Below are 48,468 nucleotides of genomic sequence, written 5' to 3' on the forward strand. Positions count from 1 at the left end.
GCTCATGAACGAAAGTCATGGTCAAAAATGTTCCTTACATTTTTTGACATTTCCAATATCCCTATCGGTCAGATGACAAACTGGCACGGTGCAGGGATGCTTTCTATGCAAAAGAAGCTAATATCTCCATGGGCCGCTCCTAAATATCCTATTACTGCGGCATTCAAACATCCATGTTTTCAAGGAGTGTATGCCATATCAATTTCGGGAGCATTGATGGCACAACTGAACTACTAAGTGCATGGAAGCACAAATGTCACGCAGACCATGGATGGGAGATAGTGACCGCTCTGAATTAAATCTACTGAATTTCAGACACAAAAAAGCCCTTGTCTTTCGACAAGGGCTTCGTTGTTTGGCGGAACGGACGAGACTCGAACTCGCGACCCCCGGCGTGACAGGCCGGTATTCTAACCAACTGAACTACCGCTCCTAAACTTATTGCTTTGCAGCTGTTTCATCGTTATGTCACTAACAATAAAACTAAATTTAACAACTTGATTGGCGGAACGGACGAGACTCGAACTCGCGACCCCCGGCGTGACAGGCCGGTATTCTAACCAACTGAACTACCGCTCCACATCAAGTTGCGGTGAATAATATAGAGGTCGGTTGGTCTCGTCAATCAATTTTTTAAAGAGTTAAACTGATTAGTTAAAAAAGCAGCGATTCAATGATATTCGCTGCTTTTTTCAACCGAAACGGCCAAGTTTATGATGGTGGATCTTCCGGCATAGTTAAATCAATTTCATCCAACGCCGGGCCAAGATCCTTCTGCTTTGCCTTCTCTTCATCTAAACGTAACTGAGTTGCCGCTAACGCCTCTTTCAAGTTGCGACGTTTACGCCAGATAAGTAGACCTAGAATACCGAAGATTAATAAACCACAGTTAACCAGTATTATCCAAAAAACAGCATCTTCCTTAGCTTTCTTTTCGGCAATAGCCGCTTTCTTCGCCGCAATAGCAGCTAACTCCTCTGCCGTTGGTGGTGGCTCCGGTGGCTTAATCAAATTAAAGAAACGCTCAGGCATAGTGAGCATGATCTCTCTTCCATTCAGCGTGGTCGTTGCCGCGACACCTTTAATCCGGTAACTGCCAAACTCTGCCACTTCAGGCAGCAACAACTCACTTTCGGTTTCTTCAAGTCCATTGATGGTAATAGGAAGTTGTAACCCCGCCGGTCCCACTAATTCAAAATCTAAATGTGTCTCATCTAATCTAACTGCCTCGTCGTTGACCTGTACAAACAACTTCCACCTGTCTTTCAAGGGGTCTTCAGGTTCGATAACATCGACATTTATAGGAATAGGAGACAATACAAATTTATGATGAAAATCCCTGGCAAAAATATTATTTCTCGCATTAACATGGAGATCATAAGTGCCCCAGGCTTGAGTTAAGTTTATTTTCCCGGTAAATACGCCATCATCTGGACGCTCATCTAATCCTTCACCATTATCTTTATAGGAGCCTACGACAATATTTCCCGTAGCAAAATTTTCTTCACCAACCTGATGGTCACTGACAAACTTCGCCGTCCACTCGACCAGATAATCCAGCCCGGGCATTCTGATACGTTGTTGATCACCTAATAGTTGTGCCGTAACTTTTAAGCGCTCTCCTTGAAACAGAGGCTGTGGGAAAGGCTCGACAAATATGTCTAATTCAGAGATTTTCTTTATTGTGGAACCTTGAACGACACGGCCAAGTAACTGCCACGGACCAGGCATCGGCTTTTCGATAGTCACAATGTCACCACTGAGACCATCGACCCATTTAACGTGTTTGGGGTGGCGACTGGCGTACCATTTACTGCCATCGGGTAAAACGATAATAACGGGGCCGCTGCCGTATTTGCGTTGAATAACTAAAGTCAGGCTATCGACCATATGGTCGATTCGAAAACGATTCTTGAGTTCATGGGCCTGCTGAGACGGCACTACATCGGCAACGGCCATGGCGCTCAAGCCAAAGCTCAGCGCTAAAAGTGAGCCAACGAGTTTGTTCTTGATCTTCATTAGAGTCATAAAGTGACGTTTATCCTCGCCAAATACATTGTCCTGATTTTGCAACTAAATCTAATCTTTCTTCATGCTTAGTTAGTTCATCGGCCGTAGCCCTGATCACTTTAAGGTTTGCTCTATTTCTATCCAAACGATTGATGCCTCCCCCCTCTTCACCTGCTTTTTCGCCGGAAAGATTAAACTTAGTCTGGCCACCCGTCATCATAAGATAGACGTCGGCTAAGATCTCCGCATCGAGTAATGCGCCGTGGAGTTCACGGCGAGAGTTATCTATGCCGTAACGCTTACACAAGGCATCCAGGTTATTTTTCTGTCCCGGGTGCAAGAACTTTGCAATATCCAATGTATCCAGAATAGGACAGATATCGGCGGTTTTCGGACCTCTTGGCTGCAACAGAGAGAACTCGTGGTCCATAAAGCTAACGTCGAAGCTCGCGTTATGTGCCACCACTTCGGCGCCATCAATAAAGTCGATAAAACTTTGTGAAATCTCGGCAAATTTGGGTTTGTTGGCGACATATTCATTGGTAATACCGTGAACTTCTATCGCTTCTTCATCGATGATCTGTTGAGGATTGATATACTCGTGATAATGGCGCCCGGTTAGACGACGATTAATCACCTCAACACAACCAATTTCGATGATACGGTGGCCAAGATAGATGGCACCAGCCCCTTGGTTCATACCTGTGGTTTCTGTATCCAGAATAACCTGACGTTTTGCACTTGAAACGATATTCATAAGATTAATAGCACTTATTTAGTTTTTGGGTATACTCGCCCAACGATTTGACTATGGTAGCAACTTGATGATGGGTATGAAACAGCTCTCTATATTTACTGATGGCTCCTGCTTAGGTAATCCTGGTCCGGGTGGCTATGGTGTGGTGATGAAATACAAGCAACACACCAAAGAGATCGCTGACGGTTTCCTGTTAACAACCAACAATCGCATGGAATTATTGGCACCAATTATTGCATTAGAAGCACTAAAGATACCCTGTAAAATCGTGTTGACCAGCGACAGTCAATATATGCGACAGGGGATCACTCAGTGGATCCATGGCTGGAAGAAAAAAGGTTGGATCACCTCAAGTAAACAGCCAGTTAAAAATGTTGATCTGTGGAAGCGGTTAGATCAGGCCAGCCAAGGCCATGAGATTGACTGGCGCTGGGTTAAAGGCCATGCGGGGCATGTTGAAAATGAACGCTGTGACACCTTAGCCAGAGAAGCCGCAGAAGCAAACCCTAAACAAGAAGATATCGGTTATCAGGTTTAACCCTTAACTTGTCACATTAATAAAGCTGTTGCAGAAGTCGATAAAGGCATCACATAAAGGTGTCGACTTTCGACTCTTGTGATGAATTCGATAAAACTGACGCTCCAGCTCCAGCCCTTCAACTTCAATAATCGCCAGCTCTTTTCGGCTTACTTCTTTCTCAAGTGTAAGCTCTGACAGTACGGCCAGGCCAGCCCCCTGCTTTACCGCTTGCTTGATGGCATCAGGCGTTGAGAAGTTAAACTTTTCGATGGGCTGCATATCCAAGGCTTGAGCGGAGCTGAGAAAGTAGTCTCGTGTACCGGAGCCCTCCTCTCTCATCACCCAGGGCTGGCCTTTCAGTGCGTGCGGCGCTACCCGTTGACCGGCTAAAGGGTGTGCAGGATGACAAAAGACCAATAGTTTATCCTTATGCCAGGCCTCGACTCTTATTCGACTATCAAGGCACTGTCCCTCAATGAATCCGACTTCACTGCGAAATTCCAGTACCGACTTAATCACGGCAAGCGTATTAGAGATATCGAGGTCAACAAGCGCACTGGTATGTTGCTGACAAAATGCAACCGAACTTTTTGCCATCAAATAATTGCCAATGGTAGAACTGGCACTGACATTTAATGTGCCACTGAGTTCCGCTTCCGGAGAAGAAAAAAGATGCTCAATTTGATCGAACTTTTGCAGGGCTTCCGTCGCTAAAGGCAGTAGTAAACTGCCCTGAGAGTTAAGTCTTAGCCGGTTACCGACTCTCTCAAATAGCCTTGCATCCAATTGGTTCTCGAGTTCCGACAGTGCCATCGAGGTTGCCGGAGCCGATAAGTTGACCATTTCGGCCGCACGGGCAACTTGGCCACTTCGTGCTACCGCTTCAAAAATTGTTAGCTGTTTTAATGTTATTCGCATCTGCTTCTGTTCTGCAATTTACCTGATGTTTTTTAAACCGACTGATGATACCTATCGATATCAATTACCCAGCCTAACATACGAAAATTAATTTATTGTTCACTGCATCCAAATTAACTCTGTTGCTTTGAATGATGTCCCGCTCGCCCTGCACTTGGCGCCGTGCTCCACTTAGGCTGCCTGATTTTTCTCTTCTCATGGAGCGGCGTTAAGGGAGACTCTAGTTTTCTGGCAACAATAAGATATAAACTGCCAGCCCCCGGCAACCATGCCTCTAATGCATGTTGCCAGATACTGTCCTGATTAATATCACTCAGCATATGGTGATATAACAAACGCTCATCACCAACGACCTGGTACCCTAGCACCCCAAGCCAATCTTTTACCCTGGAAGGCATGAAAAAACGGCCGCACCAGGGGAACTCCTCTTGTTGTTTAGGAAATATCTTACCAATAAAAGCGGGACTTAGCGGGTTGAAACCTATGATAAAAAGATAGCCCCCCGAAATCAAAACCCGGTCAGTTTCACGCAATAATTTATAGGGATCCGGCTCAAATTCAAGCAGCATATTCATAACCACCGCATCGATAACCCCGTTTTGTATCGGCAACTCATTAAAATCGGCTCTAAGTGCTGCGCCGTCACCGTCGAACAGAGAAAAGCGTCGACCAATGGGAAGCCCCGGCATATCAAGCTCTGAACTCAAGGCCCCCAGACTCAACATATGATAACCAAATACCTTAGGCCACCAGGGCGCCAGCTCTGTTTCAATATGTCGTTTAATGGTCTCGCCATGGGGCAGTTGAGACCATTGCTCGGGTAGCTGTGGACTGGGATTAACTGACAATGTTAACTCCTGTGGATCACTCAAATAGCAAGTTGATGAGATGACCTTGAAAAAATAGTGATGCAAGTAAAACAATATTAAAGATATAACTATTAAAGCGTTAAAGCGCTATACAAGCAATAGCATTGCTAAGTAAACTGACCCTAGTACTATTATTTGTTTGAATCGGGATCTCAGTATGCAAGACGCGCAATCGCCAGTATCAAAATCCAGCTCTGATAGCTTAACCGTCACCCCAATCTCCGCGTTTGATGATAATTATATATGGGTGATCTCCCAAGCATCACACTCTTTTGTTTATGTCGTCGATCCCGGTGATGCAGAGGTGGTAATACGCCATCTGAAAGAGCACAAACAGGTATTGGCTGGTGTATTAATCACTCACCACCATGAGGACCATACCGGGGGGCTTGAAAGGCTCATCGAGTACTCCGCTCATGAATTAGAGGTTTTTGGCCCGGCGAATGAAAATATCGCCCATATAAAAACGCCGATATTGACCCAAAAAGAGGTCACTCTGTCAAAACTAACATCGACGGCAAAGATTATCTCTGTCCCCGGGCACACCTTAGGCCATATTGCTTATCTGATAGAAAACCACCTTTTTTGTGGTGATACATTGTTCAGCGGCGGCTGCGGGCGAATATTTGAAGGAACACCTACGCAGATGCACCATTCACTGCAAGCATTAGCCAAACTGCCCCTCAATACTCAGGTGTATTGCGCTCATGAATACACACTTTCAAATCTTAAGTTTGCCCTCGCTGTAGATAAGGAAAATGAGGCTTTGGCGGCTCATAATACTTACTGTAACGCCCAACGAAACCAGGGAAAACCAACCCTCCCATCCAACATAGAGCTCGAGCTTAGCATCAACCCTTTCCTTCGCTGCCATACGCGGACGATCCAGCGCTCAGTTTGCAGCCGTTTCGAGGTTAATCACTCAGATAATGTCACCATTTTCGGGCTTCTCAGACAATGGAAGGACAACTTCTAAAAAATAAATTAGAATGATGCGCTAAATAAGTCCCCGTTTTATCAAGTTTTCAAAAAAACAGAGGGACAGAATTAAGGAATGTTTTTTAATGCGCATACAAACTATTGTAATTGCAGGGAGTCTCTCCCTGCTTTCGGCCTGTCAGTCACTTGACGCCCCGGCTCCCGAAGCCAATCAAAGCCAAAGCATCAATCCGATCGCAGCTGCGGTCACGATCGAGAAACCTGAAACCTCTGCGAAAGTTGAAGTTGTTGAGATCACAGATGTCTGGGAGCGAATTCGCCTTGGATTAGCGCTACCGGTTCCCGAACAAAAATTAGTAAAGCAATACCGCGAATGGTATATCAAGCACCCTCAACATCTTGCCAGAGTGTCCGAGCGGGCCACGCCATTTCTCTATCTGATTGTTGAAGAGATAGAAAAGCGCGATCTCCCCATCGAGCTGGCTCTGCTCCCCATAGTTGAGAGTGCATTCGATCCTTTTGCCTATTCCCATGGCGCAGCCTCGGGCTTATGGCAATTTACCTCCCCGATGGCGAAGCATTTTGGTCTGCAGATGAACTGGTGGTACGACGGTCGCAGGGATGTGCCTGCCGCAACGGTGGCAGCATTGGATATGCTCGAATATCTGTATAAGAAAACCGATGGAAACTGGCTCTACGCTATTGCCGCCTACAACACCGGCGAAGGCCGTGTCAGAAACGCTGTAAAAAGAAACAAGAGAAATGGCAAGCCGACCGATTTTTGGTCACTGGATCTGCCAACGGAAACAGAGCGATACGTTCCACAGCTTCTTGCCTTAGCCGATGTGATTCAAAACGCCGAGAAGTATGGCATTAAGCTGAGTCCGATTGATAATGAACCTAATATTGAAGTGGTTAATGTGAAGGGACAGATCGATTTAGCCCTGGCTGCCGGCTTTGCCAATATGACAACCTCAGAATTGCATAAACTCAATCCCGGATACAACCGCTGGTCTACGGCACCTGAAGGACCACATAACTTGGTGCTTCCGGTTGACAGAGTATTAGGATTTAACCTTGCTTTGGCTGATACCGACGCCAAAGAGAGACTAAACTGGGAACGTTATAAGATAAAGTCCGGTGATAGTCTGGGACTTATTGCTCAACGATATCGAACCACGCCATCTGCACTGCGCGCGGTAAACGATATCAAGGGAAATACTATTATCGCCGGCAAGCACCTGTTGATCCCCGTGGCAGCCAAGAACCCTGACCAATATGCGCTTTCTTTAGGGCAGAGACAGATCTCAAAACAAAATGTTAAACGTGGCAGCCAAAAGATCACCTATCAAGTCCGCTCGGGTGATTCCCTGTGGAAAATAGCCAAAACCCATAAGGTTAAAGTATCTCAACTCGCCAGCTGGAACAGCATGGCGCCTAAAGATCAACTGAAAATTGGGCAAAAGCTGGCAATCTGGACCGGGAGCAGTAAGCAGAGTTCATCAGCTATTACTCGTAAGGTTAATTACACCGTACGTTCGGGTGACTCCCTCGCCCGTATTGCTTCAAAATTTAAAGTCAGAATCAATGATCTTGTGCGTTGGAACTCATTGGAAAAGAGTAAGTACATTCAACCGGGACAAAAGTTGCAGCTTTATGTTGATGTAACTAAGGTCCAAGCCTAATACAAGCACTAAAAGCAACTCCTTCGAGCGTATGACTGCGACGATACCACAGTCATACACGCTCCCAATCAAGCTACTATCTATCAAGCGACTCTCTATTAAGCAATTCTCTATCAAGCTACTCTCTACCAGATTGTCCCTTTCATTGCGAACTCCATCACAAGAGCTTAAAAAACATCTAAAATGAATCTTATAAGCTGCTGATTATCACAGTATTACTGAATCTAATGTCTAATAATCCTGCCAAATAAAAACTCAAATCAAATTAGATAGCGATATTATGGACAATCAAAATCAAATACAGGCGCACGAAGTTACCTATCCGGACAGTTACAAAATTCTTTCGACAACGGATCTTAATAGTCACATCACTCACGTTAACAGTGACTTCATGCAGACATGTGGTTATGAAAAGTCTGAGCTAATTGGAAAACCTCACAACATCATCAGGCATCCTGATATGCCTAAAGCTGCATTCAAGGACCTATGGCAAACCGTTCAAGGCGGAAAATCCTGGATGGGGCTGGTTAAAAATCGTTGCAAAGATGGTCGCTATTATTGGGTCAATGCGTTCGTCACGCCGATCAAACATCAGGGAAAAATAACCGAATACCAATCTGTCAGAACCAAGCCTGAGCCGATGTTAAAAGCCAGGGCTCAAACTTGTTACGATGCCATCAATACAGGTAAAACCATTAAACCCAAGAATCGTCTCTCAATCGTTCCAGCCTTGGGTCTAAGTTGGGCTATTTCATGTTTGATGTTTTATTTGGCCACCATTTCCTCCTTGCCTGTTGCCATTGGACTGGGCGCCCTGGGCCTATTCAGTTTTTTACTGCCTTTGAGCAGATTAAATAAGCGACTTAATCATCTTATGAGCATAAGTAGAACAGTTCATGACAGCACTCTGAATCAGGTCATCTACACAGGCTACCAGGATGAGTTATCCCACCTTGAATTAAGCTTAAGGATGCAAAAAGCGGAGAGCCTGGCAATTCTTGGCCGCGTTAAAGACAGCTCTGAAGAGTTACAAGAGAACATGGAAGAGCATGATCAACAGAATCAATCCAATCAAACTCACTTAGCTGAACAATCAACGAACCTTGAACAGGTCGTTGTGGCCATTGGTCAGATGAATGAAGCCGTTAATGACATAGCACAAAGTACAACCAGTTCAGCCGATGAGATCTCCACCTTGGTTGAAAAGATCGAAATGACGCAATCGGCACTGGAGACAAGTCAGAAAACCACCTCTGAGATCACCGGCCTGTTGACTGAGTCCCAACAGTCAATTTCTGCGCTCGAATTACAGTGTGCGAAAGTAAAGTCTGTATTGGAGGTCATCGATAGCCTGGCCCAGCAGACAAACCTGCTTGCGCTCAATGCAGCAATCGAAGCCGCGCGCGCCGGTGAGGCCGGACGTGGTTTTGCCGTCGTGGCCGATGAGGTTCGAAGCCTGGCCAACCACTCACAAACATCGGCACAGGAGATACAATCCATAATTGATACATTAAGCGATACAACGGCTCAGGCTGTCTGTCAGATGCAGCAGAGTCATCAGCTGACATCAAAAAGTGTTGAATCGGATCAAATGTTATCTGACAGTCTGCAATCTCTGAATGAGGCGCTGCATCAAATGGAAGCCAACGGAGAGCAAATAGCCGTTGCTGCAGAAGAGCAATCTACCGTGATTAATCAAGTCTACTCCAGTGCGATGGAGCTTGAATCCGGCACTAATACCTTCAGACAAAATTGTGAACATGCTGCCAGCTGCAGCCAAGAGGTCACAGCACAAAGTAGCCGGCAGCTGGAGTTGGTAAAACAGTTTGATAGCTAATAAAGAAAAGCCAGTGTCCGCAAAGACACTGGCTTTTTTGTACTTAGATTCTCTTTCGCAGGTTAATTAATATAGGGGTCGAGTGACACACTCACATCTGTCATAGCCACCTGGCTGGACTCAGTCGCATGCCCCACATACTTTGCTACCAGCGAATAACCCCGGCCCTTAAGCTTAGCGAGCACAACTTCAGGCACTGTAAATTGCGCTTTAATCGTTTGGCCCGATGCTATCGAGGTGTCTCTCAGTGCTTGAGTAAACATCATATCATCTGACCACGCCCAGACTTTTTCACCTTGTGGATCCATTATCTGTAAATCTGCGGTCATACCTGAGCGGTATTGAATGAGCACGCCATAGGTTTGATTATTAGTGATCGACAACAAGACACTCAAACCGTTATTTTGTATCACTTGCAGCTCTCCGGTTAACAACCCGGCTTGCACCGCCTCTTTTGCCTCAACCTGTTTTGGGATCAATTTGTCATCTCGCAACTTCAGATCTGAAGGTATCTCTACTGCACTCGAGTTCGTTTGCACCGCTCTGCCTTCCTCAGACATGGCTTTATCGGCGACGCCATCCTTATTCGCCCCCTGAGAACAGGCCGTTAACATGACCCCCCCAAGTGATAAGAGTAATAACTTGTTCATTAAAATCCACCCAGTTTCTTTAAGAGACTATCTTTTAATTTATCTTTTACCTTTTCAGTCTCCTGCTTCAACTTAGCATCGAACAGGGCTTCAGTATCCAGAGAAAATTTTGGCTCAGCAAATGTACCTGAGATAGCAAATGGAATTTCAACGCCATGTAACGCTTCACGTTCACCTCCACCTTGCCCCTCGAGGGAACCAACGACAGAGGTGGTCAGAGAGTAATCTAATGCTTCTGTGAGAATGTTGGCGGTGCCGGCACCAGAGAGTCTAATCAAGGGGGAAGCCATGAGTAGATCAGGGTTAGAAGCAACACCATTAACAAGCGTAAATGACCCGGTTAAACTGGTAAAATCGGTTTTCTTCTCAGCGCTACCGCCTGAGGAGAGATCGCCACTCAACTTAGCCTGCGCATCCCTTAACATCTGAGGTATATTGACGCCATATAACGCACCATCTGAAACTTCAAACTGACCCTTTGCGGCAAGATTTTTCTTCATATTGGCCGTAATTAAGCTTCTCCCTTTTCCTTTCACGGTAAAGTTTGCACTGCCGGCTAATAGGTCGACCTCTGCAGCATCTTTAAGCAGTTCACGGATCTGTACCTTCTCTACCGATTTCTCAAAACTGTAACTCGGTACCGATTTTCGAGAGTCGACTTGCGCGGTGACAGACAGCGTACCTTTATAAAGATCCGCGGTGAGTTGACTCAGATTTAATACACCATCTTTTAACGCAAGATCCATCACCCACTTGCTGGTGAGCATATTGGCGACCTTTATCGACTCAGCGGTTACGCCCAGCTTGAAGTTTACTAACTTCATCGCCGAGAGATCCGGTTCTTTGGTCGATGCTGCTTGCTTCTGTGGGTCATCAGTCTGAGTCTTTGCATCGCTCGCTGGCATAAATTTATCTAAATCAATCGCACCGAAACTCAATTGGCCGTCAATATTGGGTACCTTACCACCGTAGGCAACACTCACCTCTCCTTTGGCCTCTATTTGATCGGCAACAAACTCCTCTAAAGACAGTTTTAGCTGTTTTTTATCTAATGCAACAGATACCTGAGTCAGTATATTGATATCTAACTTTTTGTTCGGTATGCCCTCTCCTGCGACTGAGTTTTGAATTTTAAGATCTTTTAACTCAATCCCCTGCATGGAAGCATCCACTTTTATCAATCCTTCACCATGACTGGATAAAGTCATATCAGGAAGCTCGGCATTAAACTGATATGCCAGTGGCGCAAACTCCCCTAATGCAAATTGCCCTAAGGTTAACTTTTCCAGATTAAAGACCTGCTCTGTTCCTGTCTTCTCATCCAGCATCCGAATTTTAGTATTGGTGATGGCAACACCACCGATATTCAACCCAGCTAAGCTTTTACCGGATTGCGCACTCGAACCTGCGGCAGGCTTATCGGCACTCTTGCTCCCCTCGAGACCATCCAGGCTGGTTTGGCCATCGATACGCGTTTCCAGATTTACAGTCAGGCCATCGACATTCAGCTGAGCAATTTCAACTTGCTTGCTGAACAGAGGCATAAGCGCAACTTCGGCCACGATTTCATTGACTTCCAACATGGAGCTGGTATCGAAACCCGATGGGTTTGACAGGGAAACACTGGACAGTTTTATGCCGATCGACGGAAAGAATGTCCATGACAACTCATCTGCGACCACCAGATCGCGCCCCGTATTCTCTTTTACGGCGTCAACTAACTGAGGTTTAAAATCATTCGGGTCAAACACCAGCGTCAAGTAGGCCGCCAATGAAATGATGAGAATAAAAAATACAACAAAAAACCATTTCAATATTTTCATAACAGGTTCCATCTGAATTTTGTGAATAAATTTATAACAAGAAGGAGAGATCTAATGCCTTAGGTGCTATTGCAACACCATTTTCGTCCGAATATAACATCATACCCGGCTCAATTATAACGCCATCCATGTCGAGTGAAATATTGACCTCTCCCTGATCGAGTTTAACCGTCTTAATCGGGTTTACACCAAGCGCCTTAATGCCAAGGTCCATCTTCTTAAGTGCCCCTGCATCCCTGACGCAGCCATTAATGACAATCCCTTCCCAACGATTATTTACAGCACTTAAGGCGATTAAATCACCGAGGAGCGCCCTCCTCATCGACGCATCACCATCGACAACGAGCACTTTACCCTTACCCTCTGTCGCCAATATCTGTTTCACTTTGGAATTATCTTCAAAGCACTGAATTGTGACGACCTCGCCCCAGAATATGTCTCTCTTTCCATACTGTTTAAATTTAGCGGATAAAAGCGAAAGTTCACCAGCGAAGTGATCAAATAAATCGGGTAACAGGTCATTCATAGGGAGCTCCGGAGGATAATGATGGTTCAGATTACCCGCTACATAATCATCGAACAAGATGAAGCTATTATTTTTACTGCTTTTTATTCATCATCCTATAAATAGGGAAGTTAAATGTACAGGAACAAAACCTGTTGCAGCTCACTCGCTACCGGTCTTTGCCAGATAAAAAAACCAGGCTATAAGCCTGGCTCTCGATACTCGCTATGCTGTTGACACGAGACATCTCTATATCTTAAAGCTAGAGACTAAACTGCTGAGCTCTGTTGAACCGTCCTGTATCTGTTGACTCGAATTGCCAATTTGAACACTCTTCTCTTGATTCTCCAGGGAGATATCATTAATCCGGGTCACATTCATATTTAACTCTGCTATCACTGCACTCTGTTCCTCTGTAGCGGCTGCAATTTGAATATTCATATCTGAAATCTGACGAATAGATGACTTTATGGTGTCCAGTGCATCCACCACTTGCCCCGTTTCCTGAACCGTCTCACTGGAGCGAAGTTTAGCCTGCTCAACAGACTGGTTAACACTCATAATCGAATTTCTTATCGCATCGATAATGCCATTAATTTCTTGTGTAGACTCTTGAGTACGACTCGCCAGAGTCCTCACCTCATCGGCAACGACGGCGAAACCACGACCCGCTTCACCGGCACGCGCCGCTTCAATGGCAGCATTCAGTGCAAGCAAGTTAGTTTGCTCCGCAATACCAACTATAACATCCAGAATTTGGCCTATTTTTCCCGAGCTCACCTGCAAACCTTGTGCAACTTCTGATGTGGTTTCAAGCTCGATCGAAAGCTCATTAATCTTGGTCATAGCACTACCAACGACGCTGGTCGTCCTATCCGCTTCTGAATCTGCACTTCCGGCACAGTCTGCGGCAAGCTGTGCATTAGAGGCAACTTCCGATGCAGCCATCGACATCTCATTAATAGCGGTTGCAACGCTTTCCGTCTCGGACTGCATATTATTGGTGACTTGATTTGCTTCCTGAGAGATAGCTGCCAGACCCGTGGCCAGCTCCTGACTATGTGAAACTGAGGTCAACACAGATTGTACGACGGCTTGAATTTTTACGATAAAGATATTGAAATTAGTGGCGACCTCTTTCAGTTCATCATTACCCGACTCTTCGAGTCGCAGGGTCAGATCCCCTTCACCTTTAGCAATATTCTCGAATGCTGAAATCGTCTGCTGCATGGGTCGTGAAATACTTTGAATGATGATAAACAGAATAAAAATAACAGGTAACCAAACCAGCCCCCCGATAAACAGATACTGCCAGGCAAAAGCGGCTTCCTGTGTTTTAATATCATCCACGTACATACCGGTACCGACAATCCAGCCCCAAGGCTTAAAGCGCTTCACCACACTCATCTTAGGACTGGGATCACTTTCATTGGGTCGATTCCACATATATTCAATCAGCGCATACTCTTTACGCTCTGTGCCTGACACCATGAGTTCAAATAACTTAACGCCGTTCGGATCTTTTATCCCCAACACATTGGTGCCAATGAGTTTTTTAGCAAATGCATGCTGAATCATCACCCCACTGGTATCTATGGTCCAATAATACTCCTTGCCCGCATATCTCAATTCATCCAAGGCTAAGATGGCACCTTGCTTGGCCTCATCCTCAGTCATTTCGCCAGTCTGAGCACTTTGGTAGTATCGTGTGATCACTTTCTCACCTACATCGGCCAAGGATGACAACTTTGACTCTTTCTCACTGAGTAATAGGTTATCGATACTCACTAGAGCAAAAAGAAACATAAAAATGGTCGCAACGATCGATAAGCCCAACATAACAAAGAGTCGGGTTGAAACTTTTACCTTTCGAAACAAACGATTAATACTGTCCATTGTCATTCCCTAAGCGTTGATGCAATTGGCCCTACTTATAACCTTTGAAGATAAAACCGGGTTTGTCAAAGATTGCCGACCATTAATCGTCAAAACTTTCTGAGACAGAGCTCACACAATTCGAGATCCATACAAATAATATTAAGTTGAACAGCTACAAGTCCTGATATTGGGATTTCTGCACTAATGCGCTAAGCAATAAATCTGAGCTTCAGCCAAGAAAGATATTGAGATAACTTTGCTGAAAAGCGCATTCTCAGTAACAAAAGCAAACAGACAATCAGTATGTATATGGCAGGTTCTATCACTTCAGACTTTACCGACCAGTAGAAATGAATCGGCGCTAATAGCGCTAAAAGGTACACCAGGTTATGCAGTTGCTGCCAGCGCCTACCCATTTTTCGTTTCAGTGATTTCAATGAGGTGATTGAAAGCGCAATCAAGATGACGTAACAGATCATCCCCACTACAATATACGGACGCTTAACCACCTCCTGCAGAAATAGTGACCACTCAAACAGGAGGTCCAGGCTGACAAATGCCATGATATGCAGTGAAGCATAGACAAAAACATATAACCCCAACATTCTGCGGGTTTGAATGAGGATCCCCTGTTTAAACTTACGTGCCAAAGGCGATACCATTAACAGGACAACCAAGGTATTTAACGCACCTATCCCGGTATAGTGAATAATGTACTGAACAGGATCGCCACCAGCTCCATTCGTCAGAACAAGAATAATGAGATAACCTATCGGAAAAATTGCAATGAGGTGGATCATTGCCTTTATCCAAAAAAGATGTTTTGTCGTCAACCGCATTCATAACTCCAATTTAGAAATAGGTCTTAAGATCCAAGCCTTTATATAATTCAGCCACCTGTTCACCATAGCCATTGAAAATCTGTGTATTAATTCTCTTTGCAGAAAACAGTCCTCCTTCACCGATCCGCCGCTCAGTTGCCTGTGACCAGCGTGGATGATCCACCTCCGGATTCACGTTGGCATAGAAGCCATATTCATGGGAGGCTAACTGATTCCAGCTCGTCGGTGGCTGCTTATCCGTGACCCGAATTCTTACGATGGATTTAATGCTCTTAAAGCCATACTTCCATGGCACGATCAGACGTATGGGCGCCCCATTTTGTGGTGGTAATGTTTTCCCGTACAGGCCAACGGATAGGAATGACAGGTCATTCATCGCCTCATTGATGGTGAGACCTTCCACGTATGGATAATGGATCCCGCCCCCCATCAATCGGCTTTTCTGACCCGGCATCTGCTCAGGTTCGAACAGGGTCTCAAAAGCGACATGAGTGGCTTTGTTGCTCACTCCCGCCTTTTTGAGTAGAGCAGCCAGCGGAAAACCAACCCAGGGGATCACCATGGACCAGGCTTCCACACATCTGAGTAGATGAGTCCGCTCTTCCAATGCAAATAGCTTCATCAGGTCGTCATAATCGAGTGTCAGAGGTTTATCAACTAACCCATCTATGACTAATTTCCACGGCTCAACATTGAAGCCTTGAGCATTTTCTGAAGGATCAGATTTAGCCGTGCCAAACTCATAGAAATTATTATGGGTGATCACTTTGCTCTCCGGCGTTAATACGCCGTTTAGCACCGAATCGTATTGGGTATTTTTGCTATGGGGTAAGTCTGAACGTAAGAACTGAGGCTTCTCTTTTTTATCACCAAACAGATCAAAAATCCCGGCATTGGCGTTCGAAGACAGTAATGCACTGGCACCAACAAATCCCATCTGTTTCAAGATGCGCCTACGGTCATTAAACACCTGCTCTGGTGTTACATCACTATCTTTAAACTTGTCCCACGTTGGTCTCTTATGAAAATGCATTCAGCACCCCTTCTATTCTTCTTCCAAAATAAGACCGTAATAAAGCGTGATCTATTTCACATCGACTTGCATTGTCTACGTGAGCATTAACTAGGTGAGCACTGACTATGTGAGCATCGACCACTGACTCAGCATCTTTCCCCCATAGCTGATGCAATATGACACATAACATTGCATCTGCGTTAAACCAATGGCTTGTTAACTATCGCACCAAGCCGGCCCGGCATGTATCGGCACTATAATCGATTAAGAGTTATTCATTTACCTCTAAGACACTTGAAGATAACGACTCTGCATGAGAATCTATGACTTCCTTTTGACTCCTATTACTATGGCCCTTCTCCTTATGCCTATCGATATCGTTCTTTCTCTACCCGAAATACTAGTCTTGGCAGCCGTCTCTTTCCTGGCAATCTTAATCGGCGCACTGCTGAATCAAAAACTCACGCGTCATAGATGGGAGAGCGTAAGGGAAGATCTGATGGCACAACATCAGCAAGCGATAGAGGAGATACAGGAGTCGCTAAAAAGCAGTGACACTCTGTTAGCCGATAAAGATCAACAACTCGAGCAATTTCAATTCAAATTAGAACAGAATCTGGCCGCATTTGGAAAGGCACAGGCCGAGGCGGGTCGTCTCCCAAAATTAGAGACTCAATTTAGCGAGTGCCAACGAAAACTGATGGAGACTCAGTTAGCACTGTCAAAATCCAATGCGATGCAGCAGACACTGACGGTTAAATTTACCGCAGAGCAGGAAGCGATGCAGGATAAAGTTAACGTCTTACAAGATGCCGAACTCCGACTCAAGACGCAATTTGAAAACTTAGCCAACAAAATCTTCGAAGAGAGAAGCGAAAAACTTCAGCACCAAAATACCCATCAACTAGACAGTGTTCTCGCGCCTTTTAAGCAGCAGTTGGAAGGATTCAGAAAACAAGTTCATGAGTCATACACTAACGAACAATCTCAGCGCAGTGCATTCAACCATCAGCTGGAATCGTTAAAAGCACTCAACCTGCAGATGAGCCAGGACGCAGTAAACCTGACCAACGCTCTTAAAGGTGATAATAAACAACAGGGTAATTGGGGAGAGGTGATTCTAGACCGTGTCTTGCAGGAGAGTGGATTACGAGAGGGTCATGAATACGACACGCAGAGCGATCTGAAAAATGATGATGGCAAGCGGTTTAAGCCGGATGTCATCGTTCATCTACCCGAAAACAAAGATGTGGTCATAGATGCAAAGATGTCTCTGGTGGCTTATGAGCGCTATTTTAATAGTGAGGATGAGATAGTTCGTGCTCAGGCGCTGAAAGATCACGTCCTTTCGGTGAGAGGACATATTAAAGGCCTGAGTCAAAAGGATTACCAAAAACTGCACGGATTAACCAGTCTGGATTACGTGTTAATGTTCATTCCGCTCGAACCCGCATTCCTGCTGGCCCTCGAACATGATCCAAGCCTGGTTAACTACGCCTTGGAACAGAATATTATGCTAGTTAGCCCGACAAATCTGCTCGTGGCATTACGGACAATCAATAATATCTGGCGTTATGAATATCAAAATCAAAATGCGCAACAGATCGCCAAACAGGCCGGTAAAATATACGATAAACTGTGTGGATATATCGACGATATGGAAAAGTTAGGCCGAGCACTGGAGGGAGCGGAAAAAACCTACGCCAGTGCCATGAACAAACTTTCAAGCGGAAAAGGAAACTTGGTCAAACAGGCGCACCAGATGCAACAGTTAGGGGTTGATACGAGTAAGAGACTCGATCCCCGCCTGCTCGATAAGGCCCTCTCCGACTACCATATCGATGAAAAAAAGTTAAATTGAACTAAATCTGCCAAGTAAGTCGATATGATGACATTAAATTGCTTTATATGGATGTAAAGCAATCCTATTAGGAAAACTCAAAATGCATAAGCTGTTAATTGGCATTTTAACAAACAGAACCCTCGCTATTGTCACGACCTTAATGGCAATAATGGCCATCTCTGTCACCTGGCCGGCTCATTCAAGCGACTATACTCCAGAGCAGCAGAGATACTTAGACGCGCGTAAAGCGTTAGATAGCAACAAGACCAAGACCTATAAACGATTGCGGTCTCAGTTAGACGACTACCCCCTGGCCGTTTATCTCGACTTTCATGCCAATATCGATAGTATTTTGACCCACAAGGGTGAAACAGCACTGAAGGAGCTTGCTCGATTTGAGGCGACCCCTTTGCACAACACGGCCCGGTATCGTTACCTGAAGCGGGCTGGCTCACGAAAACAGTGGCAAGATTTTTTAGTTATCAGTCCAAACAGACCCAACAACGTCACCCTTCAGTGCTACTTCTATCGTGCGCAACTCTCTCAAGGCAATGAAGAAAAGGCATTTAAGGGAGCAAAAGCACTCTGGTTATATGGAAAATCACGCCCTGAAGAGTGCGATCCCCTGTTTAAGGCATGGGAGAAGGCCGGCTATCGCTCACAAGAGTTAATCTGGTCCCGAATGTTACTCAGCTTCAATGCCAACCAATACTCTCTGCTGAAGTACTTATCGAAGAAGGTCACCACACATAAGAGTGAAGCGAAGAAGCTGCTCACGGTTTATAAAGATCCCAGAAGCTTAAGACATACAAAAAGATATAAAGGTTCAGCTAAGATTAATGCCGACATCGTCGACTCAGGGTTAAGAAAACTGGCCAGAAAAGACCTCAACCAAGCCGTGAAGCTCTATGTTACATACCAAAAAGCGGATAGATTCAGTGACTATCAGGGACGAAAACTAAGCCGTTACTTAATTAAGCGAGCGATTATAAAACAAGAGGATAAACTCAAAGGCTTTGTCGATTCGATGCTTCCCCTGCTCGACAGTGATGATCTTATCGAAGCCAGGTTGAGATGGGCGTTGCGTGAAAATGATTTTGTGGCGGTCAAAACCTTCTTACCCCTGCTCACTGAACAAAAAAGCGTTAATCCCAGATGGTTATATTGGCAATCGAGACTTGATACATCAGGCGACACAAGTTCGACTAAGACTGTATCAACCAAGTTAACTCAGCTGAGTCAGCTGCGTAATTTTTATGGTTTTACCGCAGCCAACGAGCTCAAAACCGACTTTACTTTAGAGCATAAAGACACACTAAGTGACGGAGTATTAAGAGAGAAGCTTCACGATGATCTGGGGTTAAGCCGTGTCGTTGAGCTGCTTGCTATCGATAAAATCATCGATGCCAGATCTGAGTGGATTCAGATGTTAAACCGTCACGGCAGTGCGATGCAAAAAGAGTATGCAACTCTGGCACTGGAAAAGCAGTGGCACAGCCTTGGGGTGCAGGCCAGCATCCAGGGCAAGCTCTGGAACGACATGACACTTAGGTTCCCCTACGCCGCCGATGAGGCTTTTATCAAGGCGAGCAAGAGGCAAAACGTCAACATCGATGAACTGAGATCTATAGCCCGACGAGAGAGTGCATTTTATCCCTATGCAACCTCAGGCGTAGGCGCTCGTGGCCTGATGCAATTGATGCCGGCAACGGCAAGGGAGACTGCCAGAAAAGAAGGGGTCAAATATAAGGGCCAGCGCAGCCTGTATCAGGCAGAGACTAATATTCGCTTGGGCAGCGCCTATTACGCCAGCTTACTCAAACAATTTAACAATAATCGCGTACTGGCAACTGCCGCGTACAACGCAGGCCCTCACAGGGTCAAGGGTTGGCTAAAGCAGACAGAAGGTAAGCTCGATGTCATGGCTTTTATCGAATCGATACCCTTTACTGAAACCCGGGAGTATGTGCAAGCGGTGCTCAGTTATCGGGTGATCTATCAAATCAAGCAAGGTGAATCACCGGAACTGTTTTCGGCGCAGGAGTTAAATTTCAAATACTAACTCTTCATTTTTATACTAAAGGCTAGTTCTAAGTGCGAGTTCTAAGTGCTAGTTCTAACGACCAGAGCGAGTACAGGAGATGGCTCTCCTCAGAAACTAGTTCAGAAGAATTTATTCAGAAGGCTCTGTCAAATGGGCCTTCAGACCAAGCATCTATGAACTTCAACTTTGAGCCTTCTCTAATAGCTTTTGTCGAAAAATCCCCCTATCAAGCGCGGATAATGTAAAGATTTTAGACTCACCGGCAATAATATGAATAATTACTATTTACATTTAGCTAACGTCGGTTCCTGATGATACGCCTATGATTGCACTAGACACTCTTTATTTAAGCGCAGAATACCAACCCTTGATAGCGACATCTGATCTTCAGATCTATGGATTTGAGGCTTTATCACGGTTTCGCGATCGACATGGAGTGTCAACGCCACCAAACATCATTTTCGAACAGCTTCATAGCCAAACGAGTCTACTTTCAAACATAGAGATGAAAGCTAAACTATTCCAACTCGAGCACTCGGCACCTTCATTCCCCCTCTTCATTAATTTAGATCCCCATGCAATAGAGAACAACGGCGACCATATGCTGGAGTTATTATCGACACGTGCAGATCTCACCGTTGAGATCATCGAAAACACCTGCATCAACGATGCGAACCTATCGACCCGGCTCGTTTCTCAGCTCAAAGCTAAACAGATATCTGTAGCACTCGATGACATCGGCGCCCCCCACTCCATGCTATCTTTAGAGTTATTGAGTCAGGTTAACGTTTTAAAATTCGACATCGAATGGCTCAATAAAACCAAGAATGTTGAGCAGCAACATTTAATGAAAGCATTAATACAGTTTGCAAAAGACAGCAATAAGAAGACGGTCTTAGAGGGCGTTGAAACAGAGGAACAACTCAAACTTGCTCAAGAGCTAGGTATCGATCTGGTACAAGGTTTTCTATTTAAACCTCAATTTCAATATGCCTCCACTGCCATCAAACTGATCTGATTGAAACCAGCTCAACCCTCAGTTTCCCGGCACGCTGAAACGAGCATTTTGAAGTGACTCGGGTATAAACTGGATCAATGTGCCATTTTGCCGCATAGTGATATTTATAAAACAGCGAAGGGACTTCGATGACACAGCCACATATCACAGAGATCATAACCCAGCTAAGCCGTGTACTCTTAGGCAAACCTGAACAGATAAAATTGGCCCTCACATGCATCTTGGCCAGGGGGCACCTACTTATCGAAGACCTGCCCGGCATGGGGAAAACGAGCCTATCCCATGGCATAGCACAGAGTTTGGGACTCAGCTATCAGCGCGTACAATTCACCAGCGACATGCTTCCCGCCGACATATTAGGCGTATCGATATTTGATAAAGAGCAATCCCAGTTTGTGTTTCACCCGGGACCTATCTTCAAACAGATGATACTGGCCGATGAGATTAACCGAGCCAGCCCCAAGACCCAAAGTGCCCTGCTCGAAGCCATGGCAGAACATCAGATCACCGTCGATGGGATCACGCACCCTCTCCCAAGCCCCTTTTTTGTGATTGCGACCCAGAACCCCAGTGAACAAGCGGGCACCTTTCCTCTCCCTGAGTCTCAACTGGATCGTTTCATGATGCGCTTATCTATTGGTTACCCGAGCCCAGAAGCCGAATTAGCCATGCTTAAGGGCCATGACCAATCTCCTCAGGGGAGCTCACTCCCTCAGTGCATCACTCAATTGGAACTCAGTCAGTTACAACAGGGGGTGGAAAAAGTCAGTGCCTCAGATGCCCTACTGGGCTATATCCTGGCCTTGGTCGAAGCATCCCGAACACAAAATGAGGGGTTTGGCCTCTCTCCCCGAGCCAGTAAAGCACTACTGCAGGCGTCTAAAGCCTGGGCGTTTATCCATAAACGCAGCTACCTGGTGCCCGAGGATGTACAGGCTGTATTCTCTGCGGTCGCCGAACATCGAATTCGCAGCAGCAGCCAACAACAGGGAGAAGCGCTATCCCAGAAAATCCTCAGCAACGTCAACCCGATCCTTTGACGTAATTAAAGCCATGAAGAAAAACGGCACTAAGGAAAGTAGATTTAATCTCTGGTGGGCTCAATGGCTCAACAGGCGACTACCTCCGGCTTCAAGAGTGACCTTAGCCCATAAGAGTATATTCATACTCCCGACGGGCTTTGGTTTGTTCTGGATATTTCTGGTGTTAATTTTATTTGTCTTTGGCACTAATTATCAAAATAACTTAGTCATAGGGTTAAGCATACTGCTACTGAGCCTGTTTAATACCTGCATCATCTACAGCTACCGCAACCTTGCCGGGCTCACCTTAAACGCTTCAGTATCTCCCCAGGCATACGCCGGAGAAACACTCGTATTTCCGGTAAAACTCTCCTCATCTCAGCCCCAGTTTGAAGTACTGCTTAATTATCCTGATAACCAGATGAAGGTGGTCAAGGCTATCGGTAAAGAACCTATTGTGTCACTGATCCCTTTCGATAATCTTGTCCGGGGCCAAATCTCCCCGGGTCGTTTAAAAATTGAATCCCGGTATCCACTGGGCCTATGCAGAGCATGGTCACATGTAAACCTTAATAACCCGCACATCGTTTTTGCCAAGCCCTTAGTGTCACATTCACAGCTTAAATCGATCGATGCCGATAACCAGAACATCACTGGCGACAGAGGCATGCATATTCCCGGCGTCGATGAATTTAAAGGGCTTAAGCAACATATCCCGGGCGAGTCACTCAAACAGGTCGCATGGAAACAGCTCGCTCAGGGACGAGGCATGCTAAGTAAAGAGTTTCAGCAACCTCAGGGAGAACCCCATTGGCTAATAATTGAAGACTTGAACTCACCCGATCTTGAAAAGCAGTTAAGCGAACTGACCTGGGCAATTGACAAAATGAGCGGACGGGGACAAGTCTTCGGCCTGATTATTGGCCGGAAAAAAATTCTTCCCTCAGAAGGTGACGCACACCGCGTACACTGTCTACAGGAGCTCGCCCTGCTTCCACAGTACGTAGAGGGAGACTCATGACATACTCGAGTCAAGAAGAGATCATCTCCCGTCATAGCTTGCTGTGGCTGCTTATCGTTAATATTGCAGTGCTGGCACCCTTATACGATAAGCTCACCCCATGGAGCATGGCAATATGTGGGATCTGCCTTGTCTGGCGTTTTGGGATCTTCATCGGAAAGGTCGCCAAGCCTCCCAGATATCTGGTCACGGCTCTGGCAATCGCGTCGGCTATCACACTGGCACTCGTCACCTCAGAGATAGGGTTATTAAACGGTCTCATTAACCTGCTTATCTTAGGCTATGCCCTTAAGTATATTGAGATGAGAAACAGGCGTGATGTCAGAACGGTTGTATTGGTCGGTTATTTTCTTATTGCCATCACCTTCATCGATCAACAGTCCATTTTCTATGCCGTCAACCTCACCTTTGTGACCGGAATAAACACCTGCGTGCTGGTTAGCCTCTATAGAGAAGATGTGAAATTAAAAGATACCGCCCGAATTGGCTTTAAACTTCTTCTACAGAGTCTGCCACTGGCAGCCTTACTCTTCCTTGTGTTACCCAGGCTCCCACCTCTCTGGATGGTACCTCAACAGAAATCCACTCAAACCGGCTTATCCGATGAAGTTAGTTTCGGTGATATAACTGAACTAACGCGATCGGCTGCGTTGGCATTCAGGGCAGAGTTTTCAATGTCGCCACCAAGCAATCAACAACTCTACTGGCGAGCGCTGGTGATGGAAGATTACGATGGCAGCAAATGGACGCAAAACTCAAGTATTAAAAATATCGAAGAGAATACACCTTTTACCACGCCAAGACGGCAACAGCCTGACGGCTCGTCAATACAATACTCAGTGATAGCCGAACCGAGTAATCAACATTGGCTATTTGGATTAGATGCCGCATTCAGTAGTGATACCGGCATCATCAACCTACCCGATTACCGCCTGTATTCGGTTAGAACTGTAGATCAAAAATTTCAATACCATGTCGACTCCTACCCTCAATATGCGATGGATAAGACGCTCGACTCTACAGTCAGACGGCTTAACTTAAGGCTGCCGGATGACGTTAACCCCCGTGCCTTTGAGTTAGCACAATCCTTTGAGGAACGCTTCCCCGATCCGGAAACCAGACTCAGCGCCATGATGAGGTATTTCACCGAGCAACCCTACTTTTATACACTCACCCCCCCTCGGGTTGGGCCTCAGCAGATTGATGACTTCCTGTTCGAGAATAAGGCCGGTTTCTGTGTGCACTACGCCAGTGCATTGACTTTTTTGGCCAGGGCCTCGGGCCTTCCGGCGCGTTTGGTCACCGGCTATCAGGGCGGCGAATTTAACCAAAGTGCCGGTTACCTGAGTGTCTACCAATACATGGCACATGCCTGGACTGAAGTATGGGTTGAGAACAGGGGGTGGGTAAGGTTTGACCCCACCGCCATGATAGCACCAGAGCGGGTACTCGAGGGTTTTGACGCCTACTTTCAAGCACAAGACAGTTACCTGTTAGACAGTCCATTTAGTCCTTTAAGGCTAAGGGAGTTTCCGCTTCTCAATGAATTGAGGTTGACGCTGGCGAGTATCGATTACTACTGGAGTGTGTGGGTTCTTGGCTTTGACAAAAACAAGCAGGAAAAGATCCTCCAAAAGTTACTAGGCAAAGTTACCCAGCAAAAAATCGCCATTTTCATGCTGATGAGTATCACTTTAATCGGCCTTATTATTGCCTATAGTGCCGGTCTGCTCCATTTTAACAGAGGCAAAGACAGGGTATCTACAACCTACCTTCGTATGTGTTACTTACTCGAGAAAAAGGGAGTTATAAGAGATAAAAGACTGGGGCCAACCGATTTTTGCTCTATCGTAGAGCAGGCATTTCCCGGTATCGCGACCGATTTCAGACGCTTCACTCATTATTATGTGGCGCTAAAATATCAACCTCTCTCTCCACATAGAAGAAAAAAAACAGTCAAACTTTTTTTAAGTCAGTCCAGAAAGTTGAAATTAAAAATTATAAAAGGGAAAACAAGCTAATATCCGCTGTAAACAGTGATAAAGGCTACCCCTTAATATATATTCAAATTAAGAATGTGCCCTCTTACTGAACTAAACTCACAACCAACAAGCTGGCAGCATCGCCGCAACATAGCAAAACATCTACCATCATAGCTAGGCAATTGAAATAAATGAATAAAATCAGCCCACCCTCAGCAGATTCAAATTTTAGCCTCAATTGATTATCGTCATAATTATATAAAAACCGAATAGAACCCTTGTTTGAAGCTTGCCAAAAATTACCTCTTAAGGGTCATCAAGCAGCCACAATCCTGTAACAAATAAGCCTCTCAACCATACATCACCACCCCAAAACCCGACTTAGATCACACATTTAGCGTGACACACCTCCAACATCAACCATATAAGCCATATTCGTCATACATTCACCATAATCTTGATGCAAATCAACAAACACTTGTATGATTAGCGCAAACTATCATCAGTTACAAAAATAAATAACAAATTTAACATTTGCACGAAATGAACATTTCTTCGTAATAACTTGATGGAGTTTATTAAATGTCTAACGAAGGGAAAATGAATCTGCTCAACTTTGCAGATCCAAAAATTAAAACACTTCACGTTACCTGGTTTGCATTTTTCTTAACATTTGTCGTCTGGTTCAGTCACGCCCCTCTGTTAGTTTTCATCAAAGAGGCGTTCGACCTGACAAGTGCACAAGTTAAGGCACTACTCATACTAAACGTAGCTTTGACAATCCCTGCACGAATTATTGTCGGTATCTTAGTCGACAAGTTTGGTCCCAGAATTATCTACTCTGGACTATTAATCTCTTCATCGGTCATCTGTATGGGTTTTGCCATGGCCGACAGTTTTGAACAACTTGCTCTGTTCCGCTTCCTACTCGGTTTTGTAGGCGCTGGTTTTGTGATCGGTATTCGCCTCGTTGGTGAATGGTTCCCCGCAAAACAGGTCGGTATCGCTGAGGGTATCTATGGCGGTTGGGGTAACTTCGGTTCAGCGGCAGCAGCCATGTCACTACCGACAATTGCCTATGCTTTTGGCGGCGACGATGGTTGGAGATACGCACTAGGTCTTACGGGTATCATTGCCGGCCTATATGGATTCTTCTTTTACACCATGGCCCGTAATACACCAAAAGGCTCTACTTACTTTAAACCTAAGAAATCCGGCGGTTTAGAGGTCACCAGCAAGAAAGATTTTTACTTCTACCTGCTGATGAACATTCCTATGTATATCGCTTTAGGCGTACTCGCATGGAAGCTTTCTCCATCGGGAGTTAACCTGTTTACTTCACAAGTCATGTACTTAATGTGGATTGGCTTAGTTGTCCTGTTTTTCATTCAAGTCAACTCTATCTGGCGTGTAAACAAAGAGAACCTAACTAAAGGTGTTGCAGACATCGAGAAATATGACTTTAAACAAGTCGCTATCTTGGATGTCGCCTATTTTGTTACCTTTGGTTCTGAGCTTGCGGTTGTCTCTATGCTGCCACTATTCTTCTTAGAGACCTTCGAAGGGTTAGACCCGGTAAAAGCGGGTCTGCTTGCTTCAGGCTTTGCCTTTATGAATTTGGTCGCCCGTCCTACCGGTGGTTGGTTTAGTGATAAGTTCGGTCGCCGCAAGAGTCTGATGATCTTCATCGGTGGCTTAGCCGTAGGTTACTCAGTTTTGAGCCAGGTTGACGGTGGCTGGTTAATACCCTTGGCAGTTATTGCAACCATGTGCTGCTCATTCTTCGTTCAAGCGGGTGAAGGAGCGGTATTTGCAATCGTACCTCTTGTTAAACGCCGCATGACAGGGCAGATAGCCGGAATGGCCGGAGCCTATGGTAACGTGGGCGCAGTAACCTACCTGACCGTGCTCTCCTTTGTGGATTACAGTACCTTCTTTATGGTGATAGCAGCTTCAGCTGCGGTGATTTTCTTTGCCGTGATGTTCCTCAATGAACCAAAGGGTCATATGGCTGAGGTAAATGAAGATGGTACCGTTGAACTGATCGACGTTAACTAATTCCAATATTGATTGTTATTAGTTATAGATAACTGGTAAGGTTTTCTATCTAAGTACTTATTAATAAAAAGATATTTATTATGACAAAATCCAACCGTCTAAGCATAAATCTGGCAAGCCATAGCGAGAAAGGTTTAAAGGACATTAATGAAGATGCGGTTGGATTTTTTGTCCCTACCGAAGATAGATTATTAGAGGGTAAAGGGATCATTCTTGCTGTAGCCGATGGTGTCAGCAGCGCCGAAGCTGGTAAAGATGCCAGTGAAACTGCGGTAAAACGCTTCATCGACGACTACTACCCTACCCCGGATACCTGGTCAGTAAAACATGCCGGACAAAAACTACTCTCGAATATCAACATTACCCTTTTCAAACGTAGCCATGAGTTCGCCAATGAAGAGAAAGGTTATCTGACGACCTTCACAGGCATGGTCATTAAGTCACGAACTTGTCACCTATTCCATGTGGGCGACAGCAGAGCCTACCTCTACCGAAATAATGAACTGAAACAACTGACAAGAGACCACATCGCCAGCATTGCCACCGGGCGCAGCTTCCTGGCTCGAGCAGTTGGAATGGATAACTGTCTGCAGATAGATTACAGCACAGTGGATCTGGAAGATAACGATCTGTTACTCGCGACCTCTGATGGGATCCATGACTTTCTCGAATTGGATAAACTTAACGAAATTATCTCATTAAACATTTCTGAACAGGAAAAAATCGATCTGTTAGCCAAAACTGCATTCGATAATGGCAGTGACGATAATATCAGTGGAGTTATTGCTCAGGTACATCAGCTTCCAAATGAAAGTCTCAACGATTACAACTCAAAGTTATTACGCTTACCCTTTCCACCTCCTCTTGACCCGGGTGTAAAGCTAGATGGCTATAAGGTCATTAAGGAGCTCTTTGCCAGTAGTCGCAGCCAACTCTATCTTGTCGAGGACACTGATACCGGCGAACAGATGGTGATGAAAACCCCTTCAATCACCTTTGAAGAGGACACCGGCTATATCGATAGATTCATACAAGAGGAGTGGATTGGCAAACGAATAAGTAGTGAATACGTCGTTAAGATAATCGAGCAAAAAAGACCCAGAACCTGTTTATATTATCTGATGGAGTATGTGCACGGCATATCGATGGATAAGTGGATGAAACAAAACCACTTTCCTAAGCCAAAGGTGGCGATCTCTATTATTGAAAAAATTGCGAATGGATTAGAAGAGTTCCACAAAACAGAAACCATTCACCAGGACTTAAAGCCGGCCAACATCTTGATCGATAGCCATAACAACATAAAGATTGTCGACTTCGGTTCGGTCTTTGTTGCTGGCCTTGCTGAGATATTTATTCCATTAGAGCATGAGGGAGTACTTGGAACCGCAACTTACTCAGATCCCAAGTATCTGCTTGGTAAAAATACCGGAATACAAGGCGACCTGTATGCGCTTGCCACCATCAGTTATGAGCTATTTTGTGGCAAACTCCCCTATGGTGAAAAGATTGAGGAGTGCCAAACGGCTTTTGAATACGACAGACTTCGCTACATCCCCGCCAATGAAGTCAACCCTGTTATCCCTATGTGGTTTGACAGAACACTTCAGCGAGGCGTCGCCTTCGATTTAGAGGAACGGTATGAAAATATCGATGAATTTTTAACGGACTTAAAAAATCCAAACCCGGTCTACCTGCGTGATGATCCCAAGGTGACTAAAAATAAGAGTCAGGTGTTATTCTGGCAATTATTATCAGGCTTCTGGATCCTCATGTTGATCCTGGTCATCGCCATGTTTAAGCAAGGGTGATGAATGATATTAACAACAGTTAAAGACCAAACAGTAACAACCCGAATTAATAATAATTATAAGAATGAATTTCTATTTAGAGTTTTTATTTAAATACATAGAAATATTATCATTCTCCTAAATCACCAGAGCAACGAATTTAGTTTAAAGTGAGAATTACATGATTAAAATGTTCAAAGAACTTCTCCAAATGACCAATGAACAATCGGCACCTCAACGTCTGATGTTCCTTTTTGCCAATGCAGAGTCGACCAACCCTAAAAAGAGCAAAAAACACCAAAGAGGGACTATCTCACCTGTGATGTGCGTAGATAAGTTGCCTTCTGAACTCAGCACCTTCGATGCTTTAGTAAAAGAGGCTGACTCAATCGCGAAGCAATGGAATTTCGTCTTCATAGCCAGCCTGAGTGGGGAAAATGGGGTTGCACCGACCACAGATGAAGCCGAACCATTTTTAAATAAGATGGCCAACGATATTGAAACCGGTAACGGCATCGGCCGTTATGTCATCTTTGACCGTGAAGAGAACCCTATTGAACTGGAAGCTAACGGTTAATTAAGCAATACGTTACAATGTGGCTGGTCACTCGATGATACCTGATATTATGCACTCTGTGATAATAGGTAGTCGGTGCCGGCCTTTTGCTTTTACGCAATTAATTGACCACAAGAACATAAATGTAACCCATTGAATAGAAGAGTGAATCATCTTTTTGAAGCCTGACACCACCCAAGCGATGCACATCCTCATCGAACAGATTAAATCAGCCCTGCCTTTCGAAGTGCCAGAACATGAGATCTGTGCAGGCGTCTGCGTCGGCTGCCCCAAAAAATTGATGGAATACATCAGCTCTGAGGTCGAATACTGGGAATGCAAACTGGAAAATAATGAGAAACCCAGCTTACTGGACATCTCTGATCTGGCCAGAGTAGGCTCGAAGGTTCACCGTTCCATGGTAAAAAATAAACTGGTTTAAGACTCACCAACACGCGATGAAATGAATAGGCGTGTTTATTAAAGATTCGATCGGCTGTTTCGCGCACATTTATGTTTAACATTTATGGTGTTATGCTTATGTTAAATGCGCAAAGAGTAACCGCCTATGCCGATGAGAAAGATGTCCAATCGAGAAGTCTTCGCCTCAATAGTTGGTGCATTCTTCGCGACATTATGCGCCTCTTTTTTCAGTAACAGCATTCTCGAAGCCGATAATATGCCAATGGTTTTAGCGTCGACCGGAGCCTCTGCCATGCTCATCTTCGGGATCCCGCATAGTCCGGTATCTCAGCCCTGGCCTCTGGTCGGCGGACACATCATTTCGGCTCTTATCGGCATTTCAGCCTATTATCTGATCCCAAACCCGGTATTAGCCTCATCGGTGGCTATCGGAATCGCCATGTTAGCCATGCACTGCACTGGCTCTATGCACCCTCCCGGTGGCGCCACGGCGGTGACGGCCGTCATCGGTGGCAGCACAGTACATGAGCTTGGCTACTACTTTGTCATCGTACCGGTATTTTTCAACTCGATAATATTGCTTTCGATAGCGATGGCTATCGGCACTTTCAGAGAGAAAAATCCCTTCGTTGTCGATGGCTCAGACAGTGAGCGCTGGTTAAAACAGTCAATGAACAATGAAGTCAAATGAACTGAGATGAGTTGAAGTGAAACTAGTTAAACTTCAGGCCATAAAAAAGCGGCATTAATGCCGCTTTTTTAAATCCTTCCCTGTGCCACAGGGTTTAAAAATACCAATCCATACAGAGAAGCACTTGCGATTAAACGTGTACGTTTTCGTCCGCAAACTTAACTTCAACACCTGATATATCTGCCTTTTCGACTAAATTGTGGATATAGGTCTGAATGGCAAGATGTGATGAGCGATGAACCAGGTAGCCGCGAACCTTGTCATAAACCATAGTGTACTCGAGTGGCTTACCCTCAATTTTTCTCGCGATATTCACCACATGAAACCCATAGCGGGATTCCAGTGGCTTAGAGGCCAAGCCTTCGGGTAACAACATAAGCTGTCGTTCAAACTCGGGGACCGTTTGTCCGTTACTTATTTGCCCCAACGAGCCTCCGGTTTCCTTTGAGGGACAAGCCGAGTGATGCTTAGCCAGGTCAGCAAAAAGAGAGGGATCGTCCTGAAGTCGATTGATAATATCATTCGCGTCTGTTTTAGCATCATCTCTGCCTTCTATATCATCTTTGGCAGCGGCTAACAGTATATGATCAACCTCCATCAGCGGCATCGTAGTGAACTTTGCACGATTATTATCAAAATAACGCTGACAATCCTCTTCTTTAGGGTCGTCATAGATAACCTGAGTCTCTAACAGTTGCTGAACACCCTTCTCTTCATTATCACCGGACACATCCAGGCCCAGTTTTTCAGCCTGCTCAACCAGTAATTGCCTGATAACCAGTGTTTGCCCGGCTTGTTGAACAACGACATCAAAATTTTTGTGCGCGTGATACTGTAGCTCATTAGCAAGAGCAGTCTCTTCGATAGTCACACCATTGACACAGATAACTGGCAATGATTCTTTAGATGGGGTCGCTGGGGTACTTGTGCCACATGAACTCATAATTACTTCTCTTTTAATTATTGGCCTTTGAATTCCGGTTTGCATTCGTCGGTTCAATGACTCGATTCAGACAAGGCTTACACCTAATTTTATTTTGACAGAGATACAATTTTAATAGTTAAAATAATTCAGCCGTTAAGCCGTCATAAATAAATTTATTCAAGCATTCACATAAACATTGAAGTGCAATACAAATATCCATTTCAGTTATTAACTAACGATTGAAATCAAACTCCTTAATCTCAATCGTTAATTTTTACGCTAATTAAAACCTAATGAAAGCGGACAGACAATGCTGTCCGCTTATTCTTTTAGTTGTTTATCAAGTTTGGATTAACGTTGACGAACGATCTGATAGTTTCTCGCCAAATACTTCACCGGTACACTGATAACATGAACCAGGCGAGTAAACGGGAATATCATAATCAAGGTTAAACCAACCAGAATATGTAACTTGTAAATGATGTTTACAGACTCAATCGCCGCAGCCGCTTGTGCACCTTGAAGTGTCGCAATGCTTTGGGTCCAGGTACCCAAGAGCACCATCACAGAGCCGTCTAAGTGACTCATAGATACAATGACAGTTAACAAGCCCAGAGAGACCTGAACCAGCAACATATACAGTACAACCATATCTGAACGTCTGGTGTTCGCCTTAACCCGGTCATTGTTTAAACGACGCTTAATCAGCATCACCAAGCCTACCAGGCAGACAATCCCGAAGAAACCGCCACTCACCATCGCCAGCAACTGCTTATTAGGGCTGGAGATAAAGTGGTGATAGACAGACTCAGGTGTCAGCAAGCCAACAAAGTGTCCGGCGAGAATGAAAATAACGCCAATATGGAACAAGTTACTCGCCAGGCGGAATCCTTTCTGATCGAATAACTGGCTCGAATCGGCTTTCCAGCTATAAGGTTCACGATCATATCGAATCCAACAGCCGACAAAGAACACTGTCAGCGCAATAAAGGGATAAATCCCGAATAGTAAAAAATTTAAATTTGACATAGTTTTCTCCTTACAATCCCGCCACTTCTGCAGCATCTGCATCGTGCCACTTGATTGGAACTTGATGAACGGTGTTTGGATCTAATGACTTTTGTGAGTTCTGCATACCAGCACTCGAACACTGTCCACCCACGGGATCATCAAAACGGATCTCTTTATCTTCCCACTCTTTATCTATGGCTGCGACGGTATCATCGCGTTCCTCTTTGCTGATAGCTTCAGCAATTTCAGCGCGATCAACTTCGACACCAGAGACTTCGATAAGTGAATCTAAGAGGACGTTGTAATAGCATTTTCGATCGATCAATCGCTCAGATAACATGGTTAAGATATGACTGATATCTCCCAACCACTCTTGAATAAACTCCGGCGATTGCTCGCTTAAGAACTCAAGATAGAGTGGAATGTAATCCGGCAATTGTGATGAATCGACTTCAAAACCATTAGATTTATAGACATTCATCAAGTCGACCATCGCCTGACCACGATCACGTGACTCACCGTGAACGTGTTCAAACAACAGCAGGGAAAGCGCACGACCACGGTCGAACAAGAGGTCATAGCTTTCCTGAGCATCATATAAATCCCTTGCCGTAAGTTGGCGGATAAAATCCACCAACTCGGCACGGTTTGTAAGGCTGAGTTCATCCGATTGATTCACAACGTCAACTATCTCGTCTGCCGCACTAAAGAGCTCTGCGGTTGGATAATCTAATAAACGTGAAACGACTTTGAGGATAAGCACAGATTATTCTCCTACTTGTACGGTTTTAATCACGTTGCGACGAGAAATTTTCTTTCCGCCAAACATGTTTACACCGTTCTGGCCGTCACTACAGCCGTTACCGAATGTGAAGCCACAACCACTCTTCTCACCATAGGCTTCGGGGACGTTCATCTCACGATGTCCGCTTGGAATAACGTAACGGTCTTCGTAGTTAGCGATTGCAAGATAACGATACATCTCATCGGCCTGCTTCTTAGTCAGACCCGCTTGCTGCAGCACCTCTAAGTCTTCAACACCTTCCACATTTTCGGCGCGTTTGTAGGCACGCATCGCGAGCATACGCTCCAGAGCACGAACAACAGGCTCTTCATCACCGGCAGTCAGCAGGTTAGCCAGATACTTAACCGGAATACGCAGTGAACGTACATCCGGGATCACGCCAGCCTTGCCTAAGGTGCCCGACTGGGCCGCACTCTGAATAGGACTTAGTGCAGGGATATACCAAACCATTGGCAAGGTACGATACTCAGGGTGAAGCGGTAGCGCCAGTTTCCAGTCCATCGCCATCTTGTATACCGGAGACTTCTGCGCCGACTCGATAACTGAGTCCGCGATGCCATCTTTACGAGCCTGTGCAATCACGGCTGGATCATTTGGGTCCAGGAACACTTCAAGCTGCTTCTCGTACAAGTCAGTTTCGTTAGCCGTTGAAGCCACCTCTTTGATCTTGTCTGCATCATAAAGCAGCACACCAAGGTAACGAATACGGCCCACACAGGTCTCAGAACACACCGTTGGCTGACCCGCTTCGATACGTGGGTAACAGAAGATACACTTCTCAGACTTACCAGACTTCCAGTTATAGTAGATCTTCTTGTATGGGCATCCTGAGATACACATGCGCCAGCCGCGACACTTCTCCTGGTCAATCAAGACGATGCCATCTTCTTCACGCTTATAGATAGCGCCTGAAGGACAAGAAGCCACACAAGCCGGGTTCAAACAGTGCTCACAAAGACGCGGCAAATACATCATGAATGTATTTTCGAACTCGCCATACATCTCTTTTTGCATGTTATCGAAGTTTTTATCTTTGCTACGTTTTTCGAACTCAGTACCTAAGATCTCTTCCCAGTTTGGACCCCATTCAATCTTCTCCATTCGCTTACCGGAGATGACCGAGCGTGGACGGGCCGTCGGCTGATGTTCGACGATAGGCGCCGTATGCAGATGCTGATAATCGAAATCGAACGGTTCATAGTAATCGTCAATTTCAGGCATATCTGGGTTAGCAAAAATACTCGCTAATACCCGATACTTACCACCGATACGGGGCTGAATATCACCGTTAGATTTTCTCTCCCAGCCGCCATTCCATTTATCCTGGTTTTCCCACTCTTTGGGGTAACCTATGCCGGGTTTAGTTTCAACGTTGTTGAACCAGGCATACTCGACGCCTTCGCGAGACGTCCATACATTTTTACATGTAATTGAACATGTATGGCACCCGATACACTTATCAAGGTTCAGTACCATACCGATTTGAGAACGTATTTTCATGGTCAGATCCTCTTAAGCTTCATCAGGGTTTGTAGGCAACGGACGCGGTAGGTCATCGGTATTTGAACCTTCTAACCAATCGACGTTATCCATCTTTCTTACCACAACAAATTCGTCACGGTTACAACCCACAGTACCGTAGTAGTTAAAGCCCCAGGATTGCTGAGCATAGCCACCAATCATATGTGTTGGCTTCATCACCACACGTGTCACTGAGTTATGGTGACCACCACGGGTCCCCGTCATCTCACTGCCCGGTACGTTAACGATTCGCTCCTGAGCGTGATACATCATCACCATGCCCTGATTAACTCGCTGTGAAACCACGGCGCGACAAGCGATAGCACCATTGGCATTGAATACTTCAATCCAATCGTTATCTTCGATACCCGCATCTTTGGCATCTATCTCACTCATCCAGATAATCGGACCACCACGTGAAAGGGTCAGCATCAATAGGTTATCTGAGTAAGTACTGTGAATACCCCACTTCTGATGTGGTGTGATCCAGTTAAGTACCACCTCTTTATTGCCGTTCGACTTAGTGCCTTTCACCATATCGATGGTTTTAGTGTTGATAGGTGGACGGTAAGAGACAAATTGCTCACCGAACGCCTGCATCCACTTGTGATCTTGATAGAACTGTTGGCGACCAGTAATGGTTCTCCACGGGATCTGCTCATGCACGTTGGTGTAACCCGCCGTGTAGCTCACATGCTCATCTTCCAGACCCGACCAGGTTGGCGACGAGATAATCTTACGTGGCTGTGCCTGTACATCACGGAAACGGATCTTCTCCTCCTGCTTAGGCTTAGCCAGGTGAGTATGGTCGATACCGGTAAACTCGCTGAGTGCATCCCAGGCTTTTACCGCTACCGCACCGTTAGTCTCAGGCGCCAGAGTCAGGATAACTTCGGCAGCATCGATAGCAGACTCGATAATCGGACGACCTTCACTAACACCTTCATCGGTATTGCGATGGTTCAGATCCCCAAGCAGCAAGATCTCATCATCGGTATTCCAGTTAATACCCTTACCGCCGTTACCCAGCTTGTCTAAAGCCGGACCAAACGAGGTAAACTTCTTATAGGTATTTGGATAGTCGCGCTCTACCACAACCATGTTTGGCGCTGTCAAACCAGGGATAAGGTCACACTCGCCCTTCTTCCAGTCTTTAACATCGAAGGGTTGAGCAAGCTCACCGGGAGTATCATGGAGCATAGGCACAGTGACTAAATCAGTCTCTTCACCTAAGTGACCCACACACACCTCAGAGAAGGCTTTTGCGATGCCTTTATAGATCTCGAAGTCTGACTTCGCTTCCCATGCAGGGTCCACAGCCGTCGATAACGGGTGGATGAACGGGTGCATATCTGATGTGTTCAAATCGTCTTTTTCATACCAACATGCAGTCGGCAAGATGATGTCAGAGAACATACAGGTGGATGACATACGGAAATCAAGCGTCGTAACAAGATCGAGTTTGCCGGTAGCGCCCTCATCGACCCACTCAACCTCTTCAGGCTTGAATCCGCCTCGCTTACCTAAATCTTCATTCATCACACCGTTCTTAGCGCCAAGCAGGTACTTGAGCATATATTCATGCCCTTTACCCGATGAGCCCAGCAGGTTAGAACGCCAGATAAACATGTTACGTGGGAAGTTTTCCGGAGAATCGGGGGCTTCACAGGCAAATTTAAGGTCGCCGGACTTAAGCTGCTTAACCGCAAACTCTTTTGGCTCCATGCCCGCTTCTTTAGCCTGTTTAGCCAGACGCAGTGGGTTCATGTTCAGCTGTGGCGCCGATGGCAACCACCCCATACGCTCGGCTTTGATGTTGTAATCAAGCATATGCTCTGAGAACTGAGACTTATCTGCCAATGGAGACAAGACTTCATGAATACTCACTTTCTCATGACGCCACTGCGAAGAGTGGTTGTAGAAGAAAGAGGTACCGTTCATCTGACGTGGCGGACGAGCCCAATCTAGGCCAAATGCTAATGGCTGCCAACCTGTCTGAGGACGCAGCTTTTCCTGGCCCACATAGTGAGACCAACCACCGCCTGACTGACCCACACAACCACACATCATTACCATGTTGATGAGGCCGCGATAGTTCATGTCCATGTGGTACCAGTGGTTCATTGCCGCGCCGACGATGATCATGGCCTTACCATGTGTCTTGTTTGCCGTATCGGCAAACTCACGTGCAACCTTGATCACCTTGTCACGGGAAACCCCGGTGATCTTCTCCTGCCACGCAGGTGTACCCGGAATATCCTGATCGTAGCTGTTGGCAACACCGCCGCCGCCTAATCCACGGTCAAGACCATAGTTCGCCATCATCAAGTCGTACACGGTCGCAACGGTAAGCTCTTCACCATTGGCCGCCATCACTTTTCTGCTCGGTACGTTTCTTACCTGAACATCATCGTGCTCACAAGAAACCCAATGCTTGTTGGTGTCGTCGGCAGCGAAATGCGGGAAGGCAACCGGAGATACGTCACCGCCAATTAATGACAGCTGTAGCTTAGTATCCTTGCCCTCTTTACCTTCACGCTCATTGATGTTCCACTTGCCCTTCTCACCCCAGCGATAACCGATAGAGCCGGTTGGAGAGACGAATTCATCAGAATTTTCATCGATACCAATCGTCTTCCATTCAGGGTTATTTTCCTGACCTAAATTATCGGCTAAATCAGAGGCGCGCAGGAAGCGGGTCGACTTAAGCGACTCATCATCATGCTTCTCCAGCACAACCAACATAGGGAAGTCGGTGTATTGGCGTACGTAACTAGTGAAATACTCACTCGGATTATCGAGGTGGAACTCTCTTAAGATAACGTGACCGAATGCCATGCCTAAAGCCGCATCAGAGCCCTGCTTAGGGTTGAGCCACTCATCGGTAAGTTTCGAAACTTCGGCGTAATCCGGTGTAATTGAAACCGTTTTGGCGCCCTTATAACGTACTTCGGTAAAGAAGTGTGCATCGGGTGTACGAGTCTGAGGTACGTTTGAGCCCCAGGCGATAATGTAGTTAGAGTTATACCAATCGGCAGACTCAGGCACATCGGTCTGCTCACCCCAAGTCATCGGAGACGATGGTGGCAAATCACAATACCAGTCGTAGAAACTCAGACAAACACCACCGATAAGAGACAGGTAGCGAGCACCGGCCGCATAAGAAACCATCGACATTGCCGGAATAGGAGAGAAACCGATAACACGGTCCGGTCCATAGGTTTTAGTGGTATAGACGTTCGCCGCGGCGATAATTTCGTTGACTTCATCCCAGCTTGAACGAACGAAGCCACCTAATCCACGCTTAGATTTATAGGATTGAGTCTTGGCCTTATCTTCTACAATAGAAGCCCATGCATCGACAGGGTTTTGATTAGCACGCGCCTGACGCCATAACTTAAGCAGTGGCTTACGCACTTTCGGATACTTAAGACGGTTGGCACTGTAGAGGTACCAAGAATAACTTGCGCCACGAGGACAACCGCGAGGCTCATGGTTTGGCAGGTCCGGACGAGTACGCGGGTAGTCAGTTTGCTGAGTTTCCCAGGTTACTAAGCCATTTTTTACATAGATTTTCCAAGAACACGAACCGGTACAGTTAACACCGTGGGTAGAACGCACCACTTTATCGTGTTGCCAGCGTTGACGATAACTGTTTTCCCATTCACGACTCTCATTGGTGGTATCACCATGGCCATCGCTAAACTCGCCAGTTTTCTTCTTTAAGAACTGTAAGCGATCAAGAAAATTACTCATCTTTTTACTCCATTGACCTATGACTGACGGCGACTTAGTTTCAGATATAAAACTAAACGTCAGTCACCAATTTTTATTATTTATAGAAGCTCATAACTAAGAGAGTCGTTCCAAGCTGACTCTCTTAACATAACAACCTGATAATTATGGGTTATGATGCTCAGCACCTGGGCGTAGATAGAACCACCAGTTGATGACGATACAAACTGCATAGAACACGGCGAAACCATAGAGTGCATTTTCAGGTGTCGTCAGTTTTATCTGCTCACCGAGTACCTTAGGAATAATGAATGCACCGTATGCTGCAACGGCTGATGTCCAACCCAATACCGGACCTGCCTGCTCTTTATCGAATACCATAGAGATGGTACGGAACGTCGAACCATTACCAATACCGGTCGCGGCAAACAAGATAAGGAACAAGACTAAGAAAGGTACGAAGAACTCTTGTGGTGTTGGTGAGGCGTAAGCCGCTTGCATAAAGTAAGCAACACCTATTGCACTGGCAACCATCACAACGGCACAGATCTGAGTCACCTTAGCGCCACCCATCTTGTCTGCAATCCAACCACCGACTGGGCGAATTAACGCGCCGATGAATGGGCCCATCCAGGCGTACATCAATGCACTGGGGCCGTTAGGGTTAGCTATATCATGATTCATGACACCATCGACCAACACATGCTGGTAACCGAAAATAACTTTAATTGAGAGACCAAAACCTGCAGCAAAACCGATGAACGAACCGAAGGTCATGGTGTAGATAACACTCATCACCCAAGTGTGTTTGTTATTGAAGATTTTGTACTGACGAGACAGGTTATCTTTGATTTGACCCGGGATAAGCTTAAGCAGGAATACGGTCAGCGCAATAACGATAGGAAGTACTATCCACTTACTGACACCGAAACCTGAACCACCCACTTTTTCAGGAAGCATCAACCACAGACCGAAGATTGAGGTCACAAAACCTATGGCAAGCATGCCAGAGATAATACCAAATGAACCCACAGGACTAGGTAGTTCCGGCGTAACGTGAGAGGCCTTAATGTTATTCATCCCAACCCAGCCAACTATCGCTAACGGAATTAAGAAGAGTAACCAGATATAGCCGGCGTTATGGATCCAGGCGTCACTGCCTGCAGGAATTTTACCAATCAAGGTACCTGACGTGTTAACCAGCTCCATCGGCTCACCGCCGAATAAACCGAATGTCATCGCAAGTGGCACCAGGATCTGCATGGTGGTCACACCGAAGTTACCCAGGCCTGCGTTAAGACCTAAGGCTAAACCTTGCTGTTTCTTAGGGAAGAAGAAGCTGATATTTGACATCGATGAGGCAAAGTTACCACCACCGAAGCCTGAAAGCAGAGCCAGTACCTGGAATACCCAAAGTGGCGTATTCTTATCTTGCAGTGCGATACCCGCCCCGATGGCCGGTATCATCAACAATGCCGTAGTGAAGACGATGGTATTTCGTCCGCCACACAGACGAATAAAGAAACTACTCGGGATACGTAGTGTCGCCCCGGTCAAACCCGCAACCGCCATTAGGGTGAATAGCTCAGACTTTGCAAATGGAAAGCCCAGATTCAACATTTGAATGGTGATGATGCCCCAGTATAGCCATACTGCGAAACCACATAACAAACTCGGGATAGAGATCCAAAGGTTGCGGTTGGCAACTTTTTTCCCTTCACTGTCCCAAAACTTGGGATCTTCTACATCCCATTTTTTGATATCAGACATTATTTTCTCCAACTGATCATAAGGTTATTCTCTATTTCGTGTCCTGATTGAATTAGAGGCGAAAACATTCTTAAATTTTTATTCTTTATTGAATGCGTTAATTTGTTAGTTGACATTCAAATATTGTTATTGCGACGATGAAGGTATCACCACGGCAAAAGTGCAAGTTGATCCAGATCATGTTTAAACATGCAAGTTTGAAGTTGCTCACGCAAAACTACTACTAAAGAACTAGATCAAACAATCATGTAGTACATTGAATTACTTAGATTTATGCTTGATTAGCCCTTTTTATTCTGGGGATATGAGTACTCGAAACTATTAAGTAGTAGTAACAAAAAATAAACAAATGACCATTGACGTAACACTTGATTAACGATGAAATTGGCGATATGAAAATAAAACAAAATCTTGGCGAGTCACTCTATATCGACGATCCGACGAGCAGTTCATCACTCGTGGCTACCGCAGGTCAATTTATGGCTATTATCATTACCTTAGGCCTGTTTAGCATGATCTCCTCTATCTTAGTGACCGAGAGTCTCAGTGGGGATGCGGAGCAGATAAACAGAGCCGGCGCGATGAGAATGCAGGCCATACGGGTCTCACGGGCTAATTTGATCGCCCAAGATGCCAGCCTGCCGATTCTGTCTCAAGAGATCCGGGTCTTTGAAAACAAACTGTCCCACCTGTTCTTTGGCGGAATAGCCAGTACCATAGATAATCCTGAGGTGATCGCCCAGCATCAGAAAATTGTGTCTGTGTGGGAGTCAATCAAGCAATCCCCCCAAACTACGTCTGTGGAAGAGTTCGATCGCTTCACTGTGAAAATAGACAAACTAGTCAGCCTGTTACAGATGGAGTCGGAGAAAAAATTGAGCCTGTTGCGCCTAATTCAGGGTATCACCCTCTTCTCTATTCTTATCGTCAGCGCATTCGTGCTGTTTAAGCTCAATCGATCGCTGATAACCCCGCTTAAACAACTGGTCAGGGTCGCCGCAGAAGCCGGTAAAGGCAACTTCAATATCAAGGTCGACCATATCGCCGACAATGAGTTAGGCCTGCTGTCTCGCACCATAGGCCATATGTCGAAACAACTTGAAAGTACCTATCAGGAATTTGAAGATCGGGTAGATAAAAAGACCCAGGAGCTCACCCAGAGCAACCAGTCACTCGAAGTCTTGTATCGCGCCGCAAGTAACTTATCTAACTATGAATATCATCAGATCGATCAGAAGATAATTCAGGAACTGGTACAGGTACTCGGTTTCGGCAAGGTCTCGATAGTGCTCTGCGAGAAGAGTGTCAATAATCTTGTTTTTTACAAGGCCAGAACCAACACCATAGATCATCAGCACATGGACGTTCACCAGTTTGTATTAGAAAAGCGTGGACGCTTTTTTGGCGATATCGTATGGCAGGTCCCCAAGCATGAGACCCCCGAGGAGTGGCAGAAACAGTTGTTGCAGGCCATGGCTGACATCGTCGCGACCGCTATCGAGCTGGAGCAGAAGAAAAACAGCGAAAACCGGTTACTTATTGCCGAGGAACGCGCCGTTATCGCCCGGGAGTTACATGATTCTCTGGCCCAGTCGCTGTCATTTCTTAAGGTTCAGATGAGCCTGCTGACCCGCAAGATGCAAAAAGGACTCCCCGAAGAGCAGGTCAATGAAACCATAAATGATATCAAGCAAGGTTTGAATAATGCCTACCTTCAGCTAAGAGAACTACTAACTACTTTCAGGCTTAAACTCGATGATCCCTCCCTGGAAAATGCCCTGCAGGGCACAGTCGCCGAGTTCGCCGAAAAGTGCCAACATGGCATTGAATTAAAATTTGAAATCCCGCAAAATTATCTGACAGCGAATCAGGAAATACACGTGCTGCAGATCATTCGGGAGAGTTTATCGAATGTGCATCGACATGCAGATGCAAGCTTAGCCGGCGTCAATCTGATCAAAGAGGATGACAAGATTAAGCTGGAAATATGGGATGACGGTAAGGGTCTGCCGACCAACCTTGAACAGCAGGGTCATTTTGGTTTAGGCATCATGAAAGAGCGCGCTAAGTCACTCAACTCTGTTTTGAACTTCAAGCCCAACTCACCGACCGGCACTAAGGTGTTGCTGGAGTTCATACATTAGCAAGATACATTAGCTTTATACATTAGTTGTACACTGGCTTTTACTTGAATCTATCGCTTTATAAGCTGCTTCTAAGCGCCTTATTATTAGAATAAAGAAGATAAAACATGACTACAGCACAAATATTACTGGTCGATGATCACCCCACCCTGCGTCAAGGCTTAGCCCAACTGATTTCACTGGAAGATAACCTGGACGTTGTCGCTCAGGCGGGCTCGGGGGATGAGGCAATCAGCCTCGCCATTAAGCATGCGCCGGATCTGATCTTGCTCGATCTCAACATGAAGGGCCTAAGTGGCATAGACACCTTAATCGCCCTTAAACGCGCCGAAGTGCAGAGTAAAATCGTCATCTTCACCGTATCAGACAGCGAAAGCGATGTGCTGCAGGCCATCAAGTTCAATACCGATGGTTACCTGTTAAAAGACTCAGAGCCTGAAGAGTTAATCGAGAAAATCAATCTAGCCATACAGGGGGAGTTTGTGATCAGTAACCCTCTGACCCAAATTCTGGCAAGGTCGTTAAGACCCAACAGCAAGAAAGTCTCCCTGCTTGAAAATCTCACTCAGCGTGAGCTGCAAAACCTCAAGCTTATCGCCGCAGGCAAGAGCAACAAGGATATCGCCAACAAGCTAGGCATCGCCGAGACCACGGTTAAAGTTCACGTGAAGAACCTGCTTAAGAAGCTGGGGCTCAAGAGCCGGGTTGAGGCGGCGGTATGGGCGGTGGAGCATAAGATTAGCCATTAAGTCTGAAGCCTTCGAATGTCTGCGGCCTTCGAATGAAAGCTGGTTGCATTTCTTCTCTGTTTTTTCGTATTGGCTAGTGTATTTGAAGGACGCTCCTTCATTGTTACCAAACGCCTGCCCAGCGGGTGCTGTATAGGGATATACAAATGTCGTGGTCACATGGATGTGAATGAACGACGTATGTGCAGCTGCATTTACACTGGGTAATTTACAAGATGGTCCCCTCTTCGATTAGGCTTTAATAGTTAGATACTACCTTCGGTATTCTTTATTGAGCTTTTGCAATCGGAAAATTGCAATTAATTAGGCTCAATCAAAGCTGGCGTTATTTTCACACCGTGACGAATATAACTTCGCCATCATTTTCATCATCCCTGCAAATGCTGGGATCAGTTCTCCGTGGGTTTATTAAAGATTATCCACTGGGCTGGTTGTTCCCGCATAATGTTGACCTAATACGTGAGTATATATCTGGGTAGTATTAAGATCATTATGCCCTAGTAACTCTTGTACGGTTCTGATGTCTGTTCCTGTCTGTAATAGGTGTGTAGCAAACGAATGCCTAAATGTATGACAGTTAACTTTTTTCATGATTTGAGTCGACCTAACAGCTTTTTGAAGCGCTTTTCTTATAGTGCTGTCATGGCGATGATGTCTGCAGGGAATTTTTGTCACTGGATGCTCACATATATTACTTGATGGAAACAAAAACATCCAAGCAGGTTGCCGAAAAGCATTTGGATATTTTTTTCCTAAAGAATATGGAAGTGATGGACCAAACCCATTTTTATTATCTTTATTCTGTAACTCAATCGCACTAGCTATGTAGCCAGCAAGCTTACTAGAACATGTTCGGCTTAGCAGTGTCTGCCTATCCTTATTTCCTTTCCCATCTCTGATAGTTATCGAGAGGTTATCTGTATTGATATCTTGTAGTCTTATCCTTAAACACTCATTGACCCTCATATCACTGCCGTAAAGCATTTCAATAACCAATTTTGCTGTTCCATCCATATGTGACAATATCAGAGCCACCTCTTTAGAGGATAATACGACAGGTAAACTGCGTTGCTTTGTTGCTAAGCTAAACCCTAAGTCCCCTAAATCAATTTTGAGATACTGCTGATATAGGAAGGCTAATGAATTTAACGCTACTTTTTGAGTATTAATAGCCACATTTTGGCTGTTCGCCAACCAGCTCAAAAACGCCTTAACATCCGCAGAAACTAATGTCTCAGGGTGGGCTTTGTTATGAAAAAGTATGTAACGCTTCATCCAATACAGATAGGCTTTCTCTGTTCTCTGACTGTATCCTCGTAGACGAATATCTTGTCTAACCGACTCTAAAAAAGGACTTGAAGTATTCATTTGCCGCACCCGCAATTAACTGTATATATATACAGTATTATCTAGATTTCTGAAAAATCAAGACTAACCATTAATATACATTCACGCTTTACTATTGAGCTAAACTAAAAAGAGGTGTAAATTCAGCAAGATGAAAGTGTGCGTGCTTGAACTCTTTAGATAACAGGACGGGCAAAGTGTGCGACAAAGTTTTCCCCGAATGTGTATTGGTTACGATTTACAACGATTCAAGGTAACAAGTTGTTTTCATTTGAATTTTACGAGAGAATGCTTTGCACACTTTTACAACAGGCATTGGCAAAGCGCGCATGCCCTATATTAAAATGTTAGGTGTTTATCGAGCATGGAAGTTATCGAGAGAGTTGAGATACTCGAAAATAATCAATTGATAGTGGTTTTGGCTAGTGGCGGAGATCCTAGTTACCAATATATTTATCGTGAAGCTGCTGAAGTAAATTGGGACAACAATTTAAAAGCATTTAAATCTCCACCACCTAGAGAGTGGAGCCATTCAGATTGGTTTCATCACATCATCAAAGTCGCAAAGAATTGCAGTATTAATTTAAGTTTAAATAATGAAACAACTTGGGTTAATATCCCAAACAATGTTAAAGAACAAATGCTTGTGTGTAAAAACACCTAACGAATAAGGATAGGCCGCGCGCAGCCGCGTCCTTATCCCGAGTGTTGAACAAGCCCGAGCTTGTTAGAAGTGATACCTTTATATAGTAAATATCGACGCAAGAACTTACGCAGGTGTTGGTGTGATGTAATAGGTTGCTATTTTTGTAAGTCACAGCGATCCCTTAGCATCGCTAGCTAATTAAGTAACGCTATAATATCAGTGTATTAACCACCCCTTTTCGTCCATCTTCGTCAATATCTCAAGTCTCAAATTCATGGCCTTTACCGCTTAAACAGCGGCGTTAGGCTGTGTTACTTAGTGGTGTTTTTAAGCTTGTCGGTCGTGCATGTATTCCGATAAATGACATAGGCTGATGGCAACATGGACAAGGTCGTATCGCTACAGCTCGTTTCACCTCAGGTACCATTTGAAATACCGCACCAGCGACAGCGAGCATAAGCTGTATCTGTTGCCTGAGCTTGCTGCAATTACCTCTCAACAGTCCATAATCTCTGACCCGCCGTAACCCTTTGGGTAATACGTGTTGCAGTACCAACCATAGAAACTTCACCGCAGGTAAAGTGCGTATTTCAGTGGTTTTGGTTTGGCTGTTTTGATACTCGAAGCTGACTTGTTCATCGGTCGCACCGATGATGCTTTTGTCAGGGAGTACGCCGCGATAGAGATAGCGGGATAGGTATTTAAGTGCTGGCAGCCCTTTGCCAATATGCTGGCAGTCAACAACCCACCTCTTAGGGATGGCTGAAGGTAGCTTGATGTTGAGCTTATCAGCTAGTCGCTCTAGCAACCGTGCTCGCCACACTGTGGCCAGATTAAAGTTGTTGAATAGGTATTTGCCTTTACTCTTGTGCCACTGTTTTCTGTCTTTATCGAAGCTGCCAGCTGGGATTATGAAATGAATATGCGGGTGTAGGTCACGCCGCCGATTGTGAGTATGTAGCACGCCCGTAAAACCAATTTCACCACCGAGTTGCTTCGAGTTTTTGGCAAATTCTTTTAGCACACTTGCAGCAACGGAGAACATAGCTTGATACATCACCTCAGGTTGATGTTTTGCAATGACTCGGAGCTCAAAAGGTAATGTAAAAGTCACCATGTAGTAATTAATGGGGAGTAGCTTAGCCTGCTATTTAGCAAGCCAGTCACTCGTGGTGTTGTGCAGGCATTGAGGACAACTGCGATGGCCGCAAGAGAGTGGGAAGTCAGCAGTATGTGTACAGCTCAGACACGCCCACCGACAGGTTCGCTCCGTATTGGTACGGCAGCTGAGCATAGCGTAAATAGCTTGCCGCATTGTCGTAGTAATTTGTTGCTCAAAAGCCTGGTTAAACTCATCAAGGTGGTCACGTAAAATATCGATGAACTTCATGAGCTACACTCCCACTTTAACACCAAACTGTCAGCGAGTTGGTTGATGGCCTCGACTGTATTCTTGCGAGTGATTTGAGTAAGCCGTGTATAACGTGCTGTGGTATTAAGGCTGTTGTGGCCGAGCAGGGTTTGAACTGAGCGCAGGTCTAGCCCTTGCTCCAGCAGGTGAGTGGCATAGCTGTGGCGTAGATTATGTGGGCTGATGGATTTATGAATGTTGCACTCAGTAATCACTCTTTTTAACGCCTTTTGAATGCCGCCTTTATCTATCAATGAATCAGGCTGGCTATCTTTACCAGGGAAAAGGATCTGAGGATGACGGTGGGTTTGCCAATAATATCGAAGTGCCAACAGGGTACGTTTAGGCAGAGGAACCAGTCTATCCTTGCCACCTTTGGCATTACGGACATGCACCTGCATCAACTGTGAATCGATATCTCCCACTTGCAATGAAATAGCTTCACCGAGACGCAAACCCATACTGTATAAGGTCAGAAAAAAGACCTGATATCGCAACTGACGGGTAAGGCTAATCACGATAGCCACTTCACAAGGCGTAAGAATATCGGGCAATCGCTTCACTTGTGGAGGCTTGACGATGTTGAGCCACTACCAGTTTTGGTTTAGCACGTGCCGATAGAAAAACTGGAGGCCGTTACGGTCGAGCTTAACGGTGCTCCATGAGTGTGATGCAATCAGTTGAGCAAAGTAGCGCTTCAAATCATCGGTGCTCAGGTTATCGGGGCAACAGTTAAAGTAAGCCGCAATACGTCGCACAGCTCGGCTATATGCATCGATGGTAGCGGGTCGCTTGTCTTGTAGTGTTAAGTTGGTAAGATGTTGTTCATAAAGAGAATCAAAGCGTTGCTGTTCAAATGTGTTCATGACAATACTCCTAGGTTAGCGCTCCAAATGGATCGCCTCTAGAAAGTATTTAGGATGGAAAAGCAAATAGGCTTGTTATCTCTTCTGCCGCAGAGCGGCTTCGTTCAACAAGCAATTAAAGCAGGACTTTTTACAGTTTGCTCGGTTCCGCTTCGCTACACAATTTTAGCAAACTAATAAAAAGCCCCTTAATGTGGGCGTTATGTGTCAGAAGGAATGCAATGACTCGAAGGTATTTAATATTAGCTGAAGCTAAGTCAGCCTTATCAAGAAACAAAGAAATTGAAATCTTTCTAGGAGGCTTTCAAGTTGGTTCTAAAAACGCAATAAGGTGGGCTTCGTTTAGTGCTTCAAATCAGGAAGTCGTTGGTAATGTTTGGGAGGCCCTCGATGAGGGCAGCGAAGACTATCTCGATATTTATAGTTTTAGCCCTGTCTCTGGAGAATGGGATGAACCTGTTAAAAGTGTTTGTGCTTCAAGCTTAGAGCAAGTGCTTGAGGAACTAAGAGTTTCAAACTCAAGAATAGTTAATTCTGGTATCGTTCAAGATGAATATGCATCATACCTATCATCAAACACATAACCAGTTGCTCAAACATCGTTCCGGCCACTGCTGCTGAGCAAGGCGTTAAATATCTATGAGTAATCTACCTAAAATGATTGAGTCTGTACTTTAAAAAATTGCTTCAGAGATGAAAATCAACAACCCTGGTTAAGCAAAATAATTCGGGTCAGAGTCTGTGGGATCCCCACGAATTTAATAGCATGCTTGTGGATCCCTGACTAAATCCAGTAGTGACTGTATCGCAGCTTGCCAATGCGCCTTTACTAACCTCAACTT

38 protein-coding genes, 2 tRNA genes and 1 pseudogene are annotated in these 48,468 nt (G+C 45.3%); 19 read left to right on the forward strand and 22 right to left on the reverse strand.

All coding sequences use genetic code 11. The features are described 5' to 3' along the window. Positions 1 to 356: 356 nt before the first annotated feature. The 4 genes from EKG39_RS08590 to dnaQ form a co-directional block, all read right to left on the reverse strand. Positions 357 to 433: transfer RNA gene (locus EKG39_RS08590), tRNA-Asp, on the reverse strand. Positions 434 to 502: 69 nt separating this feature from the next. Further along, a tRNA-Asp gene (locus EKG39_RS08595) sits at positions 503 to 579 on the reverse strand. Between the two features lie 132 nt (positions 580 to 711). Beyond that, complete coding sequence (locus EKG39_RS08600) at positions 712 to 1,959, reverse strand: TIGR03503 family protein (protein ID WP_246028462.1); 1,248 nt, start codon at positions 1,957 to 1,959, stop codon at positions 712 to 714. A 79-nt stretch (positions 1,960 to 2,038) separates the two neighbouring features. Further along, positions 2,039 to 2,767 carry a DNA polymerase III subunit epsilon gene (dnaQ, locus tag EKG39_RS08605; protein WP_126505289.1) on the reverse strand — a complete coding sequence of 243 codons (729 nt, stop codon included), beginning with the start codon at positions 2,765 to 2,767 and terminating at the stop codon, positions 2,039 to 2,041. A 67-nt stretch (positions 2,768 to 2,834) separates the two neighbouring features. Here dnaQ and rnhA point away from each other — a divergent pair, with 67 nt between their 5' ends. After that, the gene (gene rnhA, locus EKG39_RS08610; RefSeq protein ID WP_126505290.1) at positions 2,835 to 3,305 is read left to right on the forward strand and encodes a ribonuclease HI; all 471 of its coding nucleotides are present in this window, start codon (positions 2,835 to 2,837) and stop codon (positions 3,303 to 3,305) included. Positions 3,306 to 3,308: 3 nt separating this feature from the next. On the opposite strand, the gene EKG39_RS08615 is transcribed toward rnhA, so the two are convergent. Then, a complete protein-coding gene (locus tag EKG39_RS08615) occupies positions 3,309 to 4,205 on the reverse strand; it encodes a LysR substrate-binding domain-containing protein (protein ID WP_126505291.1) in 897 nt (298 codons plus the stop codon). A 113-nt stretch (positions 4,206 to 4,318) separates the two neighbouring features. Then, positions 4,319 to 5,053 (reverse strand): class I SAM-dependent methyltransferase, encoded by a 735-nt coding sequence (locus tag EKG39_RS08620; protein ID WP_126505292.1) that lies wholly within the window; start codon positions 5,051 to 5,053, stop codon positions 4,319 to 4,321. A gap of 178 nt (positions 5,054 to 5,231) precedes the next feature. Between EKG39_RS08620 and gloB the strand changes: the two genes are divergently transcribed. From gloB to EKG39_RS08635, 3 genes are all read left to right on the forward strand, one after another. Continuing rightward, the gene (gloB, locus tag EKG39_RS08625) at positions 5,232 to 6,050 is read left to right on the forward strand and encodes a hydroxyacylglutathione hydrolase (protein WP_126505293.1); all 819 of its coding nucleotides are present in this window, start codon (positions 5,232 to 5,234) and stop codon (positions 6,048 to 6,050) included. A gap of 88 nt (positions 6,051 to 6,138) precedes the next feature. Beyond that, positions 6,139 to 7,698: a lytic transglycosylase gene (locus EKG39_RS08630; protein WP_126505294.1), complete on the forward strand. Its 1,560-nt coding sequence runs from the start codon at positions 6,139 to 6,141 to the stop codon at positions 7,696 to 7,698. Between the two features lie 280 nt (positions 7,699 to 7,978). Then, positions 7,979 to 9,535 carry a methyl-accepting chemotaxis protein gene (locus EKG39_RS08635; protein ID WP_126505295.1) on the forward strand — a complete coding sequence of 519 codons (1,557 nt, stop codon included), beginning with the start codon at positions 7,979 to 7,981 and terminating at the stop codon, positions 9,533 to 9,535. Positions 9,536 to 9,597: 62 nt separating this feature from the next. Here EKG39_RS08635 and EKG39_RS08640 read toward each other — a convergent pair whose 3' ends face one another. The 6 genes from EKG39_RS08640 to msrP all read right to left on the reverse strand — a co-directional run bounded on the left by EKG39_RS08640 (position 9,598) and on the right by msrP (position 16,266). Next, positions 9,598 to 10,185: a BsuPI-related putative proteinase inhibitor gene (locus EKG39_RS08640; protein WP_126505296.1), complete on the reverse strand. Its 588-nt coding sequence runs from the start codon at positions 10,183 to 10,185 to the stop codon at positions 9,598 to 9,600. Further along, positions 10,185 to 12,008, reverse strand: a complete 1,824-nt coding sequence (locus tag EKG39_RS08645) for an AsmA family protein (RefSeq protein ID WP_126505297.1) — start codon at positions 12,006 to 12,008, stop codon at positions 10,185 to 10,187. The genes EKG39_RS08640 and EKG39_RS08645 overlap by 1 nt, the downstream gene beginning before the upstream one ends. Before the next feature lie 31 nt (positions 12,009 to 12,039). Continuing rightward, on the reverse strand, positions 12,040 to 12,534 hold the full coding sequence (locus EKG39_RS08650) for a putative 4-hydroxy-4-methyl-2-oxoglutarate aldolase (RefSeq protein ID WP_126505298.1): 495 nt from the start codon (positions 12,532 to 12,534) through the stop codon (positions 12,040 to 12,042). A gap of 228 nt (positions 12,535 to 12,762) precedes the next feature. After that, a complete protein-coding gene (locus tag EKG39_RS08655; protein ID WP_126505299.1) occupies positions 12,763 to 14,409 on the reverse strand; it encodes a methyl-accepting chemotaxis protein in 1,647 nt (548 codons plus the stop codon). A gap of 191 nt (positions 14,410 to 14,600) precedes the next feature. Then, positions 14,601 to 15,230, reverse strand: a complete 630-nt coding sequence (gene msrQ, locus EKG39_RS08660; RefSeq protein WP_126505300.1) for a protein-methionine-sulfoxide reductase heme-binding subunit MsrQ — start codon at positions 15,228 to 15,230, stop codon at positions 14,601 to 14,603. 13 nt (positions 15,231 to 15,243) lie between these two features. Beyond that, positions 15,244 to 16,266 (reverse strand): protein-methionine-sulfoxide reductase catalytic subunit MsrP, encoded by a 1,023-nt coding sequence (gene msrP, locus EKG39_RS08665; RefSeq protein ID WP_126505301.1) that lies wholly within the window; start codon positions 16,264 to 16,266, stop codon positions 15,244 to 15,246. 346 nt (positions 16,267 to 16,612) lie between these two features. Here msrP and rmuC point away from each other — a divergent pair, with 346 nt between their 5' ends. From rmuC to EKG39_RS08720, 11 genes are all read left to right on the forward strand, one after another. Beyond that, on the forward strand, positions 16,613 to 18,109 hold the full coding sequence (rmuC, locus tag EKG39_RS08670) for a DNA recombination protein RmuC (RefSeq protein ID WP_126505302.1): 1,497 nt from the start codon (positions 16,613 to 16,615) through the stop codon (positions 18,107 to 18,109). Positions 18,110 to 18,191: 82 nt separating this feature from the next. Further along, positions 18,192 to 20,153 carry a transglycosylase SLT domain-containing protein gene (locus tag EKG39_RS08675; RefSeq protein WP_246028448.1) on the forward strand — a complete coding sequence of 654 codons (1,962 nt, stop codon included), beginning with the start codon at positions 18,192 to 18,194 and terminating at the stop codon, positions 20,151 to 20,153. Positions 20,154 to 20,457: 304 nt separating this feature from the next. Next, positions 20,458 to 21,153, forward strand: a complete 696-nt coding sequence (locus EKG39_RS08680) for an EAL domain-containing protein (RefSeq protein ID WP_126505303.1) — start codon at positions 20,458 to 20,460, stop codon at positions 21,151 to 21,153. Between the two features lie 128 nt (positions 21,154 to 21,281). Beyond that, on the forward strand, positions 21,282 to 22,193 hold the full coding sequence (locus EKG39_RS08685) for an AAA family ATPase (RefSeq protein ID WP_126505304.1): 912 nt from the start codon (positions 21,282 to 21,284) through the stop codon (positions 22,191 to 22,193). Positions 22,194 to 22,206: 13 nt separating this feature from the next. Further along, positions 22,207 to 23,196: a DUF58 domain-containing protein gene (locus EKG39_RS08690; protein ID WP_126505305.1), complete on the forward strand. Its 990-nt coding sequence runs from the start codon at positions 22,207 to 22,209 to the stop codon at positions 23,194 to 23,196. Further along, on the forward strand, positions 23,193 to 25,217 hold the full coding sequence (locus tag EKG39_RS08695; RefSeq protein ID WP_126505306.1) for a transglutaminase TgpA family protein: 2,025 nt from the start codon (positions 23,193 to 23,195) through the stop codon (positions 25,215 to 25,217). The genes EKG39_RS08690 and EKG39_RS08695 overlap by 4 nt, the downstream gene beginning before the upstream one ends. A gap of 543 nt (positions 25,218 to 25,760) precedes the next feature. After that, positions 25,761 to 27,236 carry a NarK family nitrate/nitrite MFS transporter gene (locus EKG39_RS08700; protein ID WP_126505307.1) on the forward strand — a complete coding sequence of 492 codons (1,476 nt, stop codon included), beginning with the start codon at positions 25,761 to 25,763 and terminating at the stop codon, positions 27,234 to 27,236. A gap of 80 nt (positions 27,237 to 27,316) precedes the next feature. Then, positions 27,317 to 29,047 (forward strand): bifunctional protein-serine/threonine kinase/phosphatase, encoded by a 1,731-nt coding sequence (locus EKG39_RS08705; RefSeq protein WP_126505308.1) that lies wholly within the window; start codon positions 27,317 to 27,319, stop codon positions 29,045 to 29,047. A 190-nt stretch (positions 29,048 to 29,237) separates the two neighbouring features. Then, the gene (locus EKG39_RS08710) at positions 29,238 to 29,603 is read left to right on the forward strand and encodes a ribonucleotide reductase subunit alpha (RefSeq protein ID WP_246028450.1); all 366 of its coding nucleotides are present in this window, start codon (positions 29,238 to 29,240) and stop codon (positions 29,601 to 29,603) included. A 157-nt stretch (positions 29,604 to 29,760) separates the two neighbouring features. Next, on the forward strand, positions 29,761 to 30,024 hold the full coding sequence (locus tag EKG39_RS08715; protein WP_126505310.1) for a hypothetical protein: 264 nt from the start codon (positions 29,761 to 29,763) through the stop codon (positions 30,022 to 30,024). Positions 30,025 to 30,165: 141 nt separating this feature from the next. Then, positions 30,166 to 30,696, forward strand: a complete 531-nt coding sequence (locus EKG39_RS08720) for an HPP family protein (RefSeq protein WP_246028451.1) — start codon at positions 30,166 to 30,168, stop codon at positions 30,694 to 30,696. Between the two features lie 130 nt (positions 30,697 to 30,826). On the opposite strand, the gene EKG39_RS08725 is transcribed toward EKG39_RS08720, so the two are convergent. The 6 genes from EKG39_RS08725 to EKG39_RS08750 all read right to left on the reverse strand — a co-directional run bounded on the left by EKG39_RS08725 (position 30,827) and on the right by EKG39_RS08750 (position 40,463). After that, the gene (locus EKG39_RS08725) at positions 30,827 to 31,639 is read right to left on the reverse strand and encodes a peptidylprolyl isomerase (RefSeq protein WP_126505312.1); all 813 of its coding nucleotides are present in this window, start codon (positions 31,637 to 31,639) and stop codon (positions 30,827 to 30,829) included. Positions 31,640 to 31,972: 333 nt separating this feature from the next. Further along, positions 31,973 to 32,650 carry a respiratory nitrate reductase subunit gamma gene (gene narI, locus EKG39_RS08730; protein ID WP_126505313.1) on the reverse strand — a complete coding sequence of 226 codons (678 nt, stop codon included), beginning with the start codon at positions 32,648 to 32,650 and terminating at the stop codon, positions 31,973 to 31,975. Positions 32,651 to 32,660: 10 nt separating this feature from the next. Then, positions 32,661 to 33,395 (reverse strand): nitrate reductase molybdenum cofactor assembly chaperone, encoded by a 735-nt coding sequence (gene narJ, locus EKG39_RS08735; RefSeq protein WP_126505314.1) that lies wholly within the window; start codon positions 33,393 to 33,395, stop codon positions 32,661 to 32,663. Positions 33,396 to 33,398: 3 nt separating this feature from the next. Beyond that, complete coding sequence (narH, locus tag EKG39_RS08740) at positions 33,399 to 34,937, reverse strand: nitrate reductase subunit beta (protein ID WP_126505315.1); 1,539 nt, start codon at positions 34,935 to 34,937, stop codon at positions 33,399 to 33,401. A 12-nt stretch (positions 34,938 to 34,949) separates the two neighbouring features. Beyond that, a complete protein-coding gene (locus tag EKG39_RS08745) occupies positions 34,950 to 38,714 on the reverse strand; it encodes a nitrate reductase subunit alpha (protein WP_126505316.1) in 3,765 nt (1,254 codons plus the stop codon). A gap of 144 nt (positions 38,715 to 38,858) precedes the next feature. Continuing rightward, positions 38,859 to 40,463, reverse strand: a complete 1,605-nt coding sequence (locus EKG39_RS08750) for an MFS transporter (protein WP_126505317.1) — start codon at positions 40,461 to 40,463, stop codon at positions 38,859 to 38,861. A gap of 392 nt (positions 40,464 to 40,855) precedes the next feature. Here EKG39_RS08750 and EKG39_RS08755 point away from each other — a divergent pair, with 392 nt between their 5' ends. Together EKG39_RS08755 and narL are read left to right on the forward strand one after the other, a co-directional pair. Next, a complete protein-coding gene (locus tag EKG39_RS08755) occupies positions 40,856 to 42,607 on the forward strand; it encodes a histidine kinase (protein ID WP_246028452.1) in 1,752 nt (583 codons plus the stop codon). A 107-nt stretch (positions 42,608 to 42,714) separates the two neighbouring features. Beyond that, entirely contained in the window at positions 42,715 to 43,356 is a 642-nt protein-coding gene (gene narL / locus EKG39_RS08760) for a two-component system response regulator NarL (RefSeq protein WP_126505319.1), read from the forward strand. Positions 43,357 to 43,764: 408 nt separating this feature from the next. Here the strand turns inward: narL and EKG39_RS08765 are convergent, their stop codons facing one another. Next, positions 43,765 to 44,724, reverse strand: a complete 960-nt coding sequence (locus tag EKG39_RS08765) for an integron integrase (RefSeq protein ID WP_126505320.1) — start codon at positions 44,722 to 44,724, stop codon at positions 43,765 to 43,767. A gap of 343 nt (positions 44,725 to 45,067) precedes the next feature. Here EKG39_RS08765 and EKG39_RS08770 point away from each other — a divergent pair, with 343 nt between their 5' ends. Continuing rightward, the gene (locus EKG39_RS08770; protein WP_126505321.1) at positions 45,068 to 45,367 is read left to right on the forward strand and encodes a hypothetical protein; all 300 of its coding nucleotides are present in this window, start codon (positions 45,068 to 45,070) and stop codon (positions 45,365 to 45,367) included. A gap of 283 nt (positions 45,368 to 45,650) precedes the next feature. On the opposite strand, the pseudogene EKG39_RS08775 reads toward EKG39_RS08770, so the two are convergent. From EKG39_RS08775 to EKG39_RS23605, 3 genes and pseudogenes are all read right to left on the reverse strand, one after another. Further along, positions 45,651 to 46,739, reverse strand: a pseudogene (locus EKG39_RS08775) (IS91 family transposase). Next, on the reverse strand, positions 46,736 to 47,323 hold the full coding sequence (locus EKG39_RS08780) for a tyrosine-type recombinase/integrase (RefSeq protein WP_246028453.1): 588 nt from the start codon (positions 47,321 to 47,323) through the stop codon (positions 46,736 to 46,738). Before EKG39_RS08780 ends, EKG39_RS08775 begins: the two are co-directional and overlap by 4 nt. A gap of 27 nt (positions 47,324 to 47,350) precedes the next feature. Beyond that, positions 47,351 to 47,626 carry a site-specific integrase gene (locus EKG39_RS23605; RefSeq protein ID WP_246028454.1) on the reverse strand — a complete coding sequence of 92 codons (276 nt, stop codon included), beginning with the start codon at positions 47,624 to 47,626 and terminating at the stop codon, positions 47,351 to 47,353. Positions 47,627 to 47,847: 221 nt separating this feature from the next. On the opposite strand from EKG39_RS23605, the gene EKG39_RS08785 reads away from it, so the two are divergent. Further along, positions 47,848 to 48,210 carry a hypothetical protein gene (locus EKG39_RS08785; protein WP_126505322.1) on the forward strand — a complete coding sequence of 121 codons (363 nt, stop codon included), beginning with the start codon at positions 47,848 to 47,850 and terminating at the stop codon, positions 48,208 to 48,210. The last annotated feature ends 258 nt before the right edge of the window (positions 48,211 to 48,468 follow it).

The sequence above is a fragment of the Shewanella atlantica genome (genome assembly GCF_003966265.1).
Lineage (GTDB): Bacteria > Pseudomonadota > Gammaproteobacteria > Enterobacterales > Shewanellaceae > Shewanella > Shewanella atlantica.

Bases quoted from the DNA above. Each gene is read 5' to 3' on its own strand.
- EKG39_RS08695 (WP_126505306.1), top strand. From the start codon at position 23,193: ATGACATACTCGAGTCAAGAAGAGATCATCTCCCGTCATAGCTTGCTG.
- EKG39_RS08615 (WP_126505291.1), bottom strand. From the start codon at position 4,205: ATGCGAATAACATTAAAACAGCTAACAATTTTTGAAGCGGTAGCACGA.
- EKG39_RS08785 (WP_126505322.1), top strand. From the start codon at position 47,848: ATGACTCGAAGGTATTTAATATTAGCTGAAGCTAAGTCAGCCTTATCA.
- EKG39_RS08680 (WP_126505303.1), top strand. From the start codon at position 20,458: ATGATTGCACTAGACACTCTTTATTTAAGCGCAGAATACCAACCCTTG.
- EKG39_RS08640 (WP_126505296.1), bottom strand. From the start codon at position 10,185: ATGAACAAGTTATTACTCTTATCACTTGGGGGGGTCATGTTAACGGCC.
- EKG39_RS08750 (WP_126505317.1), bottom strand. From the start codon at position 40,463: ATGTCTGATATCAAAAAATGGGATGTAGAAGATCCCAAGTTTTGGGAC.
- EKG39_RS08770 (WP_126505321.1), top strand. From the start codon at position 45,068: ATGGAAGTTATCGAGAGAGTTGAGATACTCGAAAATAATCAATTGATA.
- narL (WP_126505319.1), top strand. From the start codon at position 42,715: ATGACTACAGCACAAATATTACTGGTCGATGATCACCCCACCCTGCGT.
- rnhA (WP_126505290.1), top strand. From the start codon at position 2,835: ATGATGGGTATGAAACAGCTCTCTATATTTACTGATGGCTCCTGCTTA.
- EKG39_RS08705 (WP_126505308.1), top strand. From the start codon at position 27,317: ATGACAAAATCCAACCGTCTAAGCATAAATCTGGCAAGCCATAGCGAG.
- EKG39_RS08765 (WP_126505320.1), bottom strand. From the start codon at position 44,724: ATGAATACTTCAAGTCCTTTTTTAGAGTCGGTTAGACAAGATATTCGT.
- EKG39_RS08700 (WP_126505307.1), top strand. From the start codon at position 25,761: ATGTCTAACGAAGGGAAAATGAATCTGCTCAACTTTGCAGATCCAAAA.
- EKG39_RS08655 (WP_126505299.1), bottom strand. From the start codon at position 14,409: ATGGACAGTATTAATCGTTTGTTTCGAAAGGTAAAAGTTTCAACCCGA.
- msrP (WP_126505301.1), bottom strand. From the start codon at position 16,266: ATGCATTTTCATAAGAGACCAACGTGGGACAAGTTTAAAGATAGTGAT.
- EKG39_RS08675 (WP_246028448.1), top strand. From the start codon at position 18,192: ATGCATAAGCTGTTAATTGGCATTTTAACAAACAGAACCCTCGCTATT.
- EKG39_RS23605 (WP_246028454.1), bottom strand. From the start codon at position 47,626: ATGAACACATTTGAACAGCAACGCTTTGATTCTCTTTATGAACAACAT.
- EKG39_RS08630 (WP_126505294.1), top strand. From the start codon at position 6,139: ATGCGCATACAAACTATTGTAATTGCAGGGAGTCTCTCCCTGCTTTCG.
- EKG39_RS08645 (WP_126505297.1), bottom strand. From the start codon at position 12,008: ATGAAAATATTGAAATGGTTTTTTGTTGTATTTTTTATTCTCATCATT.
- EKG39_RS08745 (WP_126505316.1), bottom strand. From the start codon at position 38,714: ATGAGTAATTTTCTTGATCGCTTACAGTTCTTAAAGAAGAAAACTGGC.
- EKG39_RS08600 (WP_246028462.1), bottom strand. From the start codon at position 1,959: ATGGCCGTTGCCGATGTAGTGCCGTCTCAGCAGGCCCATGAACTCAAG.
- gloB (WP_126505293.1), top strand. From the start codon at position 5,232: ATGCAAGACGCGCAATCGCCAGTATCAAAATCCAGCTCTGATAGCTTA.
- narI (WP_126505313.1), bottom strand. From the start codon at position 32,650: ATGTCAAATTTAAATTTTTTACTATTCGGGATTTATCCCTTTATTGCG.
- EKG39_RS08720 (WP_246028451.1), top strand. From the start codon at position 30,166: ATGTCCAATCGAGAAGTCTTCGCCTCAATAGTTGGTGCATTCTTCGCG.
- EKG39_RS08710 (WP_246028450.1), top strand. From the start codon at position 29,238: ATGACCAATGAACAATCGGCACCTCAACGTCTGATGTTCCTTTTTGCC.
- narH (WP_126505315.1), bottom strand. From the start codon at position 34,937: ATGAAAATACGTTCTCAAATCGGTATGGTACTGAACCTTGATAAGTGT.
- rmuC (WP_126505302.1), top strand. From the start codon at position 16,613: ATGCCTATCGATATCGTTCTTTCTCTACCCGAAATACTAGTCTTGGCA.
- EKG39_RS08650 (WP_126505298.1), bottom strand. From the start codon at position 12,534: ATGAATGACCTGTTACCCGATTTATTTGATCACTTCGCTGGTGAACTT.
- dnaQ (WP_126505289.1), bottom strand. From the start codon at position 2,767: ATGAATATCGTTTCAAGTGCAAAACGTCAGGTTATTCTGGATACAGAA.
- EKG39_RS08755 (WP_246028452.1), top strand. From the start codon at position 40,856: ATGAAAATAAAACAAAATCTTGGCGAGTCACTCTATATCGACGATCCG.
- msrQ (WP_126505300.1), bottom strand. From the start codon at position 15,230: ATGCGGTTGACGACAAAACATCTTTTTTGGATAAAGGCAATGATCCAC.
- EKG39_RS08725 (WP_126505312.1), bottom strand. From the start codon at position 31,639: ATGAGTTCATGTGGCACAAGTACCCCAGCGACCCCATCTAAAGAATCA.
- EKG39_RS08685 (WP_126505304.1), top strand. From the start codon at position 21,282: ATGACACAGCCACATATCACAGAGATCATAACCCAGCTAAGCCGTGTA.
- EKG39_RS08690 (WP_126505305.1), top strand. From the start codon at position 22,207: ATGAAGAAAAACGGCACTAAGGAAAGTAGATTTAATCTCTGGTGGGCT.
- EKG39_RS08635 (WP_126505295.1), top strand. From the start codon at position 7,979: ATGGACAATCAAAATCAAATACAGGCGCACGAAGTTACCTATCCGGAC.